The organism is Streptomyces sp. NPDC044033, assembly GCF_056434425.1.
The window spans coordinates 190,626-248,296 of record NZ_JBWKFF010000002.1 but is presented as its reverse complement, the minus strand read 5'-3'; the positions used below and the strand labels follow the sequence as shown (position 1 = coordinate 248,296).

Sequence of the window (57,671 nt, the reverse complement as noted above, 5' to 3'; positions counted from 1 at the left end):
GCCTCGGCGCCCAGGTCGCACGCCACCTCGCCCGGAACGGCGCCGCCCACCTGCTGCTCACCAGCCGCCGCGGCACCGGCACCCCCGGCCTGGACGCCCTGCTGGCCGAACTGGAACAGCTCGGCGCCGACGTGACGGTGGCCGCCTGCGACGTCGCCGACCGGGACGCACTCGAAGGACTCCTGGCCGGCATCCCGGCCGAGCGGCCCCTGCGCGCCGTCGTGCACGCGGCAGGCGTCCTGGACGACGGGGTGATCGACTCGATCACCCCCGAACGGGCCGCCGGTGTCCTGCGGCCCAAACTGGACGCCGCCCACCACCTCGACGAACTCACCCGCGACCTGGACCTGACCGCGTTCGTGTTGTTCTCCTCGCTGGCCGGCACCCTCGGCGGCACCGGACAGGGCAGCTACGCGGCGGCCAACGCCTACCTCGACGCCCTCGCCCAGCAGCGCCGGGACCGCGGCCTGCCGGGCACCTCCGTGGCCTGGGGCCTGTGGGCCGGGGACAGCCTCGCCGCCGGGGCCGTCGGCGAACGGCTCGTACGCAACGGGCTCCCCGCGATGGAGCCCGAACTCGCGACCGCCGCCCTCCAGCAGGCCCTCGACCACGACGACACCCGCATCCTCATCGCCGACTTCGCCTGGGACCGCTTCGTACGGGCCTTCACCGCCCTGCGCCCCAGCCCCGCCATCAGCGAACTCCCCGCCGTGCGACGGGTCATGGACGCCGCGCGCCCGTCCGGCGGCGGCGAGCGGGGAGAGGACTCACCGGCCCGGCGGCTGGCCGGACTGCCCGCCGCGGACCGCGACCGCGCCCTCCTCGACCTCGTACGCACCGAAGTCGCCGAAGTGCTCGGCCACTCCGGGCCCGAGGCGGTCGATCCCGACCGGGCCTTCAAGGACATCGGCTTCGACTCGCTGACCGCCGTCGATCTGCGCAACCGCCTCGCCGAGGCCACCGGGCTCCGGCTCTCGGTCACCCTGGCCTTCGACTACCCGACCGCGACCGTACTGGCCGGACACCTGCGCACCGAACTGCTCGGCACCGCCGGAGCCCCCGAGCCCGACGAGCGGGCCGCTTCCAACGACCAGCCGGCCATCGCACCCGACGACGAGCCGATCGCCCTCGTCGCCATGAGCTGCCGCTTCCCCGGCGGCGTCGCCACCCCCGAAGAGCTGTGGGCGCTCCTCACCTCCGGCGGGGACGCCATCACCGGATTCCCCACCGGCCGCGGCTGGGACCTCGAAGGGCTCTACGACCCCGACCCGGACCAAGTCGGCAGCACCTACGCGCAAGAGGGCGGCTTCCTGCACGACGCCGACCACTTCGACCCGGCCTTCTTCGGGATCTCCCCGCGCGAGGCCCTGACGATCGACCCCCAGCAGCGGCTGCTGCTGGAACTCTCCTGGGAGGCCATCGAGCGCGCGGGCATCGACCCGCTGGCGCTCAAGGGCAGCGCCGCCGGCGTCTTCGTCGGATGCAGCCACCACGACTACGGCTCCCGGGTCGCCGAACCCTCCGAGGAGTCCGAGGGCTACCTCGGCATCGGCAGCGCCGGGAGCGTGGCCTCCGGCCGTATCTCCTACAGCCTCGGCCTGGAGGGGCCCGCCGTCACCGTCGACACGGCCTGCTCCTCGTCGCTGGTCGCGGTGCACCTCGCCGCGCAGGCGCTGCGCGCGGGCGAGTGCACGCTGGCCCTGGCCGGGGGCGTGACCGTGATGTCCACGCCCGGCGCGTTCGTCGAGTTCAGCAGGCAGCGGGTACTGGCCGCCGACGGGCGCTGCAAGCCCTTCGCGGCGGCCGCCGACGGCACCTCCTGGGCCGAGGGCGCCGGACTGCTGGTCCTGGAACGGCTCTCGGACGCCCGCCGCAACGGCCACCCGGTGCTCGCCCTGGTCCGTGGCTCCGCCGTCAACCAGGACGGCGCCAGCAACGGCCTCACCGCACCCAACGGCCCCTCCCAGCAACGGGTGATCCGCCAGGCCCTCGCATCCTCGGGGCTGACCGCCGCCGACGTCGACGCCGTGGAGGCGCACGGCACCGGAACGAAACTCGGCGACCCCATCGAGGCGCAGGCGCTCCTGGCGACATACGGTCAGAACCGGTCCGCTGAGCGGCCGTTGCTCCTCGGATCGCTGAAATCCAACATCGGCCACAGCCAGGCCGCGGCCGGCGTCGCGGGCATCATCAAAATGGTGCTCGCCATGCACCACGGCGAACTGCCGCACACCCTGCACATCGACGAGCCGACGCCCTACGTGGACTGGTCGGCCGGCGCCGTACACCTGCTGACCGAACCCACCGCGTGGCCGGAGACCGGCCACCCGCGCCGGGCGGGCGTCTCCTCCTTCGGCGTCAGCGGCACCAACGCGCACACCATCCTCGAACACGTCCCGGCCACCGCGCCCGCCCGCACCGTCGACGACCCCGACACGCCCCGCGCCGTCCTGCCCTGGCTGCTGTCCGGCCGCAGCGCCGAAGCCCTGCGGGCCCAGGCCCAGCGGCTCCTCCAGCACACCCGCCGGCACCCCGCCGACCCCGCCGACCTCGGCCACTCCCTCGCCGCCCACCGCAGCGCCTTCGAGCACCGCGCGGTCCTCACCGGCGAGAGCCACCCCGAGCTGCTCGCCGCCCTGGCCGCGCTCGCCGCCGACGAGCCCTCACCCGACCTGGTGCGGGGCGTCACCGGCGGCCCGGGCAAGACCGCCTTCCTCTTCCCCGGTCAGGGCAGCCAGCGCACCGGCATGGGCGCCGGGCTGTACGCGCGCCACCCGGTCTTCGCCGACGCCTTCGACGCGGTCTGCGCGGAACTGGACCCGCTGCTCGACCGCCCGCTCCGCGACGTGATCAACGCCGACGAGGACAGCCCCGACGCCGGACTGCTGGACCGCACCGCCTACACCCAGCCCGCCCTGTTCGCGCTCGGCGTCGCCCTCTACCGGCTGGTCGAGCACTGGGGCATCACCCCCGACCACCTGCTGGGCCACTCCGTCGGAGAGCTGGCCGCGGCCCACGTCTCCGGGGTCCTCACGCTGCCCGACGCCGCCGCGCTCGTAGCGGCCCGAGGCCGCCTGATGGAAGCGCTGCCGCCCGGCGGCGCGATGGTCTCCCTCACCGTCCCCGAAACGGAGCTGCCGACACTGCTGGCAGGCCGCGAGGACGAGGTCGGCGTCGCCGCCGTCAACGGCCCCGCCTCCACGGTGATCTCCGGCGCCGAACAGGCCGTCATGGAGATCGCCGCCCAGGCCGCGACGCTCGGCCACAAGACCAAGCGGCTGCGCGTCAGCCACGCCTTCCACTCCCCGCGCATGGAACCGATGCTCGCCGAGTTCCGCGAGATCGCCGCACGCGCCGAGTACGGGCGACCGGCCATCCCCATCGTCTCCGACCTGACCGGAACCACGGCCACCGAAGAACAGCTCAGCTCCCCGCACTACTGGGCCGACCACGTACGCGGCACCGTCCGGTTCCTCGACGGGCTGCGCCACCTGGAGCGCCAAGGCGTCACCGGCTACCTGGAACTCGGCCCCGACGGCGCCCTGAGCACCATGGGCCAGGACTGCCTGACCGACGCCTCCGACGGCGCGCTGCTGGTGCCGCTGCTCCGCAAGGACCGCCCCGAGCCCGCCGCCCTCACCACCGCCCTCGCCCGGCTGCACGTACACGGCACCGCGGTCGACTGGCCCGCCGTCTTCGCGGACAGCGGCGCCCGCCCCACCCCGCTGCCCACCTACGCCTTCCAGCGCCTGCCCTACTGGCTCGCCGCCACGGCCGCGACCGCCGACCTGCCCGCCGCCGGCCTGCGCCCCGCCGAGCACCCGCTGCTCGGCGCGGCCTGCCGGCTCGCCGACTCCGGCGCCTACCTGTTCACCACCAGGCTCTCGGTCCGCAGCCACCCCTGGCTCGCCGACCACGGCGTCTACGAAGGCGTTCTCTTCCCGGCCACCGCGTTCCTGGAACTCGCCCTCCACGCCGCCGGCCAGGTCGGCTGCACCGCCGTCGAGGAACTCACCCTCGAAGCGCCGCTGCTGCTCCCCGAGACGGGCGCGATCGCGCTGCAACTCGCCGTGGGCCCGCCGGACGGCTCCGGAACCCGCCCGGTCACCATCCACGCCCGGCCGGACGACGCACTGCCCGACGACCCCTGGACCCGCCACGCCAGTGGCCTGCTGGCCGCAGCGGACGAGCCCGTACCGGAAGGCGCCGAAGACTTCGCGCTCTGGCCCCCGGCCGACGCCGTGCCACTGGACGCGGACGGGCTCTACGCACGGTTCGCCGAGGGCGGATTCGCCTACGGGCCCGCGTTCCAGGGGCTGCGCGCCGCCTGGCGGCGCGGCGACGAGGTCTTCGCCGAGGCGAGCCTGCCCGCCGCACAGCAGCCGGACGCGGGACGGTTCGGACTGCACCCCGCGCTCCTCGACGCGGCCCTCCACGCGCTCGTATTCGACGTACTCGAAGGCCCGGCCAAGGGGTGGCTGCCGTTCTCCTGGAGCGGAGTGCGCCTGCACGCCTCGGGCGCGAACACCCTCCGGCTCCGGCTGTCCCCGGCGGGCCGCGACACCGTCGCGGTATCGGCGGCCGACACCACCGGACGCCCGGTCCTCTCCGCCGGCTCCCTGGTCCTGCGGCCCGTCTCCGCCGACCAGGTCAAGGCGGCCCGCAGCGGCCACCACGAGGAACTGTTCCGCCCCGAGTGGCACACCGTGCCGCAGCGGCCCGACGCGGCCGAGGACACCGCCGACTGGACCGCGCTCGGCGCCCGCGCCCCCTGGTGGCAGCACACCCCCGTCCGTACCGCCGCCGACCTCGCCGCACTCGCGGCGCAGACCGACACGGGCACACCCGCGCCCCGCCTCGTACTGGCGACCTGCACGCCGACGGCCGGCGACCACGCGGACGCCGTACGGGCAGCCGTCGCCGACGTCCTCGGGCTGCTCCAGGAGTGGCTCGCCGACGACCGGTTCGCCACCGCCAAGCTCGCCCTGGTGACCTCCGGCGCGGTCGCCGTCGACGCCGGGGACGACGTCCGTGACCTGGCGCAGGCCGCGGTGTGGGGACTGGTGCGCACGGCCCAGACCGAGCACCCCGACCGGTTCGTGCTGGTGGACGTCGACGGCCACGACGCCTCACCGGCCGCCCTCCCCGGGGCCCTGGCCTCGGGCGAACCCCAGCTCGCCGTACGCGCCGGGACCGCACACGCCGCCAGGCTGGCGCGCGTACCGCTGTCCGCACCCGAACGCCGCCCCGGCTGGGACCCGCAGGGGACCGTACTGATCACCGGCGGCACCGGCGCCATCGGCTCCCACCTCGCCCGCCACCTCGTCACCGAACACGGCGTACGGCACCTGGTACTCACCAGCCGCACCGGCCCCACTTCCGACGGCGCGGCCGACCTCCTGGCCGAACTCGCCGCGCTCGGCGCACACGCCGAGGCCGCCGCCTGCGACGCCGCCGACCGCGACGCGCTCGCCGCGCTGCTGGCCACGATCGACCCGCGCCACCCCCTCACCGGCGTGGTGCACGCGGCCGGCGCCCTCGCCGACTCGGTCGTCGCCACCATGACGCCCGCCCAACTCGACACCGCGCTCCGCCCCAAGGTGGACGCCGCACTCAACCTCCACGAACTCACCGCCGGACACGACCTGTCGGAGTTCGTCCTGTTCTCCTCGATCGCCGGCGTCTTCGGCGGCATGGGCCAGGGCAACTACGCCGCCGCCAACTCCTTCCTCGACGCCCTCGCCCACCGGCGGCGCGCCCAGGGACTGGCCGGCACCTCCCTCGCCTGGGGCCTGTGGGCCAACAGCGCCGGCATGACCGGCGGGCTGACCGAGGCCGACCTCCAGCGGATCGCCCGCGGCGGCATCGTCGCGTTCACCCCCGCCGAGGGCCTGGCCCTCTTCGACGCGGCGGGCGCGGTCGCCGAACCGGTGCTGCTGCCGCTGCGCCTCGACGTCAGGGCCGTACGCGCCCAGGCCGACACCCAGGGCGTGCCCGCCCTGCTGAGCGGCCTGGTCAGGGCGCCGGCCCGCCGAGGTGCCGCGGGCGGCGAAGCCGACACCGGCCCCGACACGGCGGCGGCGCTCCGCACACGCCTCGGCGGACTCAACGAGGCGCAGCGCAACCGCGTACTGCTCGAACTCGTCCGCTCGCACGCCTCGATGGTCCTCGGCTTCACTGGCGCCGCCGCCGTGGAACCCGGCCGCGGGCTCCTGGAGCTGGGCTTCGACTCGCTGACCGCCGTCGAACTGCGCAACCGCCTCCGCGCCGCCACCGGACTCCGCCTCCCGGCCACCCTCCTCTTCGACTACCCGACGTCGACCGCCATCGCCGGACACCTCGCCACCGAGTTCGTACCCGACCCCGGCTCCGGCCTCGGTCCGGCGCTCGGACTGCCGGAGCTGGAGCGGCTGGAGCGCGTACTCGACGGCGGCGACCTGGACGGCACCGCCCGCGCCACCCTCACGGAACGGCTGCGGAAACTGCTGAGCGGGCTCGACCCGGACGGCGGCACGTACGGCGGCAGCGGTAACGGAGGCAGCGGCAACGGAGGGAACGGCGACGGGGAGAACGGCAACGGCGACGGGAAGGGCACGACGATCGAGGACCGGATGGACGGCGCGTCGGACGACGAACTCTTCGACCTCATCGACAACGAACTCGGCACGTCATGACGGCGACCAGGCACCAGACCCCGACCAGGCACCAGACCCCGACCCCGACCCGGCCGAGCAAGCGGAGCAAGGTGACCGACCATGGTGAATGACGACCGGCTGCGCGACTACCTCAAGCGGGTCACCGCCGACCTGCACCGCACCAGGCAGCGCCTGAGCGACGCGGAGGCCAAGGACCGCGAACCCATCGCGATCGTCGCGATGAGCTGCCGCTACCCCGGTGGCGTGGAGAGCCCCGAGGACCTGTGGCGACTGGTCGCCTCCGGCACCGACGCGATCACCGGGTTCCCCGCCGACCGCGGCTGGGACCTGGACGCGCTCGACGACCCCGGGCAGGAGCGCCCCGGAACCAGCTACGCCTCACTGGGCGGCTTCCTCGACGACGTCGGCCGGTTCGACCCGGGGTTCTTCGGCATCTCACCCCGCGAGGCCCTGGCCATGGACCCGCAGCAGCGGCTGCTGCTGGAGACCACCTGGGAGTCGTTCGAGCGGGCCGGAATCGACCCGGCCACCCTGCGCGGCAGCCGGACCGGGGTCTTCGCCGGAGTCATGTACCAGGACTACGCCGTACGGCTGCGCCACGCACCCGACGACGTCGCGGGCTACCTCGGCAGCGGCAGCTCCGACAGCGTCGCCTCCGGCCGCGTCGCCTACACCTTCGGCCTGGAGGGCCCCGCGGTCAGCGTGGACACCGCCTGCTCCTCCTCGCTGGTCGCCCTGCACTTCGCCTGCCAGGCGCTGCGGCTCGGCGACTGCACGCTGGCGCTGGCCGGCGGCGCGATGGTGATGTCCACGCCGGTGCCGTTCGTGGAGATGAGCCGCCAGGGCGGCCTCGCCCGGGACGGCCGCTGCAAGTCCTTCTCGGCCCGCGCGGACGGCACGGGCTGGGGCGAAGGCGTGGGGATGCTGCTGCTGGAGCGGCTCTCGGACGCGCGCCGCAACGGGCACCCCGTGCTGGCCGTGGTCCGGGGCACCGCCGTCAACCAGGACGGCGCGAGCAGCAGGCTCACCGCGCCCAACGGCCCCGCCCAGCAGCGCGTCATCCGCCAGGCGCTGGACAACGCCGGCCTCGCACCGTCCGAGGTCGACGTCGTCGAGGCGCACGGCACCGGCACGCCGCTGGGCGACCCGATCGAGGCGCAGGCGCTGCTGGCGACGTACGGCCGCGACCGGCCCGACGGGCAGCCGCTGCTGCTGGGATCGCTGAAGTCGAACATCGGCCACACGCAGGCCGCGGCCGGTGTGGGCGGCGTGATCAAGACGGTGCTCGCCATGCGGCACGGCGTGGTGCCGCCGACCCTGCACGCCGAGGACCCCTCGCCCCAGATCGACTGGTCCACGGGCGAGGTGCGGCTGGTGACGGAGGGGGCGCCCTGGCCGAAGACCGGCCACCCGCGCCGCGCCGCCATCTCCTCCTTCGGCGTGAGCGGCACCAACGGGCACGTCGTACTGGAGGAGGCACCGGAATCCGGCACAACAGCCGTGCATGAGCCGCTTTCTGACACATCGGCACCTGAGACGGCAGCTTCTGACGCATCGGCACCTGAGACGGCAGCTTCTGATACAGCAGTTTCTGAGACAGCAGTTTCTGAGACGACGGCCGCCGAGGCGACGGGTGAGGACGGCCGCGACGGCGGTACGGGCGTACTCCCGTGGGTGCTCTCCGGCCGGACCGCCGAGGCGCTGCGAGCCCAGGCCGTACGCCTCCGGGCACACCTCGACGCCAACGCCGGGTCGCGCGTGGCGGACGTGGGCTACTCCCTGGCCACGGGGAGGGCGGCGCACGAGCACCGGGCGGTGCTGATCGGCGCGGAGCCGGACGACTTCCGGCACGTCCTGGCGGCGCTCGCCGCGGGCTCGGCGGCCCCCGGCCTGGTGCAAGGGACGGCGGGTGCAGGCGGCGAGGTGGTGTTCGTCTTCCCGGGTCAGGGTTCGCAGTGGGTGGGGATGGCCGCTGAACTGCTGGATGCAGAGCCGGTGTTCGCGGCGCGGGTCGCGGAGTGTGAGATGGCCCTGTCGCCGTTCGTGGACTGGTCGTTGGAGGCGGTGCTGCGGGCGGAGGAGGGCGCTCCGTCATTGGAGCGGGTCGATGTCGTGCAGCCGGTGTTGTTCGCAGTGATGGTGTCGTTGGCGGCGTTGTGGTGTTCGTACGGTGTGGAGCCGGGTGCGGTGGTCGGTCACTCGCAGGGTGAGATCGCTGCGGCCTGTGTGGCGGGTGCGTTGTCGTTGGACGATGCGGCGCGGGTGGTGGCGTTGCGGAGCAAGGCGCTGCGTGTCCTGTCGGGTCGTGGCGGCATGGTGTCGGTGGCGTTGCCCGCCGTGGAGGTGGGGGAGTGGCTGGCCGACTGGGACGGCAAGCTGTCCGTCGCCGCTGTCAACGGCCCTGCTTCTACTGTGGTGTCGGGTGACGCGGATGCGCTGGACGAGTTGCTGGAGCGTGCCGAGGAGCGGAAGGTCCGGGCCCGGCGCGTACCGGTGGATTACGCCTCGCACTCCGCCCATGTCGCGGACATCCATGACCAACTCCTCGAAGAGCTGAGGGAACTGTCACCCCGGCAGCCGGACGTGCCGTTCTACTCCACGGTCACCGGTGAACCGCTGGACTCCACCGCCCTGGACGCCGACTACTGGTACCGCAATCTGCGGCAGACGGTGCGCTTCGAGAAGGCCACCCGCGCGCTGCTGGCCGACGGCTACCAGGTCTTCCTGGAATCCAGCCCGCACCCCGTGCTCACCGTCGGCGTGCAGGAGACCGCCGACGACGTGGGGAGCGGAGCGACGGCCGTAGGCACCCTGCGCCGCGACGACGGCGGGCCGCGCCGGCTGATGGAGTCCTTGGCCGAACTGCACCTGCGCGGCGTCCGGGTGGACTGGGAAGCCGTCTTCGCCGGGCACTCGCCCCGCCGCGTGGACCTCCCGACGTACCCCTTCCAGCGTGAGCGGTACTGGCTGGAGGACGGCGCGGACGAGATCGCCGATGTGACCTCGGCGGGGCTGACCCCCGCCGGACACCCGCTGCTCGGCGCCGTCATCGCCCTGGCCGACGCCGACGGTCTGCTCCTCACCGGCCGACTGTCCGCGCAGAGCCACCCGTGGCTGGCCGAGCACGCCGTACGGGGCGCGGTCCTGCTGCCGGGCACCGCGTTCCTGGAACTCGCGGTGCAGGCCGGCGACCGCGTCGGCTGCGCTCGCGTGGACGAGTTCACCCTGGAGGCGCCCCTGGTGCTGCCGGAGCACGGCGGGGCGGTGCTGCGGCTGACCGTCGGCGCTCCGGACGTACGGGGCCGCCGGCCGCTGAGTCTGCACGCACGCCCGGACGGACCCGCCGCCGCCGACGACGACGGCGAGTGGGTGCGCCACGCCTCCGGCATCCTGGCCCCCGAGACGGTGGAGGCGGCCGGCGCGTTCGAGGGCTTCGAGCCGAGCGCCTGGCCGCCGGCCGGCGCGGAGCCGATCGCCGTGGCCGGCACGTACGAGCGCTTCGCCGAGGGCGGGTTCGTCTACGGACCGGCGTTCCAAGGGCTGCGAGCCGCCTGGCGGCGCGGTGACGAGGTGTTCGCCGAGGTGGCCCTGCCGGACGGGCCGCGTCAGGAGGCCGACCGCTTCGGTCTGCACCCGGCGCTGCTCGACGCGGCGCTGCACGCCACCGGCCTGCCCGGCGCGCCCGGTGCGGCGGAGCACCCCGAGGGCCGGCTGCCGTTCTCCTGGACGGGCGTGACGCTGCACGCCTCGGGAGCCACCGCCCTGCGGGTCCGGCTCGCCCCGGACGGGCGCGACGCGGTCTCGCTCATGGCCGCCGACCCGGCCGGGCGGCCCGTCGCCACGGTCGAGTCCCTGGCGCTCAGGCCGGCCGCCGGGCAGCTCGCGGCCGGCCGTACGGGCTTCCACGAGAACCTGTTCCAGGTCGAATGGGCCCCCGCGCGCCAAGCCCCCACGACCCCCGCCGGGCCGCCGCTCAGCGTTTGGACGGACCTGGAATCGCTGATCGCGGCCGTCGACGCCGAAGCGCGCGTACCGGATGTTGTGCTGCTCTCCCGCGAGCTCGACGCCCTTCCCGGGCACGGCGACGGCGGCAGCGGCGGTGGCGGTGACGGCTGCGGCGACGAGACGCCGGCCTCTGTACGGGCAGCCGTGCACCGGGCGCTCCAGGCCGTACGGGCCTGGCTCGCCGACGACCGGTTCGCGGGCTCCCGCCTCGCCTTCCTCACCAGGGGCGCCGTCGCCGTGACCGACGACGAGTACGTACCGGACCTCGCGCACAGCGCCGTCTGGGGCCTGGTGCGCTCGGCCCAGAGCGAGCACCCCGGCCGCTTCGTCCTCCTCGACCTGGACGACGGCGAACCGGAGACCTCGGCCGTGGTCGCGGCCGCGCTCGCGTCCGGCGAGCCCCAACTGGCCGTACGCGAAGGCCGGTTCCTCGCGCCGCGGCTGACCAAGGTGGCGTCCGGCGAGTCCGAGCGGCCCGCCGCACTCGACCCGGACGGCACGGTGCTGATCACCGGCGGCACCGGCCTGCTCGGCTCGCACATCGCCCGGCACCTGGCGGCCGAGCACGGTGTACGGCACCTCCTGCTGCTCTCCCGCAGCGGCCCGGCGGCCGAGGGCGCCGAGGAGCTGCGTGCCGAACTGGCCCGGCTCGGCGCCGACGCCACGGTCGCCGCGTGCGACGCCGCCGACCGCGACGCGCTCGCCGCGCGGCTCGCGGCCGTGCCCGCCGAGCACCCCCTGACCGCCGTGGTGCACACGGCGGGCGCGTTGGACGACGGGATCGTCACCGCACTGACGCCCGAGCGCGTGGACACCGTCCTGCGGCCCAAGGCCGACGCCGCGCTCAACCTGCACGAACTGACCCGCCATCTGAACCTGTCGGCCTTCGTGCTCTTCTCCTCCGCCGCCGGCACGTTCGGCGGCCCCGGACAGGCCAACTACGCGGCGGCCAACGCCTTCCTCGACGCCCTCGCCCAGCGCCGCCGCGCCACCGGGCTGCCCGCCCAGTCCCTCGCCTGGACCCTGTGGGACCAGCGCAGCGCCCTGACCGGACACCTCGCGGACGCCGACGTACGCCGCCTGGCCCGCTCCGGCATGCCGCCGCTGACCACCGAACAGGGACTGGCCCTCTTCGACACCGCCCGGACCGCCGACCGGGCCACCCTGGTGCTGATGCGGCTCGACACCGCCGCCGTGCGGGCCAGGGCGGCGACCGAGGAGCTGCCGCCGCTGCTGCGGCACTTGGTTCCCGTACGGCCCCGGCGGGCCGTGGCGTCCGGCGGGGAGGCGGCCGACGACAGCGCCTTCCAGCAGCGGCTCGCCGCCCTCGACGAGGAGGGGCGGACACGCCTGCTGCTCGACCAGGTGCGTACCCAGGCCGCCGCGGTCCTCGGCCACCCGTCGCCCGACGCGCTCGACGCGGGCCGGGCCTTCCGCGAACTCGGCTTCGACTCACTGGCCTCCGTGGAGCTGCGCAACCGGCTCAACGCGTCGACCGGCCTGCGGCTCCCCGCGAGCCTGGTGTTCGACCACCCCACCCCCGAGGTGCTGGCGCGATACCTGCTGGCAGAACTGACGGGCACTCAAACCGCAGCCGCCGTAACGCCCGTGATCAAGGCCACGGTGGACGGCGACGCGATCGCCATCGTCTCCATGGCCTGCCGGTTCCCCGGCGGAGTCCGCTCGCCCGAGGACCTGTGGCGGCTCGTCGCCTCGGGCGCGGACGGCATCTCGGAGTTCCCGGCCGACCGGGGCTGGCCGCTCGACGAGCTGTACGACCCGGCCCCCGACCCGGACCGGACCGGCACCTCCATCACCCGGCAGGGCGGCTTCCTCTACGACGCGGCCGAGTTCGACGCCGAGTTCTTCGGCATCTCCCCGCGCGAGGCCCTGGCGATGGACCCGCAGCAGCGGCTTCTGCTGGAGACCGGCTGGGAGGTCTTCGAGCGGGCCGGGATCGACCCGGCGACGCTGCGCGGCGCCCCGGCGGGCGTCTTCATCGGCCTGATGCAGCAGGACTACGCGGCCCGGCTGCTCCCGTACATCCCCGACGACGTCGAAGGATTCCTCGGCACGGGAAACTCGGGCAGCATCGTCTCCGGCCGCCTGGCCTACGTCTTCGGACTCGAAGGCCCCGCCGTCACCGTCGACACGGCCTGCTCCTCATCGCTGGTGACGCTGCACCTCGCGGCCCGCGCCCTGCGCTCGGGCGAGTGCTCCATGGCGCTGGCCGGCGGCGTCAACGTGATGTGCAGCCCCGAACTGTTCGTCGAGTTCAGCCGCCAGGGCGGCCTCGCACCGGACGGCCGCTGCAAACCCTTCGCCGCCGGAGCCGACGGCACCGGATTCGGCGAGGGTGTGGGGATGCTGTTGTTGGAGCGGTTGTCGGATGCGCGGCGGTTGGGGCATCCGGTGTTGGCGGTGGTGCGGGGGAGTGCGGTCAATCAGGATGGTGCGAGTAATGGTCTGACGGCGCCGAATGGTCCGTCGCAGCAGCGGGTGATTCGTGCGGCGTTGGCGGATTCCGGTGTGCGTGCGGTGGATGTGGATTTGGTGGAGGCGCACGGTACGGGGACCCGGTTGGGTGATCCGATCGAGGCGCAGGCGCTGTTGGCGACGTACGGTCAGGAGCGGTCCGGGGAACGGCCGTTGAGGATCGGTTCGTTGAAGTCGAACATCGGGCACACTTCCGCCGCCGCCGGTGTGGGCGGTGTGATCAAGACGGTGTTGGCGATGCGGCACGCGGTGATGCCGAAGACGCTGCATGTGGATGGGCCGACGCCGGAGGTGGATTGGTCGGCGGGTGCGGTGGAACTGCTGACGGAGTCCCGTCCGTGGGAGGAGACCGCCGGTCGTCCGCGTCGGGCCGGGGTGTCGTCGTTCGGCGTGAGCGGCACCAACGCGCACGTCGTCCTGGAAGAGGTCCCCGAGCCCGCACCCGCCTCCAGCCCCGACCGCTCGCCGGTGGCTGGTCCGGTGCCGTGGCCGCTGTCGGCGAGGAGCCCGGAAGCCCTGCGCGCGCAGGCGGCGGCGCTGCTGGCCGCTCTGGGCTCCGGCGCGGACGGTACCGGCACCGAGCACCCGCTCGACATCGGATACTCGCTCGCCGCGACGCGGGCCGCGCACGCGCACCGCGCCGTGGTGGTGGGCGCGCGGGACGAGCTGGCCGAGGGACTGTCCGCCCTGGCGCAAGGGGCCCCCGCGTGCAACGTGGCAACAGGATCGGGCTCCGGCGCCGCCCGCGCGGTGTTCGTCTTCCCGGGTCAGGGTTCGCAGTGGGTGGGGATGGCCGCTGAACTGCTGGCTGTGGAGCCGGTGTTCGCGGCGCGGGTTGCGGAGTGCGAGCGGGCGTTGTCGCCGTATGTGGACTGGTCGCTGGAGGCGGTGCTGCGTGCGCGTGCTGACACGCCGTCGCTTGAGCGGGTCGATGTCGTTCAGCCGGTGCTCTTCGCGGTGATGGTGTCGTTGGCGGCGTTGTGGCGTTCGTACGGGGTGGAGCCGGGCGCGGTGGTCGGTCACTCCCAGGGTGAGATCGCTGCGGCTTGCGTCGCGGGTGCGTTGTCGTTGGACGATGCGGCGCGGGTGGTGGCGTTGCGGAGCAAGGCGCTGCGTGTCCTGTCGGGTCGTGGCGGCATGGTGTCGGTGGCGTTGCCTGCCGTGGAGGTGGGGGAGTGGCTGGCCGACTGGGACGGCAAGCTTTCTGTCGCCGCTGTCAACGGGCCTGCTTCTACTGTGGTGTCGGGTGACGCGGATGCGCTGGACGAACTGCTGGAGCGTGCCGAGGTGCGGGAGGTGCGGGCCCGACGCGTACCGGTGGATTACGCCTCGCACTCCGCTCACGTAGAAGAGATCCAAGAGCGGCTGGCGAAGGAGCTGTCCTCCATCGTCCCCCTGCCCGGCGAGGTGCCGTTCTTCTCGGCCGTCGACGCGGCGTGGGCCGACCCCACGACGCTGGACGCCGGTTATTGGTATCGCAATCTGCGGCAGACGGTGCGTTTCGAGGAGGCGACGCGGGCGCTGCTGGCGGAGGGGTTCCGGTTCTTTGTGGAGCCGAGTGCGCATCCGGTGTTGGCGGTGGGGGTGCAGGAGTCGGCGGAGGCTGCGGGTGTCGAGGTGGTGGTGCTGGGGACGCTGCGCCGTGATGACGGCGGCCGGGACCGTCTGCTGCTTTCGCTCGGCCAGGCGTGGGCGAACGGGCTGCCGGTGGACTTCTCCGCCGCCTACCCCGGCGCCCGCCGCGTGGACCTCCCCACCTACCCCTTCCAACGCGAACGCTTCTGGCTCGACGTGCCGACCACGAGCTGGGACGTCGCCTCGGCGGGGCTCGGCGCCACCGGGCACCCGCTGCTGGGCGCCGCTCTTGAGGCCGCCGACTCCGGGGAACTGGTCCTCAGCGGCCGGCTGTCGCTGCGCACCCATCCCTGGCTCGCCGACCACCGGGTCTCCGGCACCGCCCTGCTCCCCGGCACGGCGCTGCTGGAACTCGCCCTCCGCGCCGCCGCCGAGGCCGACTGCCCCGTCGTCGAGGAGCTCACGCTTCAGGCGCCCCTCGTACTCCCCGAGGAAGGCGCGGTACTGCTCCAGGTGCGCGTGGCCGAAGCGGGCGACGACGGGCGGCGGGCGCTGAGCGTCTTCGCCCGGCCCCACCGCGACGGGGACCAGCCCTGGGCCCCGTACGCCACCGGCACCCTCGCCCCGGCCTCGGCCGCCGCGCCGAGCGGCCCCGGCCTCCTGCTGTGGCCCCCGGCCGACGCCACCCCCATCCCGGTGGACGACCTCTACGACCGCTTCGCCGAGGCGGGGTACGGCTACGGCCCGGCGTTCCGCGGCATCCGCGCCGCCTGGTCCCGGGACGGCGAGGTCCTGGCGGAGGTCGTCCTCGACGGGCGGCAGCAGGCCGACGCCGCTGCCTGTGCCGTGCACCCGGCACTGCTGGACGCGGCCCTCCAGACCGCCGCGCTGCTCCCCGGCCAGGACGGCCGGGCGCGGCTGCCGTTCAGCTGGACCGGAGTGACCAGCCGCGCGACCGGCGCCTCCGCGCTCCGGGTCCGGCTCACGGCCGATGGCCCCGATGGCATCGGCCTCTCCGTCTACGACCTGACCGGCCAAGAAGTGCTCTCCGTCGGCCGGTTGGCGCTCCGCCCCCTGACGGCGGACGCGCTCCCGGCCGCCGCGAGCGCCACCCGGGACCTGCTGTTCCACCTCGATTGGACGCCCGTCGCGGGTTCCGAGGCCGTTGTGTCTCCTGGCCTGGTGTCCGTCGCGGGTTCCGAGGTCGTCGCGTCTCCCGGCCGGGTGCCTGCTGCCGGTTCCGAGGCCGCCGCGCCCCTCGGCTGGACGCCCGTCACCGGTTCCGAGGCCGATACGCTGCCCCTCGACTGGGCCGCCCTGGGCGACGCCGTGCCCGGGCTCCCGTCCTGGCGGGACGTCGACGCCCTGCGCGCCGCTCTCGACGCGGGCTCCCCGCTCCCCGGCCTGATCGTGGTGGACTGCCCGACCGCCGATCTCGCCGCCCCGGCCGACCGGGTGCACGTCACCGCCCGCGCCTGCCTGGACCTGGTACGGAGCTGGCTGGCCGACGAACGGCTGGCCGAGACGCGACTGGCGCTGCTCACCAGGTCCGCCGTGCGCACCGGCACCGGCGACCGTCCCGCCGACCTCGCGCAGGCCGCCCTGTGGGGCCTGCTGCGCACCGTGCAGACCGAGCACCCGGACCGCTTCGCCCTGATCGACCTCGATCGGCCCGTCACCGCACCGGACGACGCCGCGCTCCGCGCCGCCCTCGTCGCCGATGAGCCGCAAATCGCCGTACGGGCAGGGGAACTGATGACCCCTCGGCTCGGCAGGGCCGACCGGGCCGACGGTGTGCTGGACCCCCCGCCGGGTGAGACGGCCTGGCGGCTCGGCACCGGGGGCACAGGCACCTTGGAAGACCTCGCGCCGGTCCCCGCCCCCGAGGCCATGGCACCGCTGGGCGATGGCGAGGTCCGTATCGCGGTACGCGCCGCCGGGCTGAACTTCCACGACGTCGTGGTCGCCCTCGGGCTCGACCCGGACCAGCAGACGCTGGGCAGTGAGGGCGCGGGCACCGTCCTGGAGGTCGGTCCCGGCGTACGGGACCTGGCCCCCGGCGACCGGGTCATGGGGATCTTCGGCGGCTCCTTCGGGCCCGTAGCCGTCGCCGACCGGCGGACGATCGCCCGGATTCCGGCCGGCTGGTCCTTCGCCCGCGCCGCGTCCGTACCCGTCGTGTATCTCACCGCCTACTACGGCCTGTTCGACCTCGGCGGTCTGCGGGCCGGTGAGTCCGTGCTGATCCACGCCGCCGCCGGAGGCGTGGGCATGGCGGCGGTGCAGCTCGCCCGGCACGCCGGGGCGACGGTGTTCGGCACGGCCGGCCCCGGCAAGTGGGACGTCCTGCGCGCCGGCGGGCTGGACGACGAACACATCGCCTCAACCCGGACCGTCGAGTTCGCCGACCGGTTCCTCGCCGCCACCGGAGGCCGGGGCGTGGACCTCGTACTCGACAGTCTGGCCCGCGAGTTCGTGGACGCCTCGCTGCGGCTGCTGCCCGGCGGCGGCCGGTTCGTGGAGATGGGCAAGACGGACGTCCGCGACGCCGACGAGGTCGCCGCGCGCCACCCCGGGGTCCGCTACCGGGCGTTCGACCTGATGGAGGCGGGGCCGCGGCGCATCGGCCACATGCTCGCCGAAATCCTCGGCCTCTTCGAGCAGGGGGTGCTCACCTCGCTGCCGGTCCGGGGCTGGGACATGCGGCGCGCCCCCGAGGCCGTACGGTTCCTCAGCCAGGCCCGTGGGGTCGGCAAGAACGTACTGACGCTGCCCGCTCCGCTGGACCCGGACGGCACGGTACTGATCACCGGCGGCACCGGGACGCTCGGGCGGCTCCTGGCCCGGCACCTGGTCACCGAGCACGGCGTGCGCCATGTGGTGCTGGCCGGCCGCCGGGGCGCGGCGGCCGACGGGGTGCCCGAGCTGCTGGCGGAGCTGACCGGCCTGGGCGCCGACGCGCGCGCCGTCGCCTGCGACGCCGCCGACCGCGAAGCCCTCGCCGCGCTGCTCGCGGCGGTCCCCGAGGCGCACCCGCTGACCGTGGTCGTCCACGCGGCCGGGACGCTCGACGACGCCCTCGCCGCCAACCTGACGGGCGATCAACTCGACGCCGTACTCAGGCCGAAGACGGACGCGGCGCTCGCTCTGCACGAGCTGACCCGGGGCATGGACCTGGCGGCCTTCGTCCTGTTCTCCTCCGGCGCCGCCCTCTTCGGCGGAGCCGGGCAGGGCAACTACGCCGCCGCCAACGCCGTGCTAGACGCCCTCGCCGCCGAACGCCGCGCGGAGGGGCTGCCCGGCCTGTCCATCGGCTGGGGCCTGTGGGAACAGCGCAGCGCGATGACGGCCGGGCTGACCTCCGCCGGGCTCCAGCGCGTCGCGGGCGGCGGCGCGGGCGCGCTCACCACGGCCGAGGGCCTGGCCCTGTTCGACGCCGCCCTCGGCTCGGCGCACCCCTACCTGCTGGCCGCGAGGATCGACCCTGCCGCCCTGCGCGGCGCCCAGCCGGTGCCCGCCGTGCTGCGCGGCCTGGTCCGTACCCCGCGCACGGCGACCGCCGCCGCGCCGGCGGCCCCGCCCGCCGCGTCCATGGTGGAGCAGCTCGCGGCCCTGTCCGAGGCCGAGGCGCACCGGGTCCTGCTCGACCTGGTACGCGGCAGCGCGGCCGCCGTGCTCGGCCACACCTCACCGGACCTGGTACGGCCGGCCCGCCCCTTCAAGGAGATCGGTTTCGACTCCCTGACCGGAGTCGAACTCCGCAACCGGCTGGCGTCGTCCACCGGGCTGCGGCTGCCCGCCGCCCTGGTCTTCGACCACCCCACCCCGGAGGCGCTGGCCCGCCATCTGACCGAGCGGACGGCCGCGGAACGCCCGTCCCCGGCGGCGGCCGTCCTCGCGGAACTCGACCGCCTGGAGGTGCTGGTGACCGGCCTGCCACCGGACGAGGCCGTACGGGACGAGCTGGCGCGCCGGCTCCGCGAGGCGCTGTCCCGGCTGGACCCCGACGCGGCGCCCGACGGGAATCCGGACGCGGAACCGGCCGCCGAGGTGCTCGCCGACCGGATCGAGTCGGCGACGGACGACGAGATCTTCGCTTACATCGACCGCGAGTTGGGCGCCTCATGAGCCCCGCCCGCACACCCCGGCCCCGTACTCCGCGTACTTCCCGTACCTCGGGTACTTCCCGTACCTCGCGTGCTCCGCGAGACGACATCAACGACGAAAGCGGCGGTTCCCGGTGAGCGACCAGAGGCTGCGCGACTACCTCAACCGTGTGACGATCGACCTCCAGAACACGCGGCAGCGACTCCAGGACGCCGAGTCCAGGGCCCACGAGCCGATCGCGGTCGTCTCGATGAGCTGCCGCTTCCCCGGCGGCGTCCGCACCCCCGACGACCTGTGGGAGCTCCTCGCCGCCGGGCGCGACACCGTGACCGGGCTCCCCGCGGACCGGGGCTGGCCGACCGCCGATCTCGCGGCGGGCGGCGTGCCCGCCCAGGGCGCGTTCCTCGACGGCGCGGCCGACTTCGACGCGGAGTTCTTCGGGATCTCGCCGCGCGAGGCGGTGGCGATGGACCCCCAGCAGCGGCTGCTGCTGACGGCCGCCTGGGAAGCCGTCGAACAGGCCGGCATCGACCCGCTCTCGCTGCGCGGCAGCCGGACCGGGGTGTTCGCCGCCGCCATCGACCAGGGGTACGCGACCCTCGGCGCCGACGCCCCCGAAGCCGTCCAGGGCTTCCTGATGACCGGCAACTCGATGAGCGTGATGTCGGGGCGCGTCTCCTACGCGCTGGGGCTGGAGGGCCCGGCCGTCACGGTGGACACCGCCTGCTCGGCGTCGCTGGTGGCGCTGCACCTGGCCGCCCGCGCCCTGCGCGCCGGCGAATGCTCCCTGGCGCTGGCCGGTGGCGTGAGCGTGATGTCGCTGCCCGCCGTGTTCGTGGAGTTCAACCGGCAGGGCGCCATGGCCCCCGACGGCCGGTGCAAGCCCTTCGCGGCCACCGCGGACGGCACCGGCTGGGGCGAAGGCGTCGGGATGCTGATGCTGGAACGGCTGGCGGACGCCCGTAGCAACGGCCACCCGGTACTCGCCGTGCTGCGCGGCTCCGCCGTGAACCAGGACGGCGCGAGCAACGGCCTCACCGCGCCCAACGGCCCCTCCCAGCAGCGCGTCATCCGGGCGGCGCTCGCCGACGCCGGCCTCACCGCCGCGGACGTCGACGCCGTCGAGGCGCACGGCACCGGAACCACCCTCGGCGACCCGATCGAAGTCGACGCGCTCCTGGCGACGTACGGTCAGGACCGCCCGGCCGAACGGCCGTTGTGGCTCGGATCGCTGAAGTCGAACATCGGACACACCCAGGCCGCCGCGGGCGTCGCGGGCGTCATCAAGACGGTGCTCGCGCTGCGCCACGGAGTGCTGCCGCGCACCCTGCACGTCGACGAGCCGACCCCGCACGCCGACTGGTCCGCGGGCGCGGTGGAACTCCTCACCGACGCCAGGCAGTGGCCCGAAACCGGCCGCCCGCGCCGAGCCGGGGTCTCCTCCTTCGGTATGAGCGGCACCAACGCCCACCTCGTGCTTGAACAGGCCCCAGCCGCCGACCCCGGGCCCGAGGTGACCGCCGACGATCGCGTACCCGCGACGACTGCCGACGATCGCGCGCCCGAGACGCCCGCCGACGGCTCCGTACCCGAGACGCCCGCCGACGGTCCCGCGCCTGAGACGCCCACCGCCGCGCCGCTGTCGACGACGCCCTGGGTCCTCTCCGGCCGCACTCCCGCCGCCCTTAGGGACCAGGCCGCCGCGCTCGCCGATCACCTCGCCGCCGACACTCCGGACCCCGCCGACAGCCCTGCCCCCGCCCACGGCCCGGACCCCGCCGACATCGGGCTCTCCCTCGCCACCACCCGCGCCGCCTTCGACCACCGCGCGGTGCTGCTCGGCGACGGCCTCCCCGAACTCCGCGACGCGCTCCGCGCGCTCTCCCGGCCGGACCCCGCCGCCGCGCCCGGCCTCGTCATCGGCGGCGGCCGGACCGCCGAAGGGCGCACCGCCCTGGTCTTCCCCGGCCAGGGCTCCCAGTGGCCCGGCATGGCCCGTGAACTCCTCGACTCCAGCGAGGTGTTCCGGGACCGCGCCGACGCCTGCGCCGCGGCCCTCGCGCCGCACACCGACTGGCCACTCCTCGCGGTCCTGCGCGAAGAACCCGGCGCGCCGTCCTTGGATCGGGTCGACGTGGTGCAGCCCGCGCTGTTCGCGGTGATGGTGTCGCTCGCCGCGCTCTGGGACTCCTGGGGCGTACGGCCCGACGCTGTGGTCGGCCACAGCCAGGGCGAGATCGCCGCCGCCGTCGTCTCCGGCGCCCTGACCCTCGACGACGGCGCCAAAGTGGTCGCCCGGCGCAGTCGCGCCCTCCGCGCTCTCACCGGCCGAGGCGGCATGGTCTCCGTCGCCCTGCCCCAGGACCAGGCCCGCGCCGAGATCGCGCCGTGGGGCGATCGGCTGTCTGTCGCCGCCGTCAACGGGCCCGCCGCCGTCGTGGTCTCCGGAGAGGCGGCGGCCCTCGCCGAACTCCTCGCCCACTGCGAGGCACACGGCGTACGGGCCAGGGCCGTCCCCGTGGACTACGCCTCGCACTCGGCCCAGGTGGAGCGGATCGAGGACCGGCTGCTCGCCGAACTGTCCACCGTGCGGCCCCTGCCCGGCCGCGTTCCGCTGTTCTCCACCGTCACCGGCGACTGGCTGGACACCACCGCCATGGACGCCGGGTACTGGTACCGCAACCTGCGGCAGACCGTACGGTTCGAGACCGCCGTCCGCGCCCTCGCCGAGCAGGGGTACGACGTCTTCCTCGAATCGTCCCCGCACCCCGTCCTGACCATGGTGATCCAGGACACCATCGAAAACGCCGCGGACACCACGGCCCCGGCGGCCGGCGCGGTGGTCACCGGAACGCTGCGGCGCGGCGAGGGCGGACCGCGCCGGGCGCTCGCCTCGGCCGCCGAACTGTGGGTCGCGGGCGTCGCCGTGGACTGGGCCGCCGTATACGCCGGCACCGGCGCGCGTACGGTCGGCCTGCCCGGCTACCCCTTCCAGACCCGGCGCTACTGGCTCGGACCCGAGGACGGCGCGGAACCGCGCGAGGGCACGGGAGCCGCCGACCCGGCCGACACCGACTTCTGGCGGATGGTCGAGGACGGCGACCTCGCGGGCACCGCCGACCGCCTGGCCGTCGACCCCGAACACCTGGACCAGGTGCTGCCCGCCCTGCGCGCCTGGCGGCAGCGGCGGACCGAGGCGGCCGCCATCGACTCCTGGCGCTACCGGACCGACTGGCAGCCCCTGCCCGAACCACCGGCGCGGACGCCGGACGGCGACTGGCTCGCGGTCCTCCCCGCGGGCCACGAGCAGGACGAACGCGTACGAGGCCCCCTCCAGGCCCTGACCGGGCTCGGCGTCGGCGTGCTGCGCGTCGAACTGACCGCCGACGACGTGCGGCGCGACGCCCTCGCGGCCAAGCTGACCGAGGCCCTGGCCGGGCGCGCCCCGGCGGGGGTGCTGTCCCTGCTCGCCGCCGACGGGCAGCCGCACCCCGAACACCCCTCGCTGCCCGGCGGCGCGGCCCTGACCGTCGCGCTCGTACAGGCCCTCGGCGACCTCGGGATCACCGCGCCCCTGTGGTGCGCCACCCACGGCGCCGTGTCCACCGGCCCCCACGACCCCGTCACCGACCCGGGCCAGGCCCTCGTCTGGGGCACCGGCCTGGTGGCCGCCCTGGAGGTCTCCGCGCGCTGGGGCGGCCTCATCGACCTGCCGCCCCGCCTCGACGACCGCGGTCGGGCCCGGCTCGGCGCCGCGCTGGCCGGGGCCGCCGGTGCGGGCGAGGACCAGATCGCGCTGCGCGACACCGGCCTCCTCGCCCGCCGCCTCACCAGGGCGCCCCGGACCGAAGGCGGAGGCCGGCCCTGGAAGCCCCGCGGCACGGTCCTGCTCACCGGCGGCACCGGCGCGGTCGGCCCGCACCTCGCCCGCTGGCTGGCCCGCGGCGGCGCCGAACACGTCGTACTGCCCGGACGGCGCGGCCCGAACGCGCCAGGAGCCGGTGAACTCGCCGCCGAACTCGCCGAGTTCGGAACCCGCGTCTCCCTGCCCAGCTGCGATCTGACGGACCGTGGGGCCGTCGCGGAGATGCTGGCCGCGCTCGACGCCCAGGGCGATCCGGTCACCGCCGTCGTCCACGCGGCCGCCTTCATCGCGCTCGCCCCGCTGGAGTCCACACCGCTGTCCGCCTTCGAGCGGATCGTCGCCGCCAAGGCCGCCGGGGCCGGCCACCTGGACGCCCTCCTCGACCGCGAGCTGGACGCCTTCGTGCTGTTCTCCTCCATCGCCGGCGTCTGGGGCAGCGGCAACCACGGCGCGTACGCCGCGGGCAACGCCTACCTCGACGCCCTCGCCCAGCACCGCCGCGCCCGCGGCCTGCGGGCCACCACCGTGGACTGGGGTGTCTGGCAGGCCGAGAACCCCTGGCAGGACAGGGTCGCCGGAGACGACGCCGACCTGTTCAAACTGGAGGAGCACGGCCTGCCCCGGATCGACCCCGGCCGCGCCGTCACCGCCCTGCAGCACGTACTCGACGACGACGAGACCGTCATCGCCGTCGCCGACGTCGACTGGGAGCGGTTCACCGCCGTCTTCACCTCGGCCCGCCCCAGCCCGCTGCTCACCGGCGTCCCGGAGGTACGCCGGATCCTGGCCCGCCAGTCGGCGGACGGGCCCGCCGAGGCCCCCGCGGCACAGGCGCTGCGCGAGCGGCTCGCCGGGCTCGACGCGGCGGGCCGGGACCGGACGCTGCTGGACCTGGTACGTACGCACGCGGCGGCCGTACTCGGCCACGGCTCGGCCGACGACATCAGGCCCGGCAAGGCGTTCCAGGAACTGGGCTTCGCCTCCCTCACCGCCGTGGAACTGCGCAACCGCCTCAACACCGCGACCGGCCTGCGACTGCCCTCCTCCCTCATCTTCGACTACCCGTCAGCCGCCGTGCTGGCCCGGCACATCCGCACGGAACTCATGGGCGACGACGCACCGTCGCCCGTTCCCCAGCCGAGCGCCGGGCCCGCCGCCGCGGCCGACGAGGACCCCATCGCCATCGTCTCCATGGGCTGCCGGTTCCCCGGCGGCATCGCGTCCCCCGAAGAGCTGTGGCAGCTCCTCGCCGAAGGCGGCGACGCCGTCTCCGAGTTCCCGGCGGACCGGGGCTGGCCGCTCGACGAGCTGTACGACCCCGACCCCGACCGGCCCGGCACCTCCACCACCCGGCACGGCGGATTCCTGCACGACGCCGCCGAGTTCGACGCCGGGTTCTTCGGGATCTCCCCGCGCGAGGCCCTCGCCATGGACCCGCAGCAGCGGCTGCTCCTGGAGACCAGCTGGGAGGTCTTCGAACGCGCCGGACTCGACCCGGTGACGCTGCGCGGCAGCCGCACCGGGGTGTTCACCGGTGTCAACTACGCGGACTACGCGTCCGTCGTGGCACGGTCGTCGGAGGGCGAAGGGCACCTCCTGACCGGCAGCGCCCCCAGCGTCGTCTCCGGCCGCGTCGCCTACACCCTGGGCCTCGAAGGGCCCGCGGTGACCGTCGACACCGCCTGTTCCTCCTCCCTCGTCGCCCTCCACCTCGCGGGCCAGGCCCTGCGCGCCGGAGACTGCACCCTCGCGCTCGTCGGCGGCGTCGCGGTGATGGCCACCCCCGGTGCCATCGTCACCTTCTCCCGCCAGCGGGGACTCGCCGCCGACGGCCGCTGCAAGGCGTTCTCGGACACCGCCGACGGCATGGGCATGGGCGAAGGCGCGGGCGTCCTGCTGCTGGAGCGGCTGTCCGACGCACGCCGGAACGGACACCCGGTGCTGGCCGTCGTACGGGGCAGCGCGATCAACCAGGACGGCGCGAGCAACGGCCTGTCCGCGCCCAACGGCCCCTCACAACAGCGGGTGATCCGGGCCGCCCTCGCGAACGCGGGACTCACACCCGGCGACGTGGACGTGGTCGAGGCGCACGGCACCGGCACCACCCTGGGCGACCCCATCGAGGCACAGGCCCTGCTGGCGACATACGGTCAGGACCGGCCCGCCGAGCGCCCGTTGCTCGTCGGATCGCTCAAGTCCAACATCGGCCACACCCAGGCCGCCTCGGGCGTCGCCGGAGTCATCAAGACGGTCCTCGCCATGCGGCACGGCACGGTACCGCCGACCCTGCACATCGACCGGCCCTCCACCCAGGTCGACTGGGCGCGCGGCGCCCTCTCCCTCGCCACCGAACTCCGCCCCTGGCCGCGCGGCGGCCACCCGGCGCGCGCCGGGGTGTCGTCCTTCGGGCTGAGCGGCACCAACGTCCACGCCATCCTGGAGCAGGCCCCCGAACCGGACCACGCCGCGCCCGACCGCCCCGATCCGGACGGCGCCCCCGTGCCCTGGCCGCTGTCGGCCCGTACCCCCGAAGCGCTGCGGGCGCAGGCCCGGCGACTGAGCCGGCACCTGGCCGCCGACCCCGGCGCGGACCCCGCCGACATCGGCCTCAGCCTCCACGGCCGCACCGCCTTCGAGCACCGCGCGGCGCTCGTCGGCGACCGGGAGGAACTGCTGTGCGGACTGCGCGCGCTGGCCGACGGCGACTCATCGGCCGCGGTCGCCCGCGCTCCCCAGGACGCCGACACCCGAGCGGTGTTCGTCTTCCCCGGGCAGGGCTCCCAGTGGATCGGCATGGGCGCCGAACTGATGCGCTCCCAGCCGGTGTTCGCGGACCTGATCACGGGGTGCGAGCAGGCGCTCGCGCCGTACGTGGACTGGTCGCTCAAGGCCGTGCTGCGCGCCGAGGACGAGGCGCCCACCTTCGAGCGGGTCGACGTCGTGCAGCCGGTGCTCTTCGCGGTGATGGTGTCGCTGTCCGGCCTGTGGCGTTCGTACGGCGTGGAGCCGGGCGCCGTGGTCGGCCACTCCCAGGGCGAGATCGCGGCGGCCTGTGTCGCCGGAGCGCTGTCCCTGGACGACGCGGCGCGCGTCGTGGCGCTGCGGAGCAAGGCCCTGCGCACCCTGTCGGACGGCGGCGGCATGGCCTCCGTCGCGCTCCCCGCCGACCGGGTGCGCGAGTGGACCGCGCGCTGGGGCGGCCGGCTGTCGGTGGCGGCCGTGAACGGCCCCGCCTCCACGGTGGTCTCGGGCGATGTCGCGGCGCTCGACGAGCTGATGGCCCAGGCCGCGAAGCGGGAGGTGCGCGCCCGCTACGTACCGGTCGACTACGCCTCCCACTCCGCGCACGTCGAGTCCATGGAAGGTGAACTCCGCACAGAACTCGCCGGACTGACGCCGCGCCAGGCACAGGTGCCGTTCTACTCCACGGTGACCGGAGAGCCGCTGGACGGCACCGAACTGGACGCCGGGTACTGGTACCGCAACCTGCGCCGGACCGTGGAGTTCGAGAAGACCACCCGCGCTCTCCTCGACGACGGATTCCGCCTCTTCGTGGAGCCCAGCGCGCACCCCGTCCTGACCGCCGCCGTCGAGGAGACCGCCGACGCCGCCGGGCGCGACGCCCGCGCCATCGGCACCCTGCGCCGCGACGACGGTGGCCCCGGCCGCATGCTGCGCTCGCTCGCCGAGGCGTGGGCGGGCGGGCTCCCGGTGGACCTCTCCGCCGGCTGCCCCGGGGCCCGCCGCGTCGACCTGCCCACCTACCCCTTCCAGCGCGAACGCTTCTGGCCGCAGCCAGGGGCCGCCGCGGGCGGGGACGTGACCGCGGCCGGCCTCGACAGCGCCGGCCACCCGCTGCTGGGCGCCGCCATCGAGGTCGCGGACTCCGGGGAACTGGTGCTCAGCGGCCGGCTGTCGCAGCGCACCCACCCCTGGCTGGCCGACCACCAGGTGTCCGGCACCGTCCTGCTGCCCGGCGCGGCCTTCGTCGAACTGGCCGTACGCGCCGCCGACGAGGCCGGCTGCCCCGTGGTCGAGGAACTCACCCTCCAGGCACCGCTGTTCCTGCCGCCGGACGCGGTCATCAGGCTGCAACTGCGAGTGGGCGCAGTCGACGCCGAAGGCCGCCGCACCCTCGATCTGTTCTCCCGCCGTGAGGACGCCGCCGCCGACTGGACCCCGCACGCCACCGGCGTCCTGGGCCCCGAGAGCGCCCCCGCCGCACCGCCCGCCGCCGAGGCATGGCCCCCGCCCGGCGCCGAGCCGATCGCCGTGGACGACCTCTACGCACGGTTCGGAGCCTCCGGCTACGGCTACGGCCCCGCCTTCCAGGGGCTGCGGGCCGCCTGGCGGCGCGGCCGCGAAGTCTTCACCGAAGTCCGGCTCCCCGAGGACCAGCAGCCGCACGCCGCCTCGTACGGGCTCCACCCCGCGCTCCTCGACGCGGCCCTGCAAGGGCTCTGGCTCGGCTCGCGGGACGGCTCCGGCGCGCGGCCCGAAGCGGGCGCCGCCGGGCTGCCGTTCTCCTGGGCCGGCGTCCGGCTGCACGCCGGCGGGGCCACCACGCTGCGGGTCCGGCTCGGCTACGGGCCCGACGGCACGGTGTCCATCGACGCCACCGACCCGGACGGCCGCCCGGTCGCGACCGTCGAGGAGCTGGCGGTGCGCCCCGTCGACCTCGACGCGCTGCGCGCCGCCGGAGCGGGCGCGGACGCCGCCGACTCCCTCTTCCGGACCGCGTGGACACCGCTGCCCGCCGACGGCCCGGCCGAACACCTCGGACACTGGGCGGTCATCGGCGGCGGGGGGCTGTTCCCCGACAGCCACCCGGACCTCGCGGCGCTCAGCACCGCGGTGGACGAGGGCATGCCCCTGCCGTCCGCGGTCGTCGTCCCATGCCTGGAACCCGCCGCCGACGCGGCGTCAGTACGGGCCGCCCTCAACCGAGTCCTGCGGCTGGCACAGGAATGGCTGGCGGATTCCCGCTGGGACGGCGCACGCCTGGTCCTGCTCACCCGCGGAGCCGTCGCCACGGCCCGTGGCGAACAGATCACCGACCTCGCCGCGGCGGCCGTACGCGGACTCCTGCGGTCGGCGCAGTCCGAACACCCCGGCCGCTTCCTGCTCCTGGACACCGACGACCCGGCCGCCGCCGCCACCCCGCTCCCCGCCGCGCTGGCAAGCGACGAACCCCAACTCGCCGTCCGGAAAACCGCCTTGCTCGCCGCCAGGCTCGTACGGGAGGCGGCGAGCGAAACCGCCCCCGGCGCGTGGGACAGCGACAAGACCGTCCTCATCACCGGAGCCGGGGGAGTGCTCGGCGCCCTGGTGGCCCGTCACCTCGTCGCCGAACACGGCGCCCGGCACCTCCTGCTGGCGGGCAGGCGCGGGCCCGACGCGCCCGAGACGCTCGCCCTGGCGGCCGAACTCCGGGAAGCGGGTGCCCACGTCACCGTCGCCGCGTGCGATGTCGCGGACCGAGACGCGGTGGCCGCGCTGCTCAAGGGCGTACCGGCAGAGCACCCCCTCACCGCCGTCGTGCACGCCGCCGGAGTCCTCGACGACGCGCTGATCGAGTCGCTGACACCCGAGCGCATGGACCACGTCCTGCGGCCCAAGGTCGACGCGGCCCTCAACCTGCACGAGCTGACGGACGGCATGGACCTCGCGGCGTTCGTGCTGTTCTCCTCGGCGTCCGCCACGGTCGGCAACGCCGGCCAGGGCAACTACGCCGCGGCCAACGCCTTTCTCGACGCCCTCGCCCAGCAGCGCCGGGCCCAGGGCCGCCCCGCGCAGTCCCTGGCCTGGGGCCTGTGGGCCGAACGCAGCGCCCTGACCGGCACCCTCGACGACACCGGCCTGCGGCGGATGGCCCGCGGCGGCACCGCCGCGCTCTCCACCGACGAGGGACTGGCGCTCCTCGACGCGGCGCTCGCCTCGGACGAACCGCTGCTCGTCCCCGTCAAGCTCGACCTCGCCCGGCTGCGGGTGGCGGCCCGTACCGCCCCCGTGCCCCCGCTGCTGTCCGGGCTGGTCCCCGGCGGCGCCCGCAGGCGCGCCGCCGGCACCGACGAGGCCGACGCGGGGTCCCTGCGCCGGCGGCTGGCCGGACTCGGCGCCGAGGAGCGCCGGGCGGCGGTGCTCGACCTCGTACGGGCTCGCGTCGCGGACGTGCTCGGCCACCGTGGCGCCGAGTCCGTCGACCCCGAACGCGCCTTCAAGGACCTCGGCTTCGACTCGCTGACCTCCGTCGACCTCCGCAACCGGCTGGGCGCGGCCACCGGGCTCCGGCTCCCGGCGACCCTGGTCTTCGACCGGCCGAGCCCGGCCGAGGTCGCCGCGTACGTCACCGAACGGCTGCTGCCCGACGCCGCCCCCGCGGACCGGGCCCACGACACCCGTTCCGACGCCGAGATTCGCGACCGGCTCGCCGCGATCCCACCGTCGGCGCTGCGCCGCGCCGGCCTCCTCGACGCGCTGCTGAACCTCGCGGACGGCGCCCCCGGCCCCGCTCCGGCGACCGCCGCCCAGGAGCGGCCGGCCGACGGCATCGAGGACATGGGCGTCGACGACCTCGTACGGATGGCACTGGGCGGCGAACGTGAGTGAACCGCGCGGGCGAGAAGGGAAGACGATGTCCACGGACCGGGTGGTGGAGGCGCTGCGCGCCTCGCTCCAGGAGAACCAGCGGCTGCGCGAGACCAACCAGCGGCTCGACGGCGAGGCCCGGGAGCCGATCGCGATCGTTGCCATGAGCTGCCGCTTCCCCGGCGGCGTACGCAACCCCGAGGAGCTGTGGGAACTGCTGGTCAAGGAGCGGGACGCGGTCTCCGCGTTCCCCGACGACCGCGGCTGGGACGTCGAGGGCCGGTACGACACGGACCCCGACGCGCCCGGCACCTTCTACGTCCGCGAGGGCGGGTTCCTCCGCGATGCATGCGACTTCGACCCGGCCTTCTTCGGCATCTCGCCGCGCGAGGCGCTGGCGATGGACCCCCAGCAGCGGCTGCTGCTGGAGACGGCCTGGGAAGCCGTGGAACGCGCCGGTATCGACCCGCTCACCCTGCGCGGCAGCCGGACCGGCGTCTATACCGGGGTCATCTACAGCGAGTACGGCTCCCGGCTCGGCCGGGTCCCCGACGAAGTGGAGGGGTTCCTCGGCACCGGCAGCATCCCCAGCGTCGCGTCCGGCCGCATCGCCTACACGCTGGGGCTCCAGGGCCCGGCCGTGACCCTCGACACCGCCTGCTCCTCCTCCCTGGTCGCCATCCACCTCGCCTGCCAGGCGCTACGGGCCGGCGACGCTTCCCTCGCCCTCGCCGGCGGAGTGACCGTGATGTCCACCCCCGGCCTCTACATCGGCTTCAGCCGCCAGCGCGGACTCGCCCCCGACGGGCGCAGCAAGTCCTTCTCCGCGGCGGCCGACGGCGCGGGCTTCGGCGAGGGCGTCGGCCTGCTGCTCCTGGAGCGGCTCTCGGACGCCCGGCGCAACGGCCACCCCGTCCTGGCCGTGGTGCGCGGCTCCGCCGTCAACCAGGACGGCGCCAGCAACGGCATGACCGCGCCCAACGGGCCCGCCCAGGAGCGGGTCATCAGGCAGGCGCTGGACCGCGCCGGACTCGCCCCCGGCCAGGTGGACGCCGTGGAGGCGCACGGCACCGGCACCGTGCTCGGCGACCCCATCGAGGCCCAGGCCCTGCTCGCCGTCTACGGCCGGGACCGGCCCGCCGACCGGCCGCTGTGGCTCGGATCGCTGAAGTCCAACCTGACCCACACCCAGGCCGCCGCCGGGGTGGGCGGCGTCATCAAGACCGTACTGGCGATGCGGCACGGCCTGCTGCCCAAGACCCTGCACATCGACCGGCCCACCGAACAGGTCGACTGGACCGAGGGCGCGGTGGAACTCCTCACCGAGGCCCGCCTGTGGCCCGCCACCGGGCAGCCCCACCGGGCCGGGGTCTCCTCCTTCGGAGCCAGCGGCACCAACGCCCACCTGATCCTGGAGTCCGCGGCGGCCCCGGCCGGCGAGGCCCCCGCGCCCGGCCCGGTGATCTGGCCGCTCTCGGCGAAGAGCGGCGCGGCGCTGCGGGCCCAGGCCGCCGCCCTCCACGCCCACCTGATCGCCGAGCCCGGGCCGCGCCCCCTCGACGTGAGCCGCTCCCTGGCCCTCGGCCGGTCCCGGTTCGCGGAGCGGGCCGCCGTGGTCGGCGAGGACCGCGCCGAACTGCTCGCCGGACTCGCCGCGCTGTCCCGGGGCGAGGAGCCCGCGGCGGGCGTACGCGGCACCGCCCCGCAGGGCGGCCGCAAGGCGGTCTTCGTCTTCCCCGGAACGGGCGCGCAGTGGGCCGGCATGGGCGCCGAACTTCTCGACAGCTGCCCGGTGTTCGCCGACCGGATGGCCGACTGCGAACGCGCCCTCGCCCCGTACCTCGACTGGTCGCCCACCGAAGTGCTGCGAGGCGCACCGGGCGGCCCTGACCCGGAGCGGGTGGAGGTGCTCCAGCCCGTTCTGTTCGCGGTGATGGTGTCGCTGGCCGCCGTGTGGCGCGCCCACGGCGTCCAGCCCGCAGCGGTCATCGGCCACAGCCAGGGCGAGGTGGCCGCCGCCTGCGTGGCGGGCGCGCTGTCCCTCGACGACGCGGCCCGCGTCGCCGTGGAGCGCGGCAAGGCGCTGAGTACCCTCGGGGGCGGCGCGATGGCCACCGTGATGATGTCGCCGGAAGAGGTGGCGGACACCCTGGCGCGGCGTCGGCAGGACGTGTCCATCGCCGCCGTCAACGGGCCGCGCGTCGTCGTGGTGACCGGCTCCCGGGGCGCCGTCGACGCGCTCGTCGAGGACCTCGCGGCCGAGTCCGTGATGGCCTGGCGGATGCCGGTCGACCACGCCTCCCACTGCGATGGCGTGGCGGCCATACAGGACGAACTGCGCGCGGCGCTGGCCGGCATCGCCCCCCGGCCCGCCGCCGTCCCGATGCTCTCCACCGTCGACGCGGCCCCGCCGGGCCCCGGTGCCTTCGGCCCCGACTACTGGTACCGCAACCTGCGGCACATCGTCCGCTTCCGGGACACCGTGCGAGCGCTGCTCGACGCCGGGCACCGGACCTTTGTCGAGGTCAGCCCGCACCCCACGCTGACCTTCGGCATCGAGGACACCGCGGCCGGCGCAGGGGCGCCGGAAACCCTCGTGCTCGACACCCTGCGCCGCTCCGAAGGCGGCATGCGAAGGCTGCTGCTGTCCCTGGGCGCGGCGCAGGCGAACGGGCTGCCCGTGGCCTGGGAACCGCTGTTCGACCACGCGGGGGCGGGCCGGGCCGACCTCCCGACGTACGCCTTCCAGCGCCGCCACTACTGGCTCGACGCGACCCCCGCGGGCGGAGACCCCATGACGGCGGGTCAGGCCGACGGCGGGCACCCGCTGCTGGGCGCGGCCGTCGCCCTCCCGGACGAGGCGGGCACCCTCTTCACCGGCCGGCTCTCCCTGGCCGCCCACCCGTGGCTCGCCGACCACGCCGTGGCCGGTACGGTCCTGCTGCCCGGCGTGGCATTCCTGGAGATGGCCGCGCACGCCGGCCGGCAGCTCGGCAGCGCCACGGTCGACGAGCTGACCCTCGCCGCGCCGCTGCTGCTGCCGGACGACCCGACGTCCGACCGGGCCGTTCAACTGCGCTTGCTGGTAGGGCCCGAGGACGCCGACGGGCGGCGCCCGGTGACGCTCCACTCCCGCCCCGAGGGCGCCGGGGACGACCAGTCCTGGACCCGCCACGCGGACGGCGCCCTCGCCGTCCAGCAGCCGCCGGCCGCACCCGTACGGGCCGAATGGCCGCCGCCCGGCGCGACCCCGCTGGACGTCGACGACCTGTACGAGCTCCTGGAATCCCAAGGCATCGACTACGGACCGGCGTTCCGCGGGCTGCGCGCCGCCTGGCGCGCCGACGGCGAGATCCACGCCGAGGTCGCGCTGCCCGAGACGCTGACGCGCGCCGGAGACGGCGGCTTCGGCGTGCACCCGGCCCTGCTCGACGCCGCCCTCCAGACGGCCGGACTCCGGCCGGCGGAAGACCGACAGGCCGCGGACAGCGTGCCGTTGCCGTTCTCCTGGAACCAGGTGGCGATCGAGCCGTCCACCGAACCGGTACTGCGCGTGACACTCCGGCCCGACGGCCCCGACGCCGTGGCCGTACGGATCACCGACCCGGCCGGACGCGCGGTCGCCACGGTCGGCTCGCTGATCCTGCGCGCCGCCTCGGCGGCCGCGCTGCGCACGCCCGCCGACTCGCTGTTCCACCTCGACTGGACGCGGGTCACCGCCCCCGACGGCACGCCCCCGGCCACCCGCTGGGGGCTCCTCGGCCCCCGCGACGAACGGCTGCTCCCGCCGGAGTTCGCCGCCGACCCGCTGGCCACGGGGTCGGAAGACGCCCAGGCCGCGCCCGACGCCGTGCTACTGCTCTGCCCGTCCCTCCCTGCCGATGACGACGGTGCGACGGGCCCGGAAGCGGTGTACGCGGCCGTGGCCGACGTGCTCACCCGAGTCCAGAACTGGCTGGCCGACGACCGCTTCACGGACACCCCGCTGGTGGTCCTCACCCGAGGCGCGGCCGACGTGGGCGCGGAGCCGGTGGACCTCGGCGCCGCCGCCGTCTGGGGCCTGCTCCGCTCCGCCCAGCTCGAACACCCCGGCCGGTTCCTGCTGCTGGACACCGACGGGCCGCGGGGGACCGCCGTCGCGCTGCCCGGCGTGCTCGCGGGTGACGAACCGCAGACGGCCGTCCGCGACGGCCGGCTCCTCGCGCCCCGGCTGGCCCGCCCGGACACGCCCGCACCCGGACCGTCCGCGCCCTTCGGCCCCGACGGGACGGTGCTGCTCAGCGGCGGCGGCGCCCTCGCGGGCGTCCTGGCCCGCCACCTCGTCGCCGAGCACGCAGTGCGCCGTCTGCTCGTACTCAGCCGACGTGGCGCGGAAGGCGCCGGCCTGGCCCCGCTCGCCGCCGAGCTGACCGCGCAAGGCGCCGAAATGACCGCGCTCGCCTGCGATGTGTCGGACCGTCAACAATTGGCCGAGGCGCTGGCGGCGATCCCCGACGAACACCCGCTGCGCGCGGTCGTGCACACCGCCGGAGTCCTCGACGACGGGCTCCTGGAGACCCTGACCCCGCGGCGGCTGGCCGCCGTACTGCGCCCCAAGACCGACGCCGTCCACCATCTGCACGAGTTGACGCTCGGCTACGACCTGACGGCGTTCGCCGTGTTCTCCTCCGCCGCGGGCGTCCTGGGCAGCCCCGGCCAGTCCGCGTACTCCGCCGCCAACGCCGGCCTCGACGCGCTGATGGCCAAGCGGCGCGGGCTCGGACTGCCGGGCGTCTCCCTGGCCTGGGGGCTGTGGGACCGGCAGAGCGGGCTGACGGCCGAGCTGGCCGGCGCCGACCTGCACCGGATGGCCCGCAGCGGGGTGCGCGCGCTGTCCGACGAGGACGGCATGGCGCTCTTCGACGCGGCCCTGGCCGGGGACCGCGCGCTGGCCGTGCCGGTGCACCTGGACCTCGCCGCCTACCGCGACAGCCCGCCGCCGCTGCTCCGCGCGCTGGTACGGGCCCGCCCCCGGAAAGCGGCCACCGAATCGGTCCGGCAGCGGCTCGCCACGGCCGGGGCCGAGGAGCGCCGACAGATCCTGCTCGACCTGGTCCGTACGAACGCGGCCGGCGTACTCGGCCACACGGACGCCGAGGCCGTGCCCGACACGGTCGCCTTCCTCTCGCTCGGGTTCGACTCGCTGACCGCCGTCGAACTGCGCAACCGGCTGGGAGCGGCCACCGGGCTGCGGCTGCGGCCCTCCGCGGTGCTCGACAGCGGCACCCCGGTCAAGCTGGCCGCGCTGCTCGCCACCGCCCTGGCCGCCGAGGCGGCGGCCGGGGCCGGAGCTGAGGCGGCCCCCGGTGCCGCGGCCCCGGAGGCACGGGCCGCCGACGGGCCGGTGCGGGATGCCGGGCCGGAGCCGGAGGCCGATCCGGTGAGCCTGCTGTTCCGGCAGGCGTGCGAGCTCGGCAAGACCGACGAGGGGATCGCGCTGCTGAAACACGCCTCCGCCCTGCGGCCCCGGTTCGACAGCGCGGACGCCCTCATCGCGTCCGGGGCCTGCCCCCAGCTGCTGCGGCTGCGCGAGCGCGCGGACGCCCCCGTGGTCGTCTGCTTCGGTTCCGTCGTCGCCCTGGGCGGCGCCCACCAGTACGCGCGCTTCGCCGCCTGCCTGGGGGACCGCTTCGCCGTCAGCGCCCTGGACGCCCCCGGATTCGTACCGGGCGAGGCGCTGCCCGCGGACATGTCCGCGCTCCTGGACTTCCAGGCGCTGACCATCCGTCAACAGCACCCCGACAGCCCCCTGGTACTCGTCGGATCGTCCTCCGGCGGCACCCTCGCGCACGGCGCGGCGGCGGCGCTGGAGCGGCTCGGCGCGGGGCCTGCCGCCGTGGTGCTGCTCGACACCTACCTCTCCGACAACGCGGGCATCACCCAGTTCAACGACGTCCTGCTGGGCGGGATGTTCGCACGCGAGGAGCGGGCGGCCCCGATGGACGGCACCCGGCTCACCGCCATGGGGGGCTACTTCCGGATTCTCGACGACTGGCAGCCGCCGACCGTCGAGGCGCCCGTGCTGCTGGTGCGCGCCTCCACCCCGCTCGGCGAGCCATCCCCGGACGCCGGGGACTGGCGCTCCTCCTGGCCGTCCGCGCACACGGTCGTGGACGTGCCAGGCGACCACTTCTCGATCATGGAACAGCACGTCGGGACCACCGGCGAGGCCGTCGCCGACTGGCTCCGAGCCGTCGTTCCCCCCACCGCGGCCGCCGCCCCGGCCGCCCGTACGGACCACTCGCCCAGGAGGGACGCATGACCACCACCGCGCACCACGAGACCCGGAACCCGCCGGCCCACGCGCTGACCGTGCTGGGCGCCGGGGTGATGGGGGTCGGCATCACCGCGCTGGCCCTCGGCCACGGCCTGCCCGTCCATCTCGTCGACACCGACCGCGACCGGCTCGACCGGGCGCCGGACAAGATCGGCGACGAGCTGCGGCTGGCCCAGCTGATGAGCGCCCTGCCGCCGGACACCGCGCCGGGCGAACTGACCACCGCCACCTCGCCCGACGCCGCCGGACGGGCCACCGCCGTCATCGAGGCGATCACCGAGAGCGCCGAACTCAAGGCCAAGGTCCTGTCCGAGATCTCGGCCAAGGTGCGCCCCGGCACGCTGTTGATCACCAACACCTCGTCCATCCCGATCGACGAGCTCGCCGACGCCGTCGACCGCCCGGCGGAACTCGTCGGCACCCACTTCATGAATCCGCCCTACCTGATCAAGACCGCCGAGGTCATCCGCGGGGCCAGGACCGGCGACGCGGCCATGGCGGCCGTGGCCTCGCTGCTCACCGCGGTGCGCCGGGACGGCGTCGTGGTCAAGGACGCCCCCGGCTTCGTGACCAGCCGCGTCCTGCATCCGATGATCAACGACGCGGCCCGCGTCGTGCAGGAGGGCACCGCCACCGCCGAAGCCGTCGACGCCTTGATGCAGGGCTGCCTGGGACACCCCACCGGCCCCCTGCGCACCGCCGACCTCATCGGCATCGACAACCTCGTCGACTCGCTGAAGGTCCTGCACGAACGCACCGGCGACGACGGCTGCCGCCCCTGCGACCTGCTGCTCCGGCTCGTCGAAGAGGGCCGCCTCGGCCGCAAGTCGGGCCGCGGCTTCTACACGTACCCATGACCACCACCACGGATCGCACCACTTGCGACCTTTACTTCGCTTACACCCCTTACGTTCCTTACGCCATGGAGGAGAGCCGATGACCAACCAGACCAGCGAGGCCGCCGACACCGGGACCGGCACGCCGGAAGCCGTGGAGAAGGAGCTGCTCGGCTTCCTCCAGGGACATACCGGCACCCCATGGCAGCCCGAGACCGATCTGTTCCGGACGGGCGGCCTCTCCTCCCTCTTCGCGATGCAACTCGTCGTGCACCTGGAGAAGACCTATGGAGTGGCCATCCGCGGCGCCGACCTCAGGATGGACAACTTCCGCACCGCACGCGTGATGGCGGCGCTGGTCTGCCGGCTGAAGGAGCCGCGCCCCGGGGGCCTCGATGGGTGACGGCGTCGCCGAGGCAGTGGCCGAGGTCTCCGCGTCGGTCGGCGACCGGGCCGGGGAGTGGGACCGCTCGGGCCTGCTGCCCGTAGACCTCCTCAGAGAACTCGGCGCGGCCGGCCGGCTGTGCGCGGAAGCGCCCGCCGAGTACGGCGGATGGGGCCTGAGCAGCCAGCTCAGCGGCGAGTACACCGCCCACGTGGGGAGTCTGTGCAGCTCCCTGCGCAGCGTGCTGACCTCGCAGGGCATGGCCGCCTGGACGGTCCAGCGTTTCGGCACCCCGCGGCAGCAAGCCGACTGGCTCCCCGGGCTCACCGGCGGCCGGCTCGCGGCGGTCGGGTTCAGCGAACCGGACGCGGGCAGCGACCTCGCGGCGATGGGCACCGTCATCCGCCGTGACGGCGACTCGGTCGTCGTCGACGGCCGCAAGAAGTGGGTGACCGCCGCCCACTACGCGGACCTGCTGGTGATATTCGGACGCTACGCCGACGACGACGGCACCGACACCGCCGCCGCCGTGCTCGTACCCGCCGACGCGCCCGGCGTCCAGGTGCGACGGATCGCCGACCCGCTCGGCTGCCGGGCGGCCGGCCACGCCGACGTCAGCCTCGACGCGGTCCGGCTGCCCGCCGACAGCGTGCTCGGCGGGTACGGGCTCCCCCTGCCGCTCCTGGTGACCACCGCCCTGGCCTACGGCCGGATGTCCGTGGCATGGGGATGCGTGGGCATCCTGCGCGGCTGCCTGGCCGCGGCCACCGAACACGCCGCCACCCGCGAGCAGTTCGGCAAGCCGATAGCCCAGCACCAGCTGGTCGCCCGGCACCTCGCCGAGCTCTACACGGCCGAGCAAGTGGCCACCAGGGTCTGCGAGCACGCCAGCCGCTGCTGGGACGAGGGGTCACCGGACCAGGTGGTGGCCACGGTCCTGGCCAAACGCGTCAGCTCCGCCCAGGCGGCCGCCGGCGCCTCGTCGGCCGTCCAGGTGCTGGCCTCGGCCGGATCGCGGGACGGCCACCCGGTGGCCCGCGCCCACCGGGACGCGAAGCTGATGGAGATCATCGAGGGCAGCACCGAACTGTGCCAGGTGCTGCTGGCCGAGCACGCCGTGTCCGCGCGGGACCGGCCCCCGCTGCCCGTACCCGCCCCGGGGAGGCCGCGGTGACCGCGCCCGAACCCGGTGAACCGCAGGGGGAGCCCATGAGCACCACCGCCGGCGAAGACCCGCCCGCGACCGTCAAATGCCTGGTCTGGGACCTGGACAACACCCTGTGGCAGGGCACCCTGTCGGAGGACGAGCAGGTGGTGCTGGCCGACGAGGTACGCGAGGTCGTCATCGAGCTGGACTCCCGCGGCATCCTCCAGGCCGTCTCCAGCAAGAACGACCACGACCACGCCTGGGCCCGGCTGGAGGCCCTCGGCATCGCCGAGTACTTCGTGCTGCCGCAGATCGGCTGGGGCGCCAAGTCCGCCGCGGTGCGCCGCATCGCGGACCGGCTGAACTTCGCCCACGCCGCCATCGCCTTCATCGACGACCAGCCCGCCGAGCGCGCCGAGGTCGCCTTCCATCTGCCCGAGGTCCGCGGCTACCCGGCCGAGCAGGCGCTCGCGCTGCCCGACCTGCCCGAGTTCACCCCCGCGGCGAGCACCGTGGACTCGCGGCGGCGCCGGACGATGTACCAGGCGGGTTTCCGCCGGGAGGCGGAGCGCGCCGAGGCGACCGGCCCCGACGAGGAGTTCCTGCGCTCCCTCGACATGGTGATGCGCGTCGGCCGGGCGACGGGCGAGGAGCTGTCGCGGGTCGAGGAACTCACCCTGCGCACCAGCCAGATGAACGCCACCGGCGTGCACTACTCGGACGCGCGGCTGCGCGGCCTGCTCGCGGACCCGCACCACGAAGTGCTCGTCGTCACCCTCACCGACCGGTTCGGCCCGCACGGCGCGGTGGGCGTGCTCCTGCTGGAGCGGCGCCCGGAGATGTGGCACCTCAAACTGCTCGCCACCTCGTGCCGGGTCGTCTCCTACGGGGCCGGCGCGACGCTGCTGAACTGGCTGGCCGACGCGGCGGCCGGGGCGGGAGCGCACCTGGTCGCCGACTTCCGGGCCACCGATCGGAACCGGATGATGGAGATCGCCTACCGCTTCGCGGGCTTCGACGACCAGCTCTGCCCCTGCGTCGCCGGGCTGGCCGGCGACGCGCGGCCCGGGGCGGCGGGCGAAGGGCTCCAACGGCTGCACCTGGTGCCCGAGGCCCGCCCGGCGCCCACCACCATGCGGCTGGAGGCGCCGGTGCTCTTCGCCTGACGCCCGCCACCGCCCGTACCGCTGACGCCGCGCCCCGCCCCGCCCCGGGCACGGTCCGGCAGAAAGGCGAGCCTTTCTGCCGGACCCCGTCAGAGCTTGCGGGCGAGGGTGATGCCGTCGGCCATGGGCAGCAGGGACAGCTCCACCCGGTCGTCGTCGTGCAGCAGCCGGTTGAGGGCGCGCACCCCTTCGGTGTCCGCGTCCCGCGCGGCGGGGTCGGTGACGCGGCCGAAGAAGAGCGTGTTGTCGATGACTATGAGACCGCCCTGCCGGACCAGTTCCAGCGAACGCTCGTAGTAACGGCAGTAGTTGGCCTTGTCCGCGTCGATGAAGACGAAGTCGAACGAGCCGGGGCCGTGATCGGCCAGCAGCGCGGCCAGGGTGTCGTTCGCGTCGCCGATCCGCAGGTCGATCCGCGCATCGACCCCGGCGCGCTTCCAGTAGTCGGCGCCGAACGCCGGCCACCGATCCTCGATGTCGCAGGTCACCAGCCGCCCGCCGGCCGGCAGGGCGCGGGCCAGGCACAGGGTGCTGTACCCGGTGAAGGTCCCGATCTCCAGCACGGACCGGGCGCCGGTCAGCCCGGCCAGGAGGGCCAGTAACTGCCCTTCCTCGGCCATCACCTGCATGGCCTGACCGGCGGGCAGCGTGGCCGTGGCCTCGCGCAGCTCCCGCAGAATCACATCGTCCCGCAGGGACACCTCCCTGACGTAGTCGAGCAGTTCATCGGTTGCCGCTGTCTGGTGGGCCATGAAACGGCCTTCCCCTCTGGGGTGTCGTAGTCGTTGATCGAGCGGTGAGCGGGGCCGGTGCGGGCGGGCGCTCGCCTCACACGGCCCGGGGAGCGGGCGCGCCGCTCGCATGGAACACATTCTGGTGCCGGAACGCCTCGTGATACTGGGCCTGCTCCCGGGCGTACGCCTGGAGCAGCGCGTCCAGGCGGTAGCGCCCGGCGATGGGCGGGTGCAGGAGATGCGCCTCGACCAGCGTGTCGAGGGCGTCCTCGGCGCTCTCCTCGGAGCAGTTCAGCATGGCCGCGATCCTGCCGCGCGAGGTGTGCGCGGCGTTGGTCGCGCCCAGGGCCGTGAACACGGCGGCCGGGTCCACGCCGTTGGAGGAACGACGCGGCAGTTCCGTGTGGCCGGCGTCGAGGCTGGGCCGCACGTCGAGGTCGCCGATCCGCAGCGCGTCCAGCAACTGCGGTGCGTCGGTGAGCCTCTGGGCGAGATCGCCGAGGCTCCAGTGCGGGCGGTCCAGCTGGCGGGCGCCCGCGATGCGCAGCGCCAGCGGCAGGCCCGCGCACATCGCCACCACCGTCCGCGCGGCCTGCGGCTCGGCGTCCACCCTGGCCGGTCCGACGAGCCTGCCCAGCAGTTCCAGCGACTCCCGCTCGTCCAGTGGAGGCAGGGCGACGGTGTGCGCGCCCTCCAGGTCGGCGAGGCGCCGGCGGCTGGTCACCAGCAGCCTGCTCCCGCCGCTGCCCGGCACCAGCGGCCGGATCTGCGCGGTGTTGTCGGCGTCGTCGAGGAGCACCAGGAGCCGGCTGCCGGCGGTGAGGGAGCGGTAGAGCACCTCCCGCTCGTTCTCGTCGGCCGGGATGTCGGCCCGGGGGACGCCGAGGGCGGCCAGGAACCGGTTCAGTACTTCTCCGGCGGCCAGGGGGCGTTTTCGGCCGCCGAGTCCGGCGTAGAGCTGGCCGTCCGGGAAGGACTCCCGCAGGGCGTGGGCCGCGTGCAGGGCCAGCGCGCTCTTCCCGGTGCCGCCCCGGCCGGTGACCACGGCCGTGCCCACCGATCCGGTCGGGAGCCCCGCGGCCGTCAGGATCCGGCGCAGATCCGCCAGTGGTTCATCACGTGCGGTCAGCTCCGGTGGTACGGCCGGGAGTTGGGCGGGCCTGGGGCGGGAGGCGCTGTGCCACGGCCGGGGGGCCGCCGGGGCGGGGTGCGCCGCCGACGCGGCTCGCCGGGCGGTCCGGCCACCGGCGGCCCGGGCCTCGGGGCGGTCGTCGGCCGAAAGGATGCGCCGCTGTACTTCCCTGAGATCGGCGCTGGGTTCGGCGCCGAGCTGCTCCACGAGCAGGTCCCTGGTGCGCTGGTAGAGGGACAGGGACTCGGACTGCCGGCCGGAGCGGAACAGAGCGAGCATCAGTTTGCCGACGAGAGCCTCGCGCAGCGGGTTCTCTCTCACCAACCGCCAGAGCTCCGGTACGAGTTCGGCGTGCCGGCCCAGTGCCAGCTCGGCGTCGAAGCGCAGCTCCATCGTCTGGAGGCGCAGCTCCTGGAGGTAGCGGCCCTCGACATCGCGCAGCGTCTGGGACGGCACATTGACCAGTGGTTCGTCACGCCAGCCGGCCAGGGCCTCGGTGAGTTCGGCGCAGGAGTCCTCCATGTTCCCGACGTCGGCGTGGGCGGCCGCCCGGTTGCGGTGCGCGGTGAAGCGGCCGAGGTCGCTCTCGTCCTCGCCGAGGGCGATCAGATAGCCCGGCGCCCGGGTGATGATCCGCGCGGACGCCTGCTCCCCCAGCACCTGGCGCAGCCGCATGACGTACGTGCGTATGGTGGCGGCGGCGCTGGGCGGTGGGGCGCCGTCCCAGACATACCCCGCGATACGGTCCACCGACACCACATGGTTGACGTTGAGCAGCAACGTCGCCAGGACGACGCGTTGCCTGGGGGCCGATACGTACACCTCCCGCGCATTCAGCCGGACGGAAAGCGGGCCGAGCAGCAAGAATTCCAACGAACTCCCCATTCGTCCTGTTCGTCACGCAGGAGTCGTGACGGAGCGGGCCGTCTGGTGGTTCGCGGGCCCGTCGGCCAACGACGTCGAGCGATACCTCCAGCATCTTGGGAGCGCTCTGAACCGGTCAACGATATGCCGAGATGTTTAGGCATATTCCTAGAGCCCTTACCGGGGGGCCATGTCATGTTTGACATGGCCGTAGCCTGTTTTGTCTGTTTTAGGTGCCCATGTTCGATCCGCTTCGATGCGGGAGGGATGGTTTCTGAATCAAATTCAACCCGTCGCTCTCCCGGCCGCATCGCGGCCTTTCCCTGCCGGGCCTCGGGAATTCACATGGGCGAGTGCTATTCGATGGGCAAGTGTTCGAATTGCCATGCACCCTTGCTGAGATTCGACGGGGCGTGGCAGGGTGGGAATCACCGTACCCAGATCCTTCGGATCTGTGGAACCGTGAAGGGAAAATCCAGGCGACATGACTTCCTTACCCGTCGACAGTGGTCTTTGGTGCAGGCGCTTCCGCCCCTCCCCGGCGGCCACGAGCCGCCTTGTCTGCTTCCCGCACGCCGGCGGCTCGGCGTCCTTCTACTTCCCGGTCGCCGGTGAATTGCAGGGCCGGGCGGATGTGCTGGCCGTGCAGTATCCGGGGCGGCAGGACCGTCGCACGGAGCCGACCATCGAGGACCTCCGAACGCTGGCCGACAAGGTGTTCGAGGCGCTCCGCGACTGGACCGGCCTGCCCCTGACCTTCTTCGGACACAGCATGGGCGCCCTCGTCGCCTTCGAGGTGGCCAGGCGGTTCGAGCGCTCGGGGCAGGGGATCGAGCACCTCTTCGTCTCGGGCCGCCGAGGGCCCGCGGTGCCACATGAGGAGCGCCTGCACCTGCGGAGCGACGACGGCATCGTGGCCGCCGTGCGGGCCATGAGCGGCACGGACGAGAGCCTTCTCGACGACGAGGAGCTGGTCCGGATGGCGCTGCCCGCCCTCCGCGGCGACTTCCGCGCCGTGGAGACCTATCGCGGAGAGGCCGACGCGGTGCTCCAGTGCCCGATCACCGCTCTGGCGGGGGACCAGGACCCGCGGGCACCCCTGGACGAGGTGCGGGAATGGAAGGCGCACACCTCATCGGCGTTCGACTTCAAAGTCTTCCCCGGCGGTCACTTCTACTTGAGCAGCCGGCCCGCGGACGTGATCAACGTCCTCAGGGACCACTTCGATCGGTGACGCGCCCACTCGCGCGCCCACATACGCCCCACGCCCACTCACGCACCCACTCACGCACCCACGCCGACGCACGTACTTGCGCGGCCGATCGAGCCGGTGGCCGGCCTACGTCCGGCACCTGGCCGATGTATTGACGCACCTGACGCACCACTGAGGAAGGCGGGTGTACGGATTGACGCCGTTACGCGGTTCCACGGCGGTCGGCTCCACCGCGGCGCTGCCGAAGACCGGCGACCGGAGGGGCCCTTGTCGCCCCGCGGCCGAACGGGCCCCGGAGCGTACGGAATCGGCGGGGCGGCTTCACGGCGCCGGGAGCGGAACGGCCCCACCCGACACCGAGCGGCTCACCGCGCTCGACGCGTGCATCCTGGAGGGCATCGCCGTCGGCACCTCCACCGTGGAGCTGGCGGCGTCCCTCTACCTCAGTCGCAAGGGCGTCGAATACCGCATCGGACTGATGTTGCGTCAGTTCCAGGCGCCGAATCGGGTGGCTCTGGTCTCCCGCGCCCATTCGATCGGTATGCTCACCGTGGGCGCCTGGCCACCGCGGGTCCCCAAGAAATTCGTGGAGCAGTCCGACTGAGCGGCGCGGGCCGAGTCGGCCCGCACAACGCATTGCGGGATTCCCGAACCGGCTTGTCCGGGGGAAAGAAGAGAGGCGTGTACGGATTGTTTCAGGCCGCAATATCGTCTCGATAGCGCGCGCTGCGACATATCCCGTACGGGGAATTGCACCTTTCAGTAGCATGTGAATCGATGTTACGGTGCGATTGCATCGTGGTCGGAATTCCCCTCGGCTGGGGAGCCGCGCCTGTCACGGGCGCCGTACCGCGTCTTTCTCCTGTTTACCTTCCTGCTGGGGGCGAGAATGACTTTGGGCTATCTGTTCGGCGGCGGCGTCGGGACCGAGCCGCACGGTCTGGAGCTGTACCACGAGTACCCGGTCGTGCGGAGCTGGTACGAACAGGTCGCGCGGTGGACCGGGTTGACGGTTGGTCAGGTCCTGGAGGACGATCTCCCGGCCGCGCAGGAGGAGCGCCAGAGCATCGGTACGGTGCGGGAGGCCGCGCTCGCGATCGGCGTGCACGACGCGCTCGCCCAGTTCGGCCTGCGTCCCACCGCCATCGGCGGTCTCAGCCTGGGGGCGATGACGGCCAGCGCGCTGGCGGGGGCGCTGAGCAGACAGGAGCTGTTCGAGATGCTGGCGGGCGCTCGGGACACCCCCGAACTCCCCGCCGACGCCCCCGCCCAGGGCATCGCCCTCGCCTTCGCGCAGACCGCCGACGCCGGTTCCGCCCACCCGGGCGCGGGCCGCGCCGGAATCCACCTCGCCGGTGACTTCGGGCCCACGGCGGACGGCAAGCAGCGCATCCTCATGCTCGCCGGCTACGCCGAGGCGCTGAACGCACTGGCGGCCGAGGCCCCGCCCGGCACCGTCGTACCGCTGCCGGGCCGCACCATCGCGGTCCACTCGCCGCTGCGCAGGCACTTCCGCGACTTCATGGCCCCCCGCATCGACGCCATGACCTTCTCGACCCCCGAACTGCCCCTGCTCTCCTGCCTGGAGCCCAAGACGCTGACGGGCGCCGACGAGGTCCGCGACCTCTTCCAGCGCAACTCCACCGATCCGATCAGCCTGGTGGACGTCTACACCGGGATGAAGAGCGAGGGTGTGGAGCTCGGCCTCGTGATGGGGCCGTCGATCCCCGAGGGCATCCTGGCCTTCCCCTTCCCGGTCGTCCACATCGAGAAGCCCGAGCACATCCAGGAGGCGATCGGCACCGCGTACGACCTGGGCATCGACCTCACCGGCGGGCAGGTGCGGGCATGACCACCACCTCGGTGTCCGCTCCCACCAAGCTGTCGGGCGACCCCGACGCCCTGGTCGCGGGATGGCTCGACACCGACCTGGACCAGTGGTGCCGCAAGGTGGTCCAACGCCACTTCGACCCGGTGACCGGCAGCCCGTACTGGCTGCGGCGTGCCCGGCGACTCGACTTCGACCCGCGCGATATCACGCGCTACGACCAGCTCGAAGCCTTCGGCCCGTTCCGGCTGGAGAGCCTGCGCGAGCAGGACCCGGGGGATCTGACCCCGCAGTCCGTGCCCCGCCCCCTGGCCGGCCGCGTCTGGGACACCGGCGGTACCACCGGAACCCCCTGCCGGGTCTTCTACACCCCGGACATGCTGCTGCACAGGGCGGTCTGGCGCCGATGGTCCTTCGTGCGAGAGGGCTTCGCCGCCGGGCGCACCTGGCTCCAGGCCACCCCCACGGGGCCGCATCTGATCGGACACGGCGTGTGGGAGGTCTCCGAGCTGCACGCCGGCCAGGCGTACGCGGTCGACATGGACCCGCGGTGGGTCAAGCGGCTCATCCGCTCGGGCCGTCTCCAGGAGGTGGGGGACTACACCGCCCACCTCCTGGAGCAGATCACCGACGTGCTGCGGCAGGCGCCGGTGCAGTACCTCAACACCACGCCGGCGCTCTTCCAGACGCTGCGGCAGCGCCACCCCGACCTTGTCTCCGCCCTCGACGGCGTACGCCTGAGCGGCACTCAGGTGAGCGCTGACATGTACCGGGCCTTCAAGTCAGCGCTGGATGGCGGGATTTGCGGCCTCACCTACGGCAACACCTTTGGAAACGCGGCCTGTTGGGAAGTGGAGCAGGACGCAGAGCTGATCTCGTACGTACCGAACTACCCGCAGGTGACGATGGCGGTCGTGCGCAAGGACGACTGGTCGGCCACCGTCGACGCCGGGACGGTCGGCCAGGTGCGGCTCACCGTGCTGCACGAGGACCTCTTCCTGCCCAACATCCTGGAGCGCGACCAGGCGCTGCGCCACCGGGTCGATGAGTGGCCCTGCGACGGTGTTGCCAATATCCGCCCCCTGCAGACCACGAGTTCGGCCCCCGAAGGTCTGTACTGACGTCGCGTCACGGCTGCGCCGGGAGTGCGGGCGCCCTGTCGCCATTGCGGCCAGTGGGGCGTCGTATGTCTCCCGTGAATTGCATCCAAGATCTGCCGAACCGTCGTTCCGAAATGGTCCGCCGACAGAATCGGCCAACATGTTTCTTGGCAATCCTGGCCGTTGAACACCCCATCCGATCGCGTCTACCATTCGGCGACAAGGATGGCGCACGCGGAGCGAGAAGGCGGGGTGTTGAAAGAAATGACGAGCAAGCACGTAGAGAGTCAGCGCAGCAGGGTAAGCAAGGCGTTCGACCTCATTGACGTCAACGGCGACGGCGAGGTGGGCATCGAGGAAATCGAAGGGCTGGCGCAGCAGCTGACCAGTCGTTTCGGGCTCACGACCGACTCGAAGCAGTACGACGAATTCCGGCAGGCGAGCGTCGACCTGTGGCGCGATCTGCAGCACCAGCTCGACCAGAGCGGCGACCAGAAGATCAGCCGGAAGGAATACGTCGACTTCTACGCCGAAGCCGACCCGACGGTCGTCCGACGGGCTATGGAGCCGTTCGCGGGCCTGCTCTTCAACCTGTTCGACGCCGATGGCGACGGAAAGGTATCCCGCAGCGAGTTCGAACGGTACCACCGCGCCTGGGGAGTTCCCGCGGACCAGATCGAGGGAACTTTCGCGAAGCTCGACACGGACCGCAGTGGTGACCTGTCGAAGGATGAACTCCACGAGTATCTCGCCGGATTCATCTTCGGCGACTCGGGGTCGACCGGCTGACCCCGACCGCCCCGCGTTCAACCGACCGGGCCCGGCAGTTGAACAGCCGGGCCCGTTCTCCTCGCCCCCGTTCCGTACGGCGGCTCATCGCCGTTGGCACACCTGATCCCAGCTGATAGTTTCGCGGCGTACAGCAAGGGGCTTGACGCGGGGTGAGGGGGAATCCGTCGCGATGGCACTGATATCCGTCAACGGGATTCGCATCAATTACGAGGACCACGGTTCGGGCGAGCCCGTAGTCATGATCATGGGCACCGGAGGTGGCGGCCGTGCCTGGCGACTTCACCAGGTGCCCGCGCTGACCGCGGCCGGCTACCGGGTCATCACCTTCGACAACCGCGGCATTCCACCGACCGACGAATGCGCCGGTGGATTCACCATCGACGACATGGTGGCCGACACGGCGGGGCTCATCGAGGCCCTCGGCCTCGGACCGTCCCGCATCGTCGGAACCTCACTGGGCGGCTATATCGCCCAGGAACTCTCGCTCGCCCGGCCGGACCTGGTGCGGCAGGCTGTGCTGATGGCCACCCGAGGCCGAGTGGACGCCATGGGCCGGGCGCTGGCCGCGGCAGAGGCCGAGCTGTACGACTCGGGGCTGGAGGTGCCGCCCCGCTACGCCGCGGTGGTACGGGCCCAGCAGAACCTCTCGCCGCGCACCCTGGAAGACGACGAGCAGGCGCGGGACTGGCTCGACCTCTTCGAGATGGTCGTCCAGGACGGGCCGGGCACGCGCGTCCAGATGGACATCGCGCCGCCGGCGGACCGGCTGCGCGCCTACCGGCGGATCACCGTTCCCAGCCACGTCATCGCGTTCGGCGACGATGTGATCACGCCCGCGAAGCTGGGCCGGGAAGTCGCCGACGCCATCCCGGGCGCGGCCTTCGACGAGATCGCCGACTGCGGTCACTACGGCTATCTGGAAGATCCCGCGGCCGTCAACAAGGCCATCGTGGAGTTCTTCCGCCGCCCCGCCCAGTAGCCACCGCCCAAGAGTGAGAGCGGCCGCCTGACCGGCGGCCGCCGCGGGGATGAAGCCGGCCTCGGGGCGGGAGGCCGCCGCGTCACCGCACTGCGGCCGGGCGGCCTGGCGGGCCGGCGGCCGGGCGGGCCGGCGGCTGGGCGGCCGGGCGGCCCGGAGAGCGCCGCTGGGCCGGGCCCCTGCGAACCGGCCCACCGCGAACCGGCCGCTGGGTCCGGTCCGCCGCGGGCAGGAGCGTCAGCCGTCGGACGGCGTGCGGTTGAAGCCGCGCACCGCCAGGAGCACCATGACGACCAGCAACGCCAGCGTCGCGCCGACGGCCGCGTACACGGAGTTGCCGATGGGCCAGTCCAGCGCCACGCGCCGGGCGGCGTTCACGACGTACGTCAGCGGGTTGGCCTTGGCCACGAACTGAAGCCAGCTGGGCAGCACATGGATCGGCACGAAGGCGCTCGACGCGAAGGTCAGGGGGAACATCGCCAGCGGCCCGATCCCCGCGACGACCTCCTTGTTGCGCAGCCAGGACCCCAGCGCCAGGAACCCCCAGACCACCGCCCAGGTGACGAACAGCGTCAGCAGCACCGCCACCGCGAGCCCCAGCACACCGCCCCGGGGATGGGAGTCGAGCAGCAGCAGGGCCGTCGCCAGCAACACCGTGAGCTGCGCCGCGACCCGGACCAGATAGTCCAGGCTGCGGGCCACGAGCACCGAGGACATCCGTATCGGCATGGAGCGGAACCGGGACAGCACCCCGTTCTCCATGTCGAAGAGCAGGCTGTAACCGGCCCCTGTCGCCGTGCCGGTGGCGGTGGTGATGAGAATCCCCGGGAGGAGGTAGTCGATGTACGAGACGCCCGGGGGGAAGTTCTTCGGGTTCGACATGCTGCCGAACACCTGGCTCATGATGAGCAGCAGGATCAGCGGCTGGACCAGCTCGAACAGCAGCAGTCGCCGGTTGTTGACGAAGGCGCGTATGGAGCGGCCGGCCAGTACGCCGATCTGGGTGAGGCGGCTGCTGGCCGGCCAGCCGGGCGCGGAGGACACCCGCACCGGCGGCGCGGCGGGGCTGATGGCCGGGGTAGTCATCACAACTCCTGGACGGGATCAGTTGGCAAGGACGGTGGGCCGCTTGGTCAACGCGAGGTACACGTCGTCCAGCGTCGGCTCGGTCAGGGAGAACTCGGTGACGTCCAGCCGGCCCTGGTCCAGGGCGCGGACGACGGTGGCCAGATCCGCCGAGGTCTCGGCCGGGGTGCTGATGGAGCCGGTGACCTCGTCCTGGGCCGGTGCCAGTCCGGCCCGGCCGAGCGCGAGCATGATGGCGTAGGAGTCGGCGGGGTCGGCCGGCACGATATGCACCGCGCGGCTGCCCACTTGGGACTTGAGCCGCGCGCTGGTGCCGGACGCCACCACCGTGCCGTCGGCGAGGACGGTGATGGCTTCGGCCAGCCGGTCCGCCTCGTCGAGGTACTGCGTCGTCAGCAGCACGGCCGTGCCCTCGCGGACGATGCCCTCGACCACCTCCCACAGCGCCAGCCGGCTGCTGGGGTCGAGCCCCGTGGTCGGCTCGTCCAGGAAGACCACGTCCGGCCGGCCGACCAGGCTGGTGGCCAGGTCCAGCCGTCTGCGCATGCCGCCGGAGTACGTACGGGACGGGCGGTGCGCGGCCTTGGTGAGGTCGAAGATCTCCAGCAACTCATGGGCGCGGACCCGGGCTTGGCGGCGGCCGGCGCCAAGCAGCCGGGCGATGAGGATGAGGTTGTCGGTGCCGGAGAGGTTCTCGTCGACCGCGGCGTACTGCCCGGTGAGTCCGATGCGGCCGCGGACCTCATGGCTCTGGCGGACCACGTCGTAGCCGGCGATGCGCGCCGTGCCGCGGTTCGGCGGCAGCACCGTGCAGAGAATATTGATCAGCGTGGTCTTACCGGCGCCGTTATGCCCCAGCAGGCCGTGCACCGTGCCCGCGTTCACCGATATATCGACGGATGAGAGCGCCGTGACCTGTCCGAAGCTCTTTCCGATTCCGATTGCCTCGATCATCGGTCCATGCATCTATTACCCCCATGTGCAACACCTCGCCGTTGACGAGTTGTCATATCGGCGCGCACGGCACGCTACGGCCACTTTTTATGCAGTGTCAAAGATTCCCGCCCGGCCGAGAGGTATCCGCTGAGGAGTGCGGCTCGTTCGGTACACGGTTCACGAGATCCGCGCCACACTCCTTGTCCGGAGCCGTCGCCACCGAACAAGCGGAATGAGTCAATCATCTCCGCGATGCCGGTCCCACCGGCCGCGTCTTCAATTGGACGCGGTCATTCCTGTTGGTCTGCAGACCGGCGGTACGGGCCCGACGGCCGCTGTGACCACGGCTCGTGCTGGCGAATCCGAGCATGGCGTGAATAAGATCCGCTGTAGTCCCGCGTATCCGGCAGTGCCGGTGCACGCCGTCTCCAGGTGTGGCCGATACTTCGCCATGGCATTTCATCCCAGATTATACGGAGTGAATTACTCATGTATCGGACCATGATGAAGTCCAAGATCCATCGAGCGACCGTCACCCAGGCGGATCTGCACTATGTCGGCTCACTCACCATAAGCGCCGACCTGATGGAAGCCGCCGATCTGCTGCCCGGCGAAAAAGTGGACATCGTCGACATCGACAATGGCGCCCGGCTCTCCACCTACGTCATCGAAGGGCCCCGGAATTCCGGGGTCATCGGTATCAACGGAGCGGCCGCCCGGCTCATCAGCCCCGGCGATCTCGTCATCATCATCGCGTATGCCGGGGTGACGGACGAGGAGGCCAGGAAAATGGAGCCGCGCGTGGTCTTCGTGGACGAAGGGAACAAGGCCACGAACCTCGGCAGCGACCCCGCGGACGTGCCCGCCGATTCGGGCCTGCTGCGCGGAGACGTGCTGGCCGTATAGCCCGCCGTCCGTACGGGCCCCACGCCCGCCTGACACCCGCCGGCAGTTTCCCCCCGGACATCTGGAGAAGAAAGAATGCGCCTGAACCAGGAACAAGTCGACCAGTACCACGAGGACGGCTTCCTCACCATCGAATCCGCACTGGACCGGGGCGAGGTCGAACGCCTGCGCACGGCGTTCTCCCGCGACTGCGAGGTCCCCGGGCCCCAGCGGATCGCCGAGGACAACGGCGACGACGTACGCGCCGTCTACTCCTCCCACCACCGTCAGCCGGAGTTCGCCTCGCTCGTCCGCGACCCGCGCCTCCTGGCACCGGTCAAGCAGCTCCTCACGGAGCAGGTCTACATCTACCAGTTCAAGATAAACGCCAAGCCGGCGTTCGGCGGCGAGAGGTGGTCCTGGCACCAGGACTACGTCGCCTGGCGCATCGCCGACAATCTGCCCGCGCCCCGCCAGGTCAACGTGGGCATATTCCTCGACGACATCGACGAGTTCAACGGGCCGGTGATCTACCTCCCCGGCTCGCACCGCTCCGGCCTCGTCCGCGACAGCCGGGACGACGCCGCCAAGTCCGACCAGCACCTCGACCCGGACGACATCGCCCTCACCAAGGAGCAGTTGGCCGGCCTCGTCGCCGAGCGCGGAATGGTGAGCCCCAAGGGCCCCGCGGGAACGCTCGTCTTCTTCTCGCCGGAGATCGTGCACGGCTCCGCCCCCAACATGTCCCCGTTCCCCCGCAGGCTGCTCATCACCACCTACAACGACGTCGCCAACCTGCCGAGTTGGCCCGGCGACCCGCGCCCCGAGTACGTCGTGTGCCGGGACACCGAGCCGCTGCGCACCCGTGAGGCGCCCTTCCTCGACGGCCTTGAGACGGTGGCCGCGTGAGCGCCCGCACCGGCCGCGCGGTCGTCCTGGAGAGCTTCGGCCACCCGCCGGTCCTGCGGACGTTCGGCCTCCCGGCGGCCCCTGACGGCGGCATGGTCGTCGCGTGCACGTACGGCGGGATCTGCGGCACCGATCTCCACCTCCAGCAGGGCCACCTGGCCATCCCCACCCCGCTGGTGCTCGGGCACGAGGGCATCGGCGTCGTACGGGAGCTGGGCGCGGGCACTGCCCGGGACGCCACGGGCGCCGAACTGCGGCCCGGGGACACCGTGATGTGGGCGTCCTCGATCGCCTGCGGCAGCTGTGTGCCCTGCCGGCTGCACCGTGAACCGACGCTGTGCGAGAACCGCCGTACGTACGGGGTCAACCGCTCCGTCGGGCAGGGGCCGGCCCTCTCCGGTGCCTGGGCCGACCACATCGTGCTCCAGGAGGGCACCACGGTCATCAAGCCCGCCGACGGGGTGGACCCGCTCGCCGCGATGTCGCTGGCCTGCGCGGGCCCCACCGTCGTGCACGCCCTGTACGAGCGGCGTCCCGTGCGGGTCGGCGAGGTCGTCGTGGTCCAGGGCAGCGGCCCGGTCGGCCTCGCCGCCGCGGCGCTCGCCCAGCTGTCCGGCGCGGCGAAGGTCATCATCGTCGGCGGTCCGGCCGGCCGGCTCGCGGCGGCGGCCGCGGCGGGCATCGGCGACGTCCACCTCGACATCGCGGGCGCCGCCGACCCCGAACAGGTGCTGGCGCGGGTGCGCGAGGCGGCCGGCGGCGACGGGGCGGACCTCGTCATCGAGTGCGCGGGCGTGCCCGCCGCCGTCGGGCAGGGGCTGCGACTGGCGCGCAGGGGCGGCTCGTACCTCGTCATCGGCCAGTACACGGACGCGGGGGACACCCTGATCAACCCCCATCAGATCGTGCACCGGCAGCTCGACGTCATCGGTTCCTGGGCGTTCACCGGGGCGCATCTCGTCGAGTACGTGAAACTGCTGCCGGCGCTCACCGCGCGCTTCGACCTCAGGAGCCTGGTCACGTCCTACCCGCTGGAGGAGCACGCCTCGGCGCTGTCGGCGGTCGCGGACGGCTCGGTGATGAAGGCCGTGCTGGCGAGCTGAACCGCGCCGTGCGTACGGTGGGCACCGCCGGGGGAGCGGTCGGTACGGCGGACGCGTGTTCAACCGATCGGATCGGTCAGTTGAATGGCCGGCCGAGCCGTACGCCGAGCGGCCCCGGAACGTGCCGGAAAGCGCTGCGACGCACCGGAGGGGGCAGCGCCGGTCGCGAACTCCCTTTCCTGACGGTGGACTCTGCCCGCGATGTGCGTGAGCACAGCCTGGCACTTACCGGCGTGCGGGTGCATCCACCGGCCGGAGTACGTCGCGATTGACTTAAGTAGGGGGCCGTCCGGCAGGGCCGGACGGCGCATTCGAAGAAATTCACTGTGCCCTGACGGGGGCACGCGAGAGCGGGGAACGTAACGGTGGATCTCAGCCTGTTCTATTTCGCCAACGACAGCACCGAGGCCGGTGACAAGGGGCGGTACGAGCTCCTTATCGAAGGCGCCAAGTTCGCCGACGAACACGGTTTCTCGGCGGTCTGGACCCCGGAGCGGCACTTCCATCCCTTCGGCGGGATGTACCCCAACCCCTCCGTGCTGGGCGCGGCCGTCGCCTCGGTGACCGAGCGGGTCGCCATCCGGGCCGGCAGCGTGGTGGCGCCGCTGCACCACCCCGCCCGTATCGCCGAGGAGTGGTCCGTCGTCGACAACCTCTCCGGCGGCCGGGTGGGTGTGGCCTTCGCCTCCGGCTGGAACTCCGTGGACTTCGCCCTGCGGCCGGACGTCTACGACGAGCGCAAGCGGATCGTCTCCGACCGGGTCGGGGAGGTGCGCACGCTCTGGCAGGGCGGCAGCGTGCCGGGGACCGACGGGCTCGGCAGGCCGGTGGAGGTCCGGGCCTTCCCGCCGCCCGTGCAGCGGGAGCTGCCGGTCTGGCTGACCAGCGGCGGCAGCGTCGAGACGTTCCAGGAGGCCGGGCGGCTCAAGGCCGGTGTGCTCACCCACCTGCTGGTGCAGGACCTGGACATCCTCGCGGAGAAGATCCGGGAGTACCGCCGGGTCGCCGCCGCCGAGCACGACGGCTGGCCGGGCCATGTGGCGCTGATGGTGCACACCCTCGTCGGCGAGGACGTCGCCGCGGTGAAGGAGCAGGCCCGCCGGCCGCTGACGGAGTACCTCAAGAGCTCGCTGCACCTGAGCGCCCGCTCCGTGGTGGGGGACTCGGTCGATCTGAGCACGCTGCCCCCGGAGGACGTGGACTTCCTCGCGGCGCAGTCCTTCGAGCGGTACTTCCACCAGGGCGGGCTGTTCGGCTCCGTCGAGCACGCCGCCGAGGTGGCCGCGCGCATCGGCGAGATCGGCGTGGACGAGATCGCCTGCCTCATCGACTTCGGGGTGCAGACCAAGGACGTCCTCGCGAGCCTGGAGCACCTGGGGCGGCTGCGGTCGCTGGTGGCCTCCGGAGACTGACGGCTGACAGATGGCGGCCGCCGGCCCGGCGGCCGTGACGGAAGCGGCTGCCGGGCGGTGTTGGCGGAAGCCGCCGTGGCGGAAGCGGCCCGGCGGTGTTGGTGAAAGCGGCCGTGGGGCCTCGGCGGAAGTGGCCGGACGGTGCCGTCGGAAGCGGCCCGGCGGCCCCGGCGGGAGCGGCCGGGCAGCGCCCTTGATCATGTCTTTCGTCAGTGCCGGTGCGCCGGGCGGGCTTGTAGTTTGGGCAGGGTGATGGGGCAGCTCGTTGATCAGGTGAACCGCCGGCGGTACGAGGTCTCCTCGGCCCTGGCACAACTGGGCCGCCGTGAGCGCCTCGCGGACCTCGTGCTGTGGGTGTGCCTGTGCGTGCCCGTGGCCTACGACCTGATCCGGCTGCCCGCACCGGCGCTGGCGGTGTACGCGGGGATGCCCGCCCTGGCCGTGGCGATCCTGCTCGCCCGGGCCCTGCCGCTGCTCTCGCTCTACATCACCGTGGCGCTCAGCCTGTGCGTGACGCTGGACCTGTTCAACTCCTCGTTCTGCGTGGCGATGCTCGTCATGGGCTATCTCGTGGGGCGCAGGATGCGCCAGGAGCGGCCCGCGCTCATCGGTTTCGCGGTGATCGCGGCGGCCGGGCTGGTGGCCGTGGTGGCGAGCGGCGAGAACCTGTGGAGCTGGTTCACGATGGTCGTCACCCTCGGGCTGAACGTGCTGCTGCCCTGGATGGCGGGCCGCTACCGGCGCCAGTACGCCGATCTGACCCGGGCCGGCTGGGAGCTGGCCGAGCGCATGGAGCGCGAGCAGCAGATCGTCGCGGACCGGACCCGGCTGCGGGAGCGCTCGCGGATCGCTGGCGACATGCACGATTCCCTGGGGCACGAACTGAGCCTGCTGGCGCTGCGGGCCGGCGCCCTGGAGATGGCGCCCGATCTCGCCGAGCGCCACCGCAAGGCGGCGGGGGAGCTGCGCGCCGCGGCGGCGAGCGTCACCGAGAGCCTGCACGACGTCATCGGCGTGCTGCGCGAGGACGCGGAGACGGCGCCCAAGGCACCGGCGCGGGAGTCCGTCACGGATCTGGTGGAACGGGCGACCGCGTCCGGTCTGGCGGTCTGTCTGGCGGAGGAGGGCGAGCCGGTGCAGCTCGCGTTCATGGTGGACCGGGCCCTGTACCGGGTGATCCAGGAGTCGCTTACCAACGCGGCCAAGCACGCGCCGGGCGCGGCCGTCTCGGTGCGGATCGCGCATCTGCCGGACGTGACCGAGGTACGGGTCGTCAACGAGCCGCCCCCGGCGCGGTCGCACGCCTCCGCGGCGCGGCACACCGGTCTCCCCTCGGGGAAGAACGGGCTGGTGGGGCTGCGCGAGCGGGTGCGGCTGGCGGGCGGGACGCTGCACACCGGCCCGTACGAGGGCGGCTTCGAGGTGAAGGCGCGGCTGCCGCACACGGCGGGCGCCGCGCAGCCGCAGGGGGAGGAGAGCGGCGGCGAGGGCGCGTCGGAATCCGCCTTCCAGCGCCGGCACGCGCAGCGCCGGGCCCGCCGCGGCCTCAAGCAGGTGATCTTCGTGCCGCTGGTGGTGGCCGCGGTGCTGGCCGCGCTGATGGGGGCCTTCTCCTATATCCAGACGGAGCAGTCCGTACTGGACACGGCGAGCTATGAGCGGCTGCACGTCGGCCAGCGGCGGTCGGACGCGGAGGACCTGCTGCCGACGTTCCAGACCGACGTCCCCCCGCGCCGGGACGTCAAACCGATGCCGCACGGCTCCACATGCCGCTACTACCGGATGTCGCGGGAGCCGGACCCGACGCACGCCTACCGGGTGTGCTTCGTGCACGGCCGGCTGGCGGCCAAGGACGTGGTTCCGCTTCCGGGCGACTGAGCCACCGTTCAGGCTCGGGCGGAGCCGGCCCGCGTGAGAACGCCCACACGGGCCGGTTCCGGCGTACCGCAATTGACCTCGGTGAATCATGATTCACTCAGTTGTGCGTCTTCTGTTGTTCGGGCGGACTTTCCTCTTCCGTTTATGACGGCCATTGACTCCAAATCGATCACTTGTCTAGTGTCGATTCCATGCTCGGCCGTCGAGGCGTCGGCGACCGGGACAACGGGGTGGGCGGCCGTGCGGTTCGCATAGCGAACGCGGCGGCCGCGAGTTTGACGGGACGGGGGACTGCGCGTGTCGCGCGCTACGGGGAGGATTGCGGGTCGCTGTTCATGTCGCGGCCGCAACTGAAAGTTTATTTCTGCTCTTTTGTCTTGGTTCGCGATTGTCCTGGGTCGCGATTCTGTGCGACTTCATTTTCGGCAGCGGCCTTTCGGGCGCCGTGAATTTTCTGAGGGGGCGTTATGAGTACTGCGCTTGAACAGGCTTCGAGCGTGACCGGACTCGTGCGGGAAAATGTGGCGGCCGGCGGCCGGCGAAATGCCCTCACCTTTGTGAAGAGTCTGGACGGCGCACCCGACGACGAAACCTGGTCGTACGCCGAACTGGACGCCGAGACCCGCAAGGTCGCCGCCTGGCTCCAGGCCCACTGCGCCACCGGCGACCGCGTGCTGCTGCTCTACCCGGAGGGGCTGCACTTCACCGCCGCCTTCCTGGGCTGCCTCTACGCCGGCATGGTCGCCGTACCCAGCTCCCTGCCGGGCCAGTACGTCTACCAGCGGCGACGGGTCACCTCGATCGCCGACGACGCCGGCGCGTCCGCCATCCTCACCGACACGGTCACGCTGCCCTCTGTACGGGAATGGGCCGAGGCCGAAGGCCGCACCGCCATCGCGCTGGCCGCCACCGACACCGCGGACCTCGCCGACCCGGATGCCTGGACGGAGCCCGCGCAGGACCGCGACACCCTCGCCCTGCTCCAGTACACCTCCGGCTCCACCGGCGACCCCAAGGGCGTCATGGTCAGCCACGGCAACCTGCTGCACAACGCCATGTGCCTCACCAAGCCGTTCGGCATGACCGACCGCAGCCGGTTCGGGTCCTGGATCCCGCACTACCACGACATGGGCCTGATGGCCCTGCTGATCCCGCCGCTCGTGCTCGGCGGCTCCTGCGTGCTGATGAGCCCCACGACGTTCCTCAAGCGGCCGCACTGGTGGCTGAAGATGATCGACGTCTACGACCTCGACTGGTCGCCCGCGCCCAACTTCGCCTACGAACTGTGCGCGCGAATGGTCACCGACGAGCAGCTCGCCGGGCTCGACCTCTCCCGCTGGACGTACGCGCCCAACGGCTCCGAGCCCGTACAGGCCGCTACGCTCACGGCGTTCGCCAAGCGCTTCGCGCCCGCCGGATTCCGCAGCGACGCCTTCGCCCCCTGCTACGGACTGGCCGAGTCCACCGTCTTCGTCTCCGGCACCGGACCGCGTGAGCCCGTCGTACGGCGCGCCGACGCCGAAGCGCTGGCGAACGACGAGTTCCGCGCCGTCGAGGGCTCCCGCGCCGGACGCGACGTCGTCAGCAACGGCCGGGCGGACGAGTACGACGTGCGCATCGTGCACCCCCGAACCCTGGAGCCCCTGCCCGAGGGCGGCGTCGGCGAGATCTGGCTGCG

At 73.4% G+C, this 57,671-nt stretch carries 24 protein-coding genes (2 of these 24 cut by a window edge); 20 read left to right on the top strand and 4 right to left on the bottom strand.

Features of this window, described 5'->3' with window-relative positions:
* The 8 genes from AC07AB_RS04960 to AC07AB_RS04925 all read left to right on the top strand — a co-directional run.
* Nucleotides 1-6,674, top strand: partial view of a type I polyketide synthase gene (locus AC07AB_RS04960; RefSeq protein WP_478560147.1) — the end only. The gene continues 8,488 nt to the left of window position 1, outside the view; only the last 6,674 of its 15,162 coding nucleotides appear in the window; its start codon lies beyond the left edge, outside the window; its stop codon occupies nucleotides 6,672-6,674.
* An 81-nt stretch (nucleotides 6,675-6,755) separates the two neighbouring features.
* Entirely contained in the window at nucleotides 6,756-18,860 is a 12,105-nt protein-coding gene (locus tag AC07AB_RS04955) for an SDR family NAD(P)-dependent oxidoreductase (RefSeq protein WP_478560144.1), read from the top strand.
* 112 nt (nucleotides 18,861-18,972) lie between these two features.
* Entirely contained in the window at nucleotides 18,973-29,313 is a 10,341-nt protein-coding gene (locus AC07AB_RS04950) for a type I polyketide synthase (protein WP_478560141.1), read from the top strand.
* A gap of 25 nt (nucleotides 29,314-29,338) precedes the next feature.
* Nucleotides 29,339-35,593, top strand: coding sequence for a type I polyketide synthase (locus AC07AB_RS04945; RefSeq protein ID WP_478560138.1), 6,255 nt, complete (start codon nucleotides 29,339-29,341; stop codon nucleotides 35,591-35,593).
* Nucleotides 35,590-36,465 carry a 3-hydroxyacyl-CoA dehydrogenase family protein gene (locus AC07AB_RS04940; protein ID WP_478560135.1) on the top strand — a complete coding sequence of 292 codons (876 nt, stop codon included), beginning with the start codon at nucleotides 35,590-35,592 and terminating at the stop codon, nucleotides 36,463-36,465. Before AC07AB_RS04945 ends, AC07AB_RS04940 begins: the two co-directional genes overlap by 4 nt.
* 79 nt (nucleotides 36,466-36,544) lie before the next feature.
* On the top strand, nucleotides 36,545-36,847 hold the full coding sequence (locus tag AC07AB_RS04935) for an acyl carrier protein (protein WP_478560132.1): 303 nt from the start codon (nucleotides 36,545-36,547) through the stop codon (nucleotides 36,845-36,847).
* Nucleotides 36,840-38,003: an acyl-CoA dehydrogenase family protein gene (locus tag AC07AB_RS04930; RefSeq protein WP_478560129.1), complete on the top strand. Its 1,164-nt coding sequence runs from the start codon at nucleotides 36,840-36,842 to the stop codon at nucleotides 38,001-38,003. The genes AC07AB_RS04935 and AC07AB_RS04930 overlap by 8 nt, the downstream gene beginning before the upstream one ends.
* A 35-nt stretch (nucleotides 38,004-38,038) precedes the next feature.
* Nucleotides 38,039-39,142: an HAD-IIIC family phosphatase gene (locus tag AC07AB_RS04925; RefSeq protein WP_478560126.1), complete on the top strand. Its 1,104-nt coding sequence runs from the start codon at nucleotides 38,039-38,041 to the stop codon at nucleotides 39,140-39,142.
* Between the two features lie 89 nt (nucleotides 39,143-39,231).
* On the opposite strand, the gene AC07AB_RS04920 is transcribed toward AC07AB_RS04925, so the two are convergent.
* Together AC07AB_RS04920 and AC07AB_RS04915 are read right to left on the bottom strand one after the other, a co-directional pair.
* Complete coding sequence (locus AC07AB_RS04920; RefSeq protein WP_478560123.1) at nucleotides 39,232-39,894, bottom strand: O-methyltransferase; 663 nt, start codon at nucleotides 39,892-39,894, stop codon at nucleotides 39,232-39,234.
* 76 nt (nucleotides 39,895-39,970) lie between these two features.
* Nucleotides 39,971-41,881, bottom strand: a complete 1,911-nt coding sequence (locus AC07AB_RS04915; RefSeq protein WP_478560120.1) for an AfsR/SARP family transcriptional regulator — start codon at nucleotides 41,879-41,881, stop codon at nucleotides 39,971-39,973.
* Between the two features lie 475 nt (nucleotides 41,882-42,356).
* On the opposite strand from AC07AB_RS04915, the gene AC07AB_RS04910 reads away from it, so the two are divergent.
* From AC07AB_RS04910 to AC07AB_RS04885, 6 genes are all read left to right on the top strand, one after another.
* Complete coding sequence (locus tag AC07AB_RS04910; RefSeq protein WP_478560118.1) at nucleotides 42,357-43,106, top strand: thioesterase II family protein; 750 nt, start codon at nucleotides 42,357-42,359, stop codon at nucleotides 43,104-43,106.
* Between the two features lie 163 nt (nucleotides 43,107-43,269).
* Nucleotides 43,270-43,689: a LuxR C-terminal-related transcriptional regulator gene (locus tag AC07AB_RS04905; protein ID WP_478560115.1), complete on the top strand. Its 420-nt coding sequence runs from the start codon at nucleotides 43,270-43,272 to the stop codon at nucleotides 43,687-43,689.
* Nucleotides 43,690-43,974: 285 nt separating this feature from the next.
* Nucleotides 43,975-44,937, top strand: coding sequence for an ACP S-malonyltransferase (locus AC07AB_RS04900; protein WP_478560112.1), 963 nt, complete (start codon nucleotides 43,975-43,977; stop codon nucleotides 44,935-44,937).
* On the top strand, nucleotides 44,934-46,034 hold the full coding sequence (locus AC07AB_RS04895; protein ID WP_478560109.1) for an arylcarboxylate reductase: 1,101 nt from the start codon (nucleotides 44,934-44,936) through the stop codon (nucleotides 46,032-46,034). The genes AC07AB_RS04900 and AC07AB_RS04895 overlap by 4 nt, the downstream gene beginning before the upstream one ends.
* A gap of 204 nt (nucleotides 46,035-46,238) precedes the next feature.
* The gene (locus AC07AB_RS04890) at nucleotides 46,239-46,802 is read left to right on the top strand and encodes an EF-hand domain-containing protein (protein WP_478560106.1); all 564 of its coding nucleotides are present in this window, start codon (nucleotides 46,239-46,241) and stop codon (nucleotides 46,800-46,802) included.
* Nucleotides 46,803-46,974: 172 nt separating this feature from the next.
* Nucleotides 46,975-47,784 (top strand): alpha/beta fold hydrolase, encoded by an 810-nt coding sequence (locus AC07AB_RS04885; RefSeq protein ID WP_478560103.1) that lies wholly within the window; start codon nucleotides 46,975-46,977, stop codon nucleotides 47,782-47,784.
* A gap of 237 nt (nucleotides 47,785-48,021) precedes the next feature.
* Here AC07AB_RS04885 and AC07AB_RS04880 read toward each other — a convergent pair whose 3' ends face one another.
* Both AC07AB_RS04880 and AC07AB_RS04875 read right to left on the bottom strand, forming a co-directional pair.
* Nucleotides 48,022-48,870 carry an ABC transporter permease gene (locus AC07AB_RS04880; RefSeq protein WP_478560100.1) on the bottom strand — a complete coding sequence of 283 codons (849 nt, stop codon included), beginning with the start codon at nucleotides 48,868-48,870 and terminating at the stop codon, nucleotides 48,022-48,024.
* An 18-nt stretch (nucleotides 48,871-48,888) separates the two neighbouring features.
* Nucleotides 48,889-49,824 carry an ATP-binding cassette domain-containing protein gene (locus AC07AB_RS04875; protein WP_478560097.1) on the bottom strand — a complete coding sequence of 312 codons (936 nt, stop codon included), beginning with the start codon at nucleotides 49,822-49,824 and terminating at the stop codon, nucleotides 48,889-48,891.
* Between the two features lie 471 nt (nucleotides 49,825-50,295).
* On the opposite strand from AC07AB_RS04875, the gene panD reads away from it, so the two are divergent.
* The 6 genes from panD to AC07AB_RS04845 all read left to right on the top strand — a co-directional run.
* Nucleotides 50,296-50,712, top strand: coding sequence for an aspartate 1-decarboxylase (panD, locus tag AC07AB_RS04870; protein WP_478560094.1), 417 nt, complete (start codon nucleotides 50,296-50,298; stop codon nucleotides 50,710-50,712).
* Between the two features lie 75 nt (nucleotides 50,713-50,787).
* Nucleotides 50,788-51,600 (top strand): phytanoyl-CoA dioxygenase family protein, encoded by an 813-nt coding sequence (locus tag AC07AB_RS04865; RefSeq protein ID WP_478560092.1) that lies wholly within the window; start codon nucleotides 50,788-50,790, stop codon nucleotides 51,598-51,600.
* Entirely contained in the window at nucleotides 51,597-52,703 is a 1,107-nt protein-coding gene (locus AC07AB_RS04860) for a zinc-binding dehydrogenase (protein ID WP_478560090.1), read from the top strand. Before AC07AB_RS04865 ends, AC07AB_RS04860 begins: the two co-directional genes overlap by 4 nt.
* 365 nt (nucleotides 52,704-53,068) lie before the next feature.
* Nucleotides 53,069-54,115 (top strand): MupA/Atu3671 family FMN-dependent luciferase-like monooxygenase, encoded by a 1,047-nt coding sequence (locus AC07AB_RS04855; protein ID WP_478560088.1) that lies wholly within the window; start codon nucleotides 53,069-53,071, stop codon nucleotides 54,113-54,115.
* 252 nt (nucleotides 54,116-54,367) lie between these two features.
* A complete protein-coding gene (locus tag AC07AB_RS04850) occupies nucleotides 54,368-55,993 on the top strand; it encodes a sensor histidine kinase (protein WP_478560086.1) in 1,626 nt (541 codons plus the stop codon).
* Between the two features lie 497 nt (nucleotides 55,994-56,490).
* Nucleotides 56,491-57,671, top strand: the 5' portion of a protein-coding gene (locus AC07AB_RS04845; RefSeq protein ID WP_478560084.1) for a fatty acyl-AMP ligase. It continues 556 nt past the right edge of the window; only the first 1,181 of its 1,737 coding nucleotides appear in the window; it begins with the start codon at nucleotides 56,491-56,493; its stop codon lies beyond the right edge, outside the window.

Excerpts from the sequence above, each read along its gene's own strand:
- AC07AB_RS04955 (WP_478560144.1), top strand. The coding sequence starts at position 6,756 with ATGGTGAATGACGACCGGCTGCGCGACTACCTCAAGCGGGTCACCGCC.
- panD (WP_478560094.1), top strand. The coding sequence starts at position 50,296 with ATGTATCGGACCATGATGAAGTCCAAGATCCATCGAGCGACCGTCACC.
- AC07AB_RS04895 (WP_478560109.1), top strand. The coding sequence starts at position 44,934 with ATGACCACCACCTCGGTGTCCGCTCCCACCAAGCTGTCGGGCGACCCC.
- AC07AB_RS04935 (WP_478560132.1), top strand. The coding sequence starts at position 36,545 with ATGACCAACCAGACCAGCGAGGCCGCCGACACCGGGACCGGCACGCCG.
- AC07AB_RS04865 (WP_478560092.1), top strand. The coding sequence starts at position 50,788 with ATGCGCCTGAACCAGGAACAAGTCGACCAGTACCACGAGGACGGCTTC.
- AC07AB_RS04920 (WP_478560123.1), bottom strand. The coding sequence starts at position 39,894 with ATGGCCCACCAGACAGCGGCAACCGATGAACTGCTCGACTACGTCAGG.
- AC07AB_RS04900 (WP_478560112.1), top strand. The coding sequence starts at position 43,975 with ATGACTTTGGGCTATCTGTTCGGCGGCGGCGTCGGGACCGAGCCGCAC.
- AC07AB_RS04875 (WP_478560097.1), bottom strand. The coding sequence starts at position 49,824 with ATGATCGAGGCAATCGGAATCGGAAAGAGCTTCGGACAGGTCACGGCG.
- AC07AB_RS04925 (WP_478560126.1), top strand. The coding sequence starts at position 38,039 with ATGAGCACCACCGCCGGCGAAGACCCGCCCGCGACCGTCAAATGCCTG.
- AC07AB_RS04880 (WP_478560100.1), bottom strand. The coding sequence starts at position 48,870 with ATGACTACCCCGGCCATCAGCCCCGCCGCGCCGCCGGTGCGGGTGTCC.
- AC07AB_RS04910 (WP_478560118.1), top strand. The coding sequence starts at position 42,357 with ATGACTTCCTTACCCGTCGACAGTGGTCTTTGGTGCAGGCGCTTCCGC.
- AC07AB_RS04885 (WP_478560103.1), top strand. The coding sequence starts at position 46,975 with ATGGCACTGATATCCGTCAACGGGATTCGCATCAATTACGAGGACCAC.
- AC07AB_RS04850 (WP_478560086.1), top strand. The coding sequence starts at position 54,368 with ATGGGGCAGCTCGTTGATCAGGTGAACCGCCGGCGGTACGAGGTCTCC.
- AC07AB_RS04945 (WP_478560138.1), top strand. The coding sequence starts at position 29,339 with ATGTCCACGGACCGGGTGGTGGAGGCGCTGCGCGCCTCGCTCCAGGAG.
- AC07AB_RS04940 (WP_478560135.1), top strand. The coding sequence starts at position 35,590 with ATGACCACCACCGCGCACCACGAGACCCGGAACCCGCCGGCCCACGCG.
- AC07AB_RS04890 (WP_478560106.1), top strand. The coding sequence starts at position 46,239 with ATGGCGCACGCGGAGCGAGAAGGCGGGGTGTTGAAAGAAATGACGAGC.
- AC07AB_RS04930 (WP_478560129.1), top strand. The coding sequence starts at position 36,840 with ATGGGTGACGGCGTCGCCGAGGCAGTGGCCGAGGTCTCCGCGTCGGTC.